The following is a 56,868-nucleotide window of genomic DNA, read 5'->3' as shown; positions in this document are numbered from 1 at the left end:
GAGCCCAGCTCCGGGCATTCCACTGTATATCCGGCCAGTTCCAGGCCGTGCCACACGGTGACCTGATTGGCGGTCAGCACCGGCTTGCCGGTCTCCTTCCCGAGTTCCCGCATGATCCGCAGCGTGTGCATCGCGGTGTCGGGCACGAGGACCGCCTGTGCGTCGGGATGATCGTTGGTCCTCACGAATTCGAGGACGGCCTCGTCGGTCAGGGTGCCGACCTCGGCGGCGGTGTCGATGCCGGCGTCGGCGAGCGAGACGACCTCGACATCGGCGTCCGCGAGGAAGGCGACGAACAGTTCGGCGACGTCCCGCGGATAACTCGCCGACACGGCCACCCGGCCGACTCCGAGCGCCCGTAGTGCGGCGACGAACGCGATGCTCGTGCTGGTCGTGGGCACGCCTCCCGCGTCCCGGGAGAGCTGCTCGACCTGGGTGCGTGCCCCCTCGGGTCCGTACACGAAGCTGCCCGACGTGCACGCCCACACGAGAGCGTCGAGGGGCTCGTCCGCGAACTGCGCCGCTCCCCCGGCGAGCTTGGCCGGGCTCCCGAGGTCGAGGAGTTCGGGAACGGCGTGCAGATCGGTTCCGTAGATGTGGGCGACGGGCAGATTCACCCCCAGGAGTTCGGCGGCGAACGGGTAGTCGTCCTCGGCGGCATGATCCGGGTAGACGATCCCGATGGTCGGACGGTCACGATGCATTCAGAACACTCCTCTCAACCACTTTCCCGGCCCGGTCATGGGCAACTTCATCCGTCCCAGGCACGCCCAGATGGTGAGCTGGTTGGCCGTGAGGACCGGCTTGCCGAGTTCCCGTTCGAGCGGCGCGATCAGGTCGTAGGTCGGCAGGTTGGTGCAACTGACGAAGATCGCCTGCGACTCGGGGGTATCGGCCCCGATGATGTGTTCGGCGATGGTGCGGTAGTTGACCTTCCAGATGCCGCCGCCGAGCCCGAGATGCGACGACCGGACGACATCGGTTCCGGCCTCGTTCAGGAAGTCGCGCAGTAGGTCGGTGAGCTCCCGGTCGTAGGGGGTGATCACCGAGATGCGGGTCAGGTCGAGTGCGCGGAGAGCTTCGAGCAGCGCTCCGGAGGTCGTGACCGCGCACGGTGCGCCCGCCCCGCAGATCGCGTCGCACAGGGCCTTCTCGTAGGCCACCCCGTTGACGAAACTGCCCGAGGTACACAGATACGCAACGACTTCCGGTTCCACCGACAGCACGTCGCGGGTCGCGACCATCAGGTGCCGCCGGTCGGAGACCATCTCGGCCATGGCACGGCTGACCGGCACCGGCTCGTAGGGGGTTCGAGCGAGGTGCAGACTGACCTCGAGCGGCGCCCATCGCCACAGTTCTCGTTCCAGGGCGAGATCGAAGGGTGCGATCACACCGATGCCCCGCTGAGCCAGAGGACCTTCGAACTCGGGAATGTTCAGTTCCATACGGTCCCTCGGCTTCGTCAAAGAGTTCCCTCAGCCTTGAGGATTGTTGACAATAATACGAGGCGCTCTTACGGTGTCAACGTGGATGCCCAGCCGGTCGTTGCAGTGCTTCATGCCGAAGCCGTGCCGGATCGTGCGTGGATGGCCCCGGTGGCCGAACACGCCACGGTGCGCTACACCGACGCCGCCGGTCTGGCCGACGCACTCGACGGCGCCGACATCCTCTTCGCGTACGACTTCCTCACCGACGCCCTGCCCGCGGCCTGGCACGCCGCGACCTCCTTGAAGTGGATCCATGTCGCCGCGGCCGGGGTCGACGCCCTCATGTTCCCCGACCTGCGCGACAGCGACGTGGTCGTCACCAATTCCCGCGGAGTCTTCGACGGGGCGATCGCCGAATACGTGCTCGCCCAGATACTTTCCTTCGCCAAGGACATCCCCGAATCCCTGCGGCTCCAGCGCGAGCACATCTGGAAGCACCGCGAGTCCGAACGCATCGCCGGTCGCTCCGTGCTCGTCGTCGGCACCGGTCCGATCGGCCGCGCGATCGCACGCCTGCTCTCGGCCGTGGGGATGACGGTCCGAGGCTCGGGCCGGCGCCCTCGCGACGACGACCCCGATTTCGGCACCGTCACCACGACCGCGGATCTACCCGGCGCCCTCGCCGACGCCGATTTCGTCGTCGTGGCCGCGCCTCTCACCGAGCAGACCCGGCACCTGTTCGACGCCCGGATGTTCGCCGCGATGAAGTCGCAGGCCCGCTTCGTCAACGTCGGGCGGGGCGAACTCGTGCGCACCGACGACCTCGTCGAGGCACTGCGGTCGGGCGCCATCGCCGGTGCCGCACTGGATGTGCTCGACGTCGAGCCGCTCCCCGAGGACCATCTGCTCTGGGACATGCCGAACGTCTCGATCACCCCGCACAATTCGGGGGATTTCGTGGGCTGGCGCGATGCGCTGGTGGACGTCTTCATCGACAATTTCCACCGTCACCGCAGTGGCGAACCTCTTCGGAACGTGGTGGACAAGAAGCTGGGTTACGTGCCCGGCGCGTGAGAGTCGGCATCGTCCGACGAGAAGGAGGCACGATGGAGCCCACAGACATGACCGCCGTCGAACTCGTGTCGGCGTTCTCCTCGGGCGAGTTGTCTCCCGTCGAGGTGACACGGGCCGTGCTCGATCGGATCGCGGCGCACGATCGCGAGATCAACTCGTTCTGCCTCGTCGACGAGGAGAAGGCCCTCGACCAGGCACGCCGCTCCGAGGAGCGGTGGCGGACCAGCTATTCGAAGGGTCTGCTCGACGGGGTCCCCATCTCGATCAAGGACGTCTTCCTCACCGACGGATGGCCGACCCTGCGGGGCTCGCAGGCCATCGACGAGAACCAGGACTGGAACGTCGACAGCCCGGTCGCGGCCCGGCTGCGCGAGGACGGAATGGTGCTGGTGGGCAAGACCACCACCCCGGAGATCGCGTGGAAGGCGGTGACCGATTCGGCCCTGTACGGGGTGACCACGAATCCCGTCGATACGACGAAGACTGCCGGTGGCTCGTCCGGTGGCAGCGCGGCGGCGGTCGCGGCCGGCTTCGGTCCGTGCTCCGTCGGCACCGACGGTGGGGGCAGTATCCGCATCCCCGCATCGTTCTGCGGCGTGGTGGGTTTCAAGCCCACTCACGGCCGGATCCCGATCTTCCCCGCCAGCCCGTTCGGGCCGCTCGCGCACGCCGGGCCGATCACCCGGACGGTCGAGGACGCGGCGCTGCTCACCGACATCCTCGCGCTGCCCGATCCCCGGGACCCGACGGCCCTTGCGCCGCCGCTGACGACCTTCCGCGGTGGCCTCAACCGCGAGGTGGTGGGGATGGACGTCGCCTATTCCAAGACCCTCGGCTACGTCGACGTTGACCCCGAGGTCGGTGAGATCGTCGACCGGGCGGTCCGCGTCCTCGACGAAACCGGGCTGCGCGTGACCGCCGCCGATCCCGGTTTCCCCGATCCGCTCGATGCCTTCGAGAACCTTTGGGCGGCAGGCGCAGCGACGATGCTGAAGACCTTCCCCGAGGGCACGCGCGACAAGGTGGATCCCGGTCTCGGACGCGTGTGGTCCCACGGCGAACAACTCGGTGCCGTGGACTATCTCGAGGCCCGTGCGGTCGCGGCGGCGGTCGGCATCACGATGGGGATCTTCCACCAGAAGTACAACGTGCTGATCACCCCGACGATGCCGATCCCCGCCTTCGAGGCCGGCCACGACGTGCCTCCGGGTTCGTCGCTCACCTCGTGGCCGCAGTGGACCCCGTTCACCTATCCCTTCAATCTCACGCAGCAGCCGGCCATCAGCATCCCTGTGGGCACCACCTCGGCGGGTCTGCCCGTGGGCCTGCAGATCGTCGGGCCGCGGCACTCGGACGACCTGCTGCTCGCCGTCGCGCGATTCGCCGAGTACGCGTTGAGCTGAAGAAGCGGTCTGCACGGGAACGGCACCGCACAGACTGTGCGGTGCCGTTCCCGTGCGGTGCCCGTCTATGCGCGTGCGAAGCTCAGCGTCTCCCCCACGACCCCCTGGATCCACAGGTCGTTGCACGCGACGGCGAGTTCGGGCAGGCCATCCTCGATCGTCGCGAAGACGTTGCCCGGCACCCAGCCCACATCGCCGTTGAGCAACAGATTGTTCCGGCCGTAGAACAACGCGAGATCGGTCGCTCCCTGCTGCGCATGGGCCTGCGAGCCGGGTTCGTAACCGTATGCGGGATTACCGATCTCCCACGGTTCGAAGTCGAACAGGCACACATCCCCCGGGATCGGTGTCACCGTCGGGTTCTCCCGGTGCGGTGCCGCGGTGATCCTCGGGACGAGGGTGTAGAGCTCGTTGCGGGCGTACTTGGCGTGGAACGCCGAACCGCTCTGCGGCAGGGCGTCCCACACCGCCGCGCAGGTGAGCGGCGCCTCGTCGTCGAGAAGCCTTGCTCTGCACGTGATGTCGCGCTTGTCGAGAGTGATCGTGATGTATCGGGCCACGCGGACTCCCTCGTTCGACGGATTATCGGACCTCGGCGAGGACCTCGGACCAGATCCCGAGCGCATCCTCGATCTGCCGGGTGGTGACGATCAGCGGCGGGATCATGCGCACCACGTTCATGTGCGCACCGCAGGTCAACAGCAGCAACCCCTTCTGCGCGGCGAGCTGCTGCGCTGCGGACGCCCGCTCCCGGTCGGGTGCTCCGTCGGTAGTGAACTCGAGGCCCACCATGAGGCCGAGGCCGCGCACGTCGCCGATGGCGTCGATCGTGTTCTCCCGTGCACCGGAGAGCAGTTCACGTCCACGTGCGGCGGCGTTGTCGACGAGCCCCTCCTTCTCGATCACGTCGAGAGTGGCCACGGCCGCCGCGCAGGAGACCGCATTAGCTCCGTACGTGCCGCCCTGCGATCCCGGACGGGCGCGCTCCATGAGTTCCTCGGAGGCGGCGATACCCGACAGCGGGAAACCGCTCGCGAGGCCCTTGGCGATCGTGATGATGTCGGGTCGCACGTCGAAGTGCTGATGCCCGAAGAACTTTCCGGTCCGCCCGAATCCGGTCTGGATCTCGTCGAAGACGAGCAGGATGCCGTGTTCGTCGGCCCGCTGCCGCAGTCCCTGGAAGAACCTGGTGTTGCCGGGGACGTAACCGCCCTCGCCCAGGACCGGTTCGACGACGAAGGCCGCGATCTCGTCCGGCGCGACGAGGGTCGCGAACAGGTAGTCCAGTTCCTGCAGGGCGAAATCGGTCGCTTCCTCCTCCGACCAGCCGTAGCGATAGGCCGTGGGGAAGGGAGCGACGTGTACACCGCCCATGAGCGGCGAGAACCCTGCGGAGAAACGGGTTCCGGAGGTGGTCATCGTGGCGGCGGCGACGGTACGGCCGTGGAAACCGCCGTGGAAGACGACGATTCCGGGTCGCCCTGTCGCCTGGCGGGCCAGACGCAGCGCCGCCTCGACTGCCTCGCTGCCCGAATTGGCGAAGAACAGCGAGTCGAGTCCTTCGGGGAGCACCGTGCCCAGGCGTTCGGTGAGTTCGAGCAGGGGCCGGTGCATCNGAGCCGATCTGCCGGCGGGCGGCCTCGACGACGTGCGGGTGACAGTGGCCGGTACTCGTGACGCCGATGCCGGCGGTGAAGTCGAGATACCGACGTCCGTCGGTGCCGTGGATGTAGCACCCCTCGGCGTGGTCGACGGTGACGGGCGTTGCCTGCAGCAGGCGGGGTGAAAGACGGGCCATGACGATCCCTCCGAACAGCCGAGGGCGCGAACCCTCGTGCCGGTTGTCGGATTGTTGACAATATGGATAACACGCGGGGAGGGTCGACGCAACGGCGAGCGGTGTAACGGCAGCGTTTCGTCACTCGCACCGCAGGGCATCCGCACAGCAGGAAGCCGCATCGCCCACGGATGAGGACATCATGATCAGCAACGACGACATCGACACCCTCGCTCGCGCCACCGCGTACGGGCCGGACGGTGACAAGCTCGGACGCGTCGGAGAGGTCTACCTGGACAACGACACGGGCCGACCCGCCTGGATCACCGTCGTCACGGGTCTGTTCGGAACGCGCCGGCACTTCGCCCCGATCGACGAAGCCGTGCTCGACAGCACCGGAGTGCGCCTGCCCTTCGACAAGGACACGATCACCGGCGCCCCGAACATCGACGAGAACGGTGAGCTGACCCCGCTCGAGGAGGACGAGCTGTACCGCTACTACCGCCGGTTCGGGGACACCCCTGCAGGGGGTGGATCAACCGGCGATCAGGGCGGATTCACGGACGATCGGGCCGGGTTCACCGACGACCGCAGCGGCCTCGGCGAGCGGAGCGCAGCCGGTGGTGGCCTCGTCGGTGGCGCGGCCGGCGGACCGGGAGGCACCGGGACGCCGCACACCGGCGAGACGTACGGCACCACCACATCGGCGGGAACCGGGCCCTCACCGACACCGCCCGACGTCGCGCGTGAGGAGATCGCCGGCAACTACCGGCCGAGCGAGGGCCAGCGGGACGAATCGCTCGAGCACTCGATGCCGGGGCATACCGCGTCGACGCCGTCCACACCGTCCGGGACCGCGGACTCGTCCACACCGTCCGGGACCGCGGACTCGGCGGCGGACACCGCCCGCCACGCAGCTCCCGGCAGCGACAGCGGCAGCGGCAGCGGCAGCGGCAGCGGCAGCGGCAGCGATCAGGAGATCGTCGGTCCGGGACCGACGGGGCCGGCGCACTTCACGCCGCCGCCGTCGGCCGACACGAGCACGGCCGATGCGAAGACGGACACGGCAGGCGGCGAGGACGCCGACCGGCCGCGCAAGCCGCGCCTGGTGCGCCGCGTCGTGACCACGGAGTACTACGAGGAGGAACCGGACGACGCGACCGGCGCCGACCGTTCCTGATCCACACACGAAGCCGGGACGACCACAATCGATGTGGTCGTCCCGGCTTCGTCGTGCGGTACCACGTGTCGCGCGGTACGGTCCTGCGATCTACAACCAGGTGTCCTCCGTGACAGAGGTGAGGAACGCTTCGAGGTCGTCGCGCCAGGGCGCCGGCGTCGTCTTCTCCGGTTCGATCCCGGTGTACTGCCCGCGGTAGAAGAGCAGCGGGCGTTCCTTCTCGTCGCGCACCTCGCTCAGCGACGACACGCGACCGAAGACCACCCAGTGGTCTCCCCCGTCGTGCACCGTCTCGACCGTGCAATCGATGTGCGCAAGCGATCCCGTCAGGACGGGTGAGCCCAACGGGGAGGGCGTCCAGTCGAGTCCGGCGAACTTGTCGGGTTCGCGAGAACCGAACCGCGCGCAGGTCTCCTGCTGTTCCTCGGCAAGGACGTTGACGCAGAAGCGGCCCGCTCGTTCGATGGCCGCCCACGACCGCGACTGCTTCGTGGGGCAGAACAACACCAGCGGCGGGTCGAGCGACAACGCTGCGAACGACTGGCACGCGAATCCTACAGGCGTTCCGTCGTCCTCGGTGGTGGTGATGACGGTGACGCCGGTGCAGAACTGCCCGAGCACGGTGCGGAAGGCCTGTGGGTCGATCGCACCGTTCTCTCCGGCCTCCGGCGCGGTCATTACTGCATTCCCACCGAGAAGTCGTGGCCCCACAGGCTCACGGCCGTGGATTCACGGGCGATCCAGTCGTCGTCCTCGACCTGCAGCCCCTCGCAACCGAATTCGACGTCGAATCCGCCGGGGGTCTTCATGTAGAAGGACAGCATCTTGTCGTTGACGTGGCGTCCGAGCGTCGCCGACATCTTGACCTTCTTCCGCAGTGCGCGGTCGAGGGCGAGACCGACGTCGTCGGAGTTCTCCACCTCGATCATCAGGTGCACGATGCCCGACGGGGTGGGCATGGGCAGGAAGGCGAGGCTGTGGTGGCGCGGGTTGCATCCGAAGAACCTCAGCCAGGCCGGTTTTCCGTCGGCGGGCCGGCCGACCATCTGCGGAGGCATCCGCATGGAGTCGCGCAGGCGGAAACCGAGCACGTCGCGGTAGAAGCGCAGCGATTCCTCGTCGTCGCGGGTCGAGAGCACCACGTGCCCGAGACCCTGCTCGCCGGTGACGAACTTGTGCCCGTACGGGCTGACGACGCGGCGGTGTTCGAGGGCGGCACCGTGGAACGCCTCGAGGGTGTTGCCCGACGGATCCTGGAAGACGATCAGTTCGTCGACGCGACGATCGGCGAGTTGCTCGGCGGTGCCCTCCTTGAACGGGACGCCTGCCGCGGAGAGACTGTCGCGAACCGACTGGAGATCGGCGGCGTTCGCGGTCTCCCAGCCCGAGACGAGCAGCGTGTCGGACTCGTGCGGCTCGATGACGAGCCGGGCCGGAAAGTCGTCCATCCGCAGGTACAACGCGTCGGCGTGGGTGCCCTTGCCCTCGATCATGCCGAGGACCTTGAGTCCGTACTCGCGCCAGGCCGGGACGTCGGTGGCGCCGATCCGGAGATATGCCAGCGACCGGATACTCATCTATTCGACTCCATCCGTGAGGAAATCCGCTGTCAGGCGGTTGAATTCGTCGAACTTCTCGAGCTGGGCCCAGTGGCCGCATCCACCGAACACGTGCAACTGTGCACGCGGGATCATCTTCAGTGCGACGAGTGCACCGTCGAGCGGGTTGACGCGGTCCTCGCGACCCCAGATCAGCAGTACCCGCTGACGGAGTTTGTAGGCGTCGCGCCAGAGCATCCCCTTCTCGAATTCGGCGCTGGAGAACGACTTCCCCATCGCCTTCGCCGCAGCGAGCGACTCGGGGGTGCTCGCCGACGCGAACCGCTCCTCGACGAGCTCGGGGGTGATCAGCGACTGGTCGAAGACCATGATCCGCAGGAACGCCTCGAGATTTTCGCGGGTGGGCTCGTACGAGAACCGGCCGAGATTCTTGACCCCCTCGGTGGGGTCGGGTGCGAACAGGTTGACGCTCAGCCCACCCGGCCCCATGAGGACGAGTCGCCCTGCGCGCTCGGGGTAGTCGAGCGCGAACCGCACGGCGGCACCACCACCGAGCGAGTTGCCGAGGAGGTGGACGCGGTCGGTGATCCCGAGCGTGTCGAGCAGGTCCTTCAGCGCGGACGCGCTGTGCACGAAGTACTGCGGATGCTCGGTCGGCTTGTCGGACCTGCCGTAGCCGGGCTGGTCGACGGCGAGCACGTGGAACCGTTGTGCCAGCACCGGAATGTTCCTGGCGAAGTTCGACCACGACGACGCGCCCGGGCCACCGCCGTGGAGCAGGACGATCGTGGTGTCGTTGCCGACACCGGCCTCGTGGTAGTGCAGGCGCAGGTCGTCGCGGACCTGCGCGAAACGGGAGGTCGACTCGTAGGTGATCTCGTCGATTGCGGTCACATCCACCCCTAGACCATCGTGTCGGTGATCGGCAGGCCGAATTCGGCGGCACCGAACATCACGTAGGCGCGTTCGGCGTCGTTGGCGGCGTGCACACGACCGGCGTGCGCGTCGCGCCAGAAACGCTGGATGGGTGTGCCGTCCGCGAGTGCGGTGGCACCCGAGTTCTCGAAGAGACGGTCGATCGACGTGATGGCACGGCCGGTCGCGCGGACCTGGTCGCGACGCGCCCGCAGCCGCAGTTCCATCGGAACCTCCTCGCCGGCGAGGAGGTGGGCGTACTCGTCGGCGACGTTGCCCGACAGCTGACGCCAGGCCGCGTCGATGTCGCTGGAGGCCTCGGCGATGCGCACCTTGGCGAACGGATCGTCCTTGGCCTTCTCGCCGGCGTACGCCGCACGGACACGCTTGCCCTGGTGTTCGACGTGCGCCTCGTACGCGCCGTAGGCCATGCCGACGATGGGCGTCGAGATGGTCGTGGGATGGATGGTGCCCCACGGCATCTTGTAGACGGGTGCGGTGTTGCGCTCGAGCCCGGGCGAGGCGAGGTCGTTCATGGCCTTGAAGCTGAGGAAGCGGTGGCGCGGGACGAAGACGTCCTTGACCTTGATCGTGTTGGATCCGGTGCCGCGCAGGCCGACCACGTGCCACACGTCGTCGATCTCGTACTCGGAACGAGGGATCAGGAAGCTGCCGAAGTCGACGGGGCGGCCGTCCTTGATGACCGGGCCACCGACGACGACCCAGCTCGCGTGGTCGCATCCGGACGACCAGGCCCACGCACCGTTGACCTTGTATCCGCCGTCGACGACCTCACCGGCACCCATGGGCGCGTAGGACGAGGAGATGCGGACGTCGGTGTCGTCGCCCCAGACCTCTTCCTGGGCCTGCTGGTCGAAGAGTGCGAGGTGCCAGTTGTGGACGCCGATGATGCCGGAGACCCATCCGGTCGAGCCGCACGCGCTCGCGATGTTGCGCACCGCGGTGAAGAAGGTGACGGGATCGGCCTCGTATCCACCCCACTGGGCCGGTTGCAGAAGTTTGAAGAAGCCGGCCTCCTGGAGTTCCTTGATCGAGTCGTCGGGCACCCGGCGCAGATTCTCGGCCTCCTGCGCACGTTCTCGCAGCGTGGGCAGCAGAGCGTCGATCCGCTGCAGTACCTCGTGGCTGTCGTGGTCACCCACTGGACGCTCCCGTCTGTTCAGGAATTGATCGCTTGTACCGAGACTAGAACATGTTCTTATTCGTGTCGAGACGCGCCACACCCGCAGGTAGACAATCTCTGTGGCGGGACCAAAGTCCCCGAACCCTTCCCCTCGGGACGCGAATTCTATAACGTGTTCTAGAAGAGATTTCCGGAGGGAAGTGAGCGGACATGGCACAGATTCGCGAGATCGACGTCGGAGAGGTCCGGACGCGTTTCGCGCGAGGCTGGCACTGCCTCGGCCTCAGTCGCACGTTCAAGGACGGCAAGCCTCACGCCGTCGAGGCCTTCGGCACGAAACTCGTGGTGTGGGCCGACAGCAACGGCGACGCGAAGGTGCTCGACGCGTACTGCCGCCACATGGGCGGCGACCTGTCACAGGGCGAGATCAAGGGCGATTCGGTTGCGTGCCCGTTCCACGACTGGCGCTGGGGCGGCAACGGCAAGTGCACGGACATCCCGTACGCCAAGCGTGTTCCCCCGCTGGCCCGCACCCGTTCGTGGATCACGATGGAGAAGCACGGCCAGCTGTTCGTGTGGAACGACCCCGAGGGCAACACCCCGCCTCCGGAGGTCACCATCCCCGAGATCGAGCAGTACGGCTCGGACGAGTGGACGGACTGGACCTGGAACCAGATCCGGATCGAAGGTTCCAACTGTCGCGAGATCATCGACAACGTCGTCGACATGGCGCACTTCTTCTACATCCACTACGCCTTCCCCACGTTCTTCAAGAACGTCTTCGAGGGGCACATCGCGGAGCAGTACCTCAACACCCGCGGCCGGCCGGACAAGGGTATGGCGACGCAGTACGGGCTGGAGTCGACGCTCGAGTCGTACGCGGCCTATTACGGCCCCTCCTACATGATCAATCCGCTGAAGAACAACTACGGTGGGTACCAGACCGAATCCGTGCTGATCAACTCCCACTACCCGATCACGCACGATTCGTTCATGCTGCAGTACGGCATCATCGTCAAGAAGCCGCAGGGCATGTCACCCGAGCAGTCCGACGTGCTGGCCGCCAAGCTCACCGAGGGTGTCGGCGAGGGCTTCCTGCAGGACGTCGAGATCTGGAAGAACAAGACAAAGATCGACAATCCCCTGCTGTGCGATGAGGACGGTCCGGTCTACCAGCTCCGCCGCTGGTACGAGCAGTTCTACGTCGACGTCGCCGACGTGACGGAGAAGATGACGGGCCGCTTCGAGTTCGAGGTCGACACCGCCAAGGCCAACGAGGCCTGGGAGAAGGAGGTCGCCGAGAATCTCGAGCGTAAGAAGCGCGAGGAAGAACAGGGCAAGCAGGAAGCGGAGGTGTGACGATGAGTGCCTCGACCCGGCGGAGCAGGTGGGCGAAGTCCCCGGACTTCTCCCAGTGGCCCGAGCGGGCCGAGGCCGTCGCCGCCCAGACCGCGATCGACAAGATCAACTATCTGGATTCGGGTCAGCACGAGGTGCAGTGCCGCGAGTGCGGCACCTGCGTGCTGGTGCGCAAGAACAGCCTGTCGCACACGAGCGTGCAGTGGCAGGAGGATCCGGACACCGTGTGCCCGACCTTCCGCGAGACCGCCTCGCTCCGAGGCTCGTCCATCACACCGCGCGAAGGGTGTCCGCGGCTCCGGGAGAGCATCGACCGGGCCGTGCTCGACGGCACCCTTCCCGTACCGGACGGATCACCCACCTGACCGATTCCGACCCCGATCGACCCCGCGACGGCACCGTCCCTATCGGACGGTGCCGTCGCTCGTCGTCGGCCGGCGATATCGCGTTCCAGTGTCGGCGTCACCGCGTCTTCGCTTCACGTCCAGGGCTCTTCGCATTCGGGGATGGACTCGGCACCGCCATTTCTATAACGTGTTCTACATGACGAAGCAGGAGTACGACATCGTTGTCGTCGGCAGCGGTGCCGGCGGAATGACCGCCGCCATCACCGCAGCCCGCAAGGGCGCCGACGTGGTCCTGATCGAGAAGGCGTCGCGCTACGGCGGGTCGAGCGCCCGATCGGGCGGCGGTGTGTGGATTCCCAACAACGAGGCGCTGAAGTCCGCCGGGGTGGACGACACCCCCGAAGAAGCCCGGAAGTACCTCCACAGCATCATCGGCGACGGCGTACCTGCCGAGAAGATCGACACCTACATCGATCGCGGACCGGAGATGCTCTCCTTCGTCCTGAAGAACAGCGCCCTCGAACTGCAATGGGTACCGGGCTATTCCGACTACTACCCCGAGGCGCCGGGCGGACGTCCCAGTGGCCGTTCGGTCGAACCGACGCCCTTCGACGGCCGCCGTCTCGGCGAGGATCTCGCTCTCCTCGAACCCGACTACGCCCGAGCTCCCAAGAACTTCGTCATCACCCAGGCCGACTACAAGTGGCTGAACCTGCTCATGCGGAATCCGCGCGGACCGGTTCGCGCCATGCGGGTCGGCGCTCGGTTCGTCTGGGCGAACATCACCAAGAAGCACCTGCTCGTCCGAGGCCAGGCGCTCATGGCCGGGCTGCGGATCGGTCTGCGCGACGCCGGTGTGCCCCTGCTACTGGAGACGGCGCTCACCGACCTCGTCGTCGAGGACGGGGTCGTGCGCGGCGTCGAGGTGGTCGCGAACGGCGAGAAGTGCGTCATCCGTGCCCGCAAGGGCGTGATCCTCGCAAGCGGCGGTTTCGAGCACAACGCCGAGATGCGGGCGCAGTACCAGCGTCAGCCGATCGGCACCGAGTGGACCGTGGGCGCGAAGGCGAACACCGGAGACGGCATCCGCGCCGGACAGAAGCTGGGCGCCGCAGTCGATTTCATGGACGATGCCTGGTGGGGACCGTCCTTCACTCTCACCGGCGGCCCGTGGTTCGCACTGTCGGAACGCAGCCTCCCCGGGTGCCTCATGGTCAACGCCGCAGGCAAGCGTTTCGTCAACGAGTCGGCGCCCTACGTCGAAGCGACGCATGCGATGTACGGCGGCAAGCACGGCCGCGGCGAGGGACCGGGCGAGAACATCCCCAGCTGGCTGATCCTCGATCAGCGCTACCGCGACCGCTACACCTTCGCCGGCATCACCCCCCGCACTCCCTTCCCCCGCCGGTGGCTCGAGGCCGGGGTGCTCGTCAAGGCCGGTTCCGTCGCCGAACTCGCCGAGAAGATCGGGGTACCGGCCGACGCCCTCACCGAGACGGTGCAGCGGTTCAACGGCTTCGCCCGGGCCGGCAAGGACGAGGACTTCGGCCGCGGCGAATCCCACTACGACCACTACTACGGGGATCCGCGCAACAAGCCGAATCCGAGCCTCGGCGTGGTCGACAAGGCCCCGTTCTACGCGTTCAAGGTGGTCCCCGGCGATCTCGGCACCAAGGGCGGGCTCGTCACCGATGTCCATGGCCGGGTGGTGCGCGAGGACGGCAGCGTGATCGACGGCCTGTACGCGACCGGTAACGCCAGCTCCCCGGTCATGGGTCACACCTACGCCGGGCCCGGCGCCACCATCGGACCGGCGATGACCTTCGGCTATCTCGCGGCCCTGGACATCCTGGACCGCACGCGTGACGAACGTGCCGAAGAGCTGCGAGAATCCGCCGACACCGTGTGACCCGATCGACTCGCGTTCGAGCCGTAGAAAGGAAGTACCCGTGCCCATCGATCCCTCGGTTGCCGTCGGAGCCGAACTGCCCGCTCAGGAGTTCGAGTGGAGCAGCACCGATGTCCAGCTCTACAACCTCGGCATCGGTGCCGGGTCCCATCCCACCGACGCGGGTGAACTGCGTTACCTCCGGGACAGGGGTCCCCAGGTACTCCCCACCTTCGCGACCGTCGCCGCGACCTTCCACCAGGTCGAGCCGCCGAAGGTCTCATTCCCCGGGATCGAGATCGATCTCGCCAAGGTCGTCCACGGCAGCCAGGAGGTGACCGTGCACGCGCCCATCCCCGCTTCGGGCAAGGGCCGCACGGTCACCCGCATCGCCGAGGTGTGGGACAAGGGCAAGGCCGCGGTCGTCGTGCAGGAATCGGTGACCGAGGATCTCGACGGCAATCCCCTGTGGACCGCGCGGTCGTCGATCTTCGCCCGCGGTGAGGGTGGTTTCGGCGGCGAGCGCGGCCCGTCGGAGTCGGTGGAGTATCCCGATCGTGAACCGGACGCCGAGTTCGACGTGCCGACCCTTCCACAGCAGGCGCTGCTCTACCGCCTGTGCGGCGACCGCAATCCCCTCCACTCCGATCCCGAGTTCGCATCCGCGGCGGGCTTCCCGGCACCGATTCTGCACGGGCTGTGCACCTACGGCATCGTGTGCAAGGCGGTGACCGACGGTCTGCTCGACGCCGACGCATCGCGCGTGAAGGGATTCCGCGCCCGGTTCGCCGGTGTGGTCTTCCCCGGCGAGACCCTCCGGGTGCGCGTGTGGAACGACGGCGACCGCAAACTCGTGACCGTCTCCGTCATCGAACGCGATCTCGCCCCTGCCCTGGCCGACGTGGTACTCACCGTGGCGTGATCGCCACGCCCTCCCGAAAGAGCGACATTCGAACATGACACTTCGTGATTCGTCGCCGCGCCTGTCGCGGCGCGGTTTCCTCGCGGCCGGCGCCGGTGCGTTGGCGGTCTCCGCCCTCGGTGGATGGACCCCGGTACATGCCGTCCCCTCCGGGTCCGCGGCCTCGACGCTCCCCACTCCCCCGGTGTTCCCCGACGGCATCGATCTCTACCAGCAGGCGTACCAGAACTGGTCCAAGGAGATCATGCTGGACGCCATCTGGACCTGCGCGCCTCGCACCCCCGACGACGTGGTGCGCCTGGTGAACTGGGCGCACGAGAACGGATACACCATCCGTCCGCGCGGGGCCATGCACGGCTGGACACCGCTGACGATCGTCAACGGCGCACCCGTCGACCGGGTGATCCTCGCCGACACCATGCTCCATCTCGACTGGGTCCAGGTGAACCCCGGAGGCTCCCCCGCGACCGTCACGGCAGGTCCCGGCGCGACGCTCGACGTCATCACCACTGCATTGCAGGACCACGGTCTCGGACTCGCGAATCTTCCTGCGCCCGGCGTGTTGTCGATCGCCGGGGCGCTCGCCGTCAACGCGCACGGCGCCGCCCTGCCCGCCAACGGTGAATCCACCCTCCCCGGTCACACCTTCGGGTCGCTGAGCAATCTCGTGACCGAACTGACCGCCGTCGTGTGGGACGGCAGCGCCTACGCACTGCGTACCTTCACCCGCGCCGATCCCGAGATCACCCCGCTGCTCACGCATCTCGGCCGGACGTTCATCACGTCCGTCACGTTGCAGGCCGGACCGAACTATCGCATGCGCTGCCAGTCCTTCACCGACATCACCTGGCAGGAACTGTTCTCCCCCGCCGGTTCGCCGGGTCGGACCTTCGAGTCGTTCGTCGATTCGGCGGGGCGGGCCGAGGCGATCTGGTATCCGTTCACGGAACGTCCGTGGATGAAGGTGTGGTCGCTCGCACCGGAGAAGCCGGCCACCTCGCGGGAGGTCACCGGGCCGTACAACTACCCGTTCTCCGACAACGTGCCCGAACCGATCACCGACCTGCTGGGGCACATCACGGCCGGGAACACTTCGATCGCACCGGCTTTCGGTCAGACCTATTACGGCGTGACCGTGGCCGGTCTCGCAGCGACGGGATCGTCCGACATCTGGGGCTGGTCGAAGGATCTGCAGTTCTACATCAAGGCGACCACCCTGCGACTGACCGAGGGTGGCGGTGCGGTGCTCACGAACCGCGCCAACATCGCCAACGTGATCCACGACTTCGCGCACTGGTTCTCCGAGCGCATCGAGCACTACCGCAGCCTGGGACAGTTCCCTCTCAACGGTCCGGTCGAAATCCGGTGCTGCGGACTGGATCGGCCGGAGGACGTCCTCGTCCCGTCGGCGGGACCGCCGACGATCGCGTCGACCCGCCCGCGTCCCGACCACCCGGAATGGGACACCGCCATCTGGCTCAACGTTCTCGGTGTCCCGGGAACTCCCGGCATGTTCGCCTTCTACCGGGAGATGGAGCAGTGGATGCGGCAGCGGTACAACGGAAGCGACTCGACCTTCCGGCCGGAATGGTCGAAGGGCTGGGCGTTCGGTCCCGACCTGCCGTACACCGACGAGCAGATCCTGACGCAGGGCCTGCCCGACACCTACCGGGAAGGTGTTCCCTCGGACGAGAACTGGGATTCGGCTCGCGCGGTCTACAACCGTCTCGATCCGCATCGGGTCTTCAGCAACACCTTCATCGACACCCTGCTCCCCTGATCTCCCACGGGCGTCCTCGCTCACCACGGGCACAGCGCAGTCCTTTGCTAGGGTTCGCACCATGCGGAACGTGCGAAGGTGGATCGGTGCTGCTGCTGTGCCCGTGCTGGTTCTCGCGGGAGGTGTGACACTCGCGGGAACCGCGGTGGCCCTTCCCGACACGGGTTCGGTCGCCGTGTCGAACGGCACCGACGCCCCGGTGACCTTCGAGGCCGACGGCACCACCTTCCACGGCAGCCTCCGCAACCCGGACGGAGCCGCGGTGGCCGCCGCACTGCTGCTCCCGGGCAGCGGCACCACCGATCGCAACGGCAACCAGCCCGGCTGGGCGGCCGACACCCTGGTGCGCACCGCGGACGCACTCGCCGCCCACGGCATCGCGAGCCTGCGCTTCGACAAGATCGGGGCCGGTGAGACGGGCCTCGGGTCCTACACGGTCGAGACCATCGGCGAGTACGGCTTCACCGAGCAGGTCGACCACGCCGAAGCCGCGGTGCGTCTGCTCGCTGAACACACCGGAGTCTCCCCCGAGGAGATCCTCGTCCTCGGACACAGCGAGGGTGCACTGACCGCGCTCGCACTCGCCGATCGCGGTATCGGAAGCGGCTTCGCACTTCTCGCTCCGCTGCCGATGCGCTACCTGGACCTGCTGACCGCCCAGCTGAATGCCGTGGTGGATTCCGGACAGCTCGGCCCCGACGGCGAGGCGGTCCGGGCCGACCTGCCGCGTGCCGTCGAGTCGCTGCGGACGACCGGGGCCTTCCCCACCGATCTGCACCCGATCCTCGCGCAGTTCGGCATGAACCCCGCGAACGCGAAGTTCCTCTTCGAGTCCGACCAGCTCGACCCGGTTGAGCTCGCCGCGGAGCTGGCGGCCGACACCCCGGTGCTGCTCACCTGTTCCGACAAGGACCTGAACATCAACTGCGCGCAGGTCGAGCCGCTGCGAAACGCCCTCGCCCACACCGACCTGCAGTTCGAGCACTTCACCACCGCCAACCACAGTCTCGAGGAACTCGGCCCGCTGCAGCCCGGCCCGGCCGACCAGGTGGCGCTGCTGCCCACCTCGTTCGAGTTCTCGGCGGCGATCGACAGTTGGGCGGCCGCACGCGGTCGCTGACTGTCGTGTTGTAGGTGATTGTCGTGGTGTAACTCGGGTATCCCGGGCACATGACAGCACTGCACGCCGTGGCCCTGAACTGCACGCTCAAGCCGTCCCCCGCCGAGTCCAGCACCGACAAGATGGTGGCGCACGTGTTCGACGCACTGTCGAAGCACGACGTCAGCGTCGAAACCGTCCGGGTCGTCGACTTCGACGTCAAGCCCGGTGTCGAAGCCGACATGGGCGATGGGGATCAATGGCCGGAGATCGTCGAGCGCATCGTCTCGGCCGACATCCTGCTCGTCGCCACACCGACCTGGGTGGGACACATGTCGAGCGTCGCCCAGCGCGTCCTCGAGCGGCTCGATGCCGAACTGTCGAACACCGACGACGAGAACCGTCCACGCATGGTGGGCAAGGTCGGGATCGCCGCAGTCGTCGGCAACGAGGACGGCGCGCACAAGATCGTCGCCGACCTGTTCCAGAGCCTCAACGACATCGGTTTCTCGATCCCTGCGCAGAGCTCGACCTACTGGAACGGCGAGGCGATGTCGGGCACCGACTTCAAGGATCTCGACGAGATCCCCGAAGCGGTGCGCTCGACCACCGAATCCGTCGCCCGCAACGCCGTGCACCTGGCGACGCTGTTGCGTCAGCGCCAGTACGCGCCCTACCCGGGATGAACCCACCCGCCGGCCGGACGCCGACGGTCAGCGACTGACGGCCTTCTGGTACCTGCGGATCGCGAACGGCACGAACACGATCAGCATCAACGCTGTCCACATCAGCGACGCGAGGACCGGATTCTGCAGGGGCCACACGTCGGGGGGCGGCACCATGGGATTGGTGTTGCCGAACAGTTCGCGGACCGCCTGCGTGACGGCCGAGATGGGATTCCATTCGGCGATGACGCGCAGCACCGTCGGCATCGACGACGGGTCGACGAACGTGTTGGCGATGAACGACAGCGGGAAGATCACCATGAAGCTCGCGTTGTTGAAGACCTCGGGTGTGCGGATCCACATGCCGATCACGGCCATCACCCACGACAGGGCGTAGGCGAACAACAACAGCAACAGGTAGCCGGCGAGCGCCTCACCGACCGAGGTGTTGATCCGCCACCCCACGAGAAGACCGGTCAACGACATCACCACGAGGCTGAGCACATTGATCAGCACGTCGGTGCTGGTGCGTCCGATGAGCACCGCGGACGGGGCCATCGGCAGCGACCGGAACCGGTCGATGATGCCCTTCTGCAGGTCTTCGACCATCCCGAGGCCCGTCCAGGTGGATCCGAAGATGACCGTCTGGGTGAAGATGCCTGCGATGAGGAACTCCCGGTACGAGACGCCGGGAACGTCGATCGCGCTGCCGAAGACGTATGCGAAGAGCAGCACGAACATGATCGGCGACAGCGTCGTGAAGACCAGCAGATCCGGCACACGCTTGATCTTGATCATGTTGCGCTTGGCAATGGTCAGGCCGTCGGATGCGACCATCTCGAGTGTGCTCACGACACCGCCTCCTCGACCTTCTCGTCCGTGCCGCGACCGGTGAGCGTGAGGAACACGTCGTCGAGGGTCGGTTTCCGCAGTGCGACGTCGGAGACCCGGATGCCCGCGGCCGACAGCTTCCCGAGCGCCATCACGAGCCCGTCGGTTCCGCCGCCCGAGTCGCCGCTGACCGGCACGGTGATGCGGCCGGTACTGCGCTCGACCCTGACCTCCCCGGACGCCACCGATTCGAGCTCGCGAACCGCGCGGTCGCGCTGATCGGTGTCGGTCACGGCGAGTTCGATGCGTTCGCCACCGACGCGGCTCTTGAGCTCGTCGGCCGTGCCGCGGGCGATGACCGTGCCCCGATCGATCACGACGATGTCGTCGGCGAGGCGTTCGGCCTCGTCCATGTACTGCGTCGTCAGCAGCAGCGTCGTGCCGCGTTGCACGAGGGTGTCGATGACGTCCCACAACCCGAGGCGGGCCCGCGGATCGAGACCCGTCGTGGGTTCGTCGAGGAACAGCACCGGAGGATCGGCGACGAGCGCACCGGCGAGGTCGAGGCGGCGTCGCATACCGCCCGAATAACCCTTGACCGGGCGATCGCCCGCTTCTTCGAGATCGAACTGTTCGAGCAACTCGCGTGCCCGGAGGCGACTGCGTTTGGCGCCGAGGTGGTACAGCCGGCCGACCATCTCGAGGTTCTCGAAGCCTGTGAGATATTCGTCGACCGCCGCGTACTGCCCCGATGCTCCGATCCTGGAGCGGAGCTTTCGCGCCTCGGTGAGGACGTCGTATCCCGCCACTTCGGCGCGACCGGCATCGGGGACGAGCAGTGTCGTCAACACCCGCACCGTGGTGGTCTTTCCGGCCCCATTGGGCCCGAGCAGCGCGGTGACCGTCCCCTCCGGCACTCGCAGATCTACCCCGTCGAGCGCTCTGAGCTGCCCGTATGTCTTGATCAGTCCTTCTGCAACTATGGCGTCGGCCATCAGTTTCTCCCCTGACTGTGGTGGTGAGCACAGTGTGCACGAAGAGACCGACACGGTTCGACGGGTTTTCTCATCGCTCCGCCGGGAGGATCGCTCAGCCCGTCACCCGGGCGGCGTTGCCGGCGTCGATCGGCAGCACGGTGCCGGAGATGTGTGCGGACGCCTCGTCGGCGAAGAACAGAACCGCACGGGTGACCTCGGCCGGGTCGAGCCACGGCACCGGTTGTGCGTGCAGGGAGGTGAACACCGGAGCGACATCGTCGGCGGTCGGATGTTCGAGGTCGGGCCGCAGCATCCCGTAGAGCGCGTCGTTGTGGATCATCGGCGTGGAGATGTTGCCCGGGGCGACGGCGTTGACGGTGATGCCGTTCTGCGCGAGGTCCAGGGCGGCGCTCTTCGTCAGGCCGATCACGCCCCACTTCGACGCCGCATACGCGGCCATGTTGGTGTTGCCCGCTCGGCCGAGCATCGACGACACCGTGACGATACGACCGTAGCCGCGTTCGATCATCCCCGGCGTGACCGCGGCGACGGTGTTGAACACCCCGGTGAGATTGGACGCGATCGCTTCGTCCCACATCTCCTGCGACATGCGGTACACCGGTGCCGCGACCGACACCCCGGCATTGGCGACCGCGATGTCGATCCGCCCGAGTTCGGCGTGGGCACGAGCCACCAGCGCGTCCATCGCCGGACGGTCGGCGGTGTCGAGTGTCGCAGAGACGGCGCGGCGACCGGTCGCCTCGACGAGTTGCACCGTCTCCGCGAGGTCCTCCTCGGTCGCCAGCGGATATCCCACCACCGGTGAGTCGGAACACCGGTCGCAGACGACCACGTCGGCGCCTGCCTCGGCGAATGCGACGGCGTGCGAGCGTCCTTGGCCCCGCGCCGCTCCCGTCACGAATGCGACCTTGCCCTCGAAACCCATCATGACGTCCTTCCGTCGGCGCGTGATCACCTCCCTTGTACCGCGCCGAGCGAAAGGACGGATGGGTGATTCCCGGACAGCGGACATGCCCGGGGAGCAGGCACGAATCAGACGGGGATCAGAGCCCGGTCCGGGCCTTCACCCGTCCCTGTTCGATGGCGTCGTGCAGCGCCTGCAGGTCGCGTTCGTTGCGGTCCGCGTAGGCCACCGCGAACGACGAGACCGCCTCGTCGAACTCCTCGTCCGTGCCGAGATAGGCCGCCAATGCGATCCGGTCGCCGGCCCGCGCATGGGCGAAGGCGAGGACTCGGCCGCAGAGTCGGCCGTAGAGCTTCAGGCCCTTGGGCACCATCTCCTCGATCACCGCCGAACCCTTGCCGTCGCGGAGCTGACGGATATAGAAATCCCGGTTCACCCCGTCGGCCCCGGCGCCCTGCTGCCAGCCGAGGAAGATGTCGCTCGCCGACTGCATCAGCCGCTGACCGTTGACGACCCGTTCGCCCTCGTTCCGGAAGGTCGGACCGTCGACGTAGTACGACAGCACCGAACGCTGGGCCTCCTTCGCCTGCAGGAACAACGGATCGTCGTCGTCCGCACCGCGCAGCAGGAGGATCCACGCCCGCGTGCCGACACTGCCCACTCCGACGACCTTCCGCGCGGCCTGGACCAGTTCGAACTGTTCGAGGAGGACTCGGCGGTCCCACTGTAGTGTCGCCCGGTACGAACGGACACGGCCGTACAACTCGTCGTAGATCGCCTCGGCGTCGAGGTCGGCGAAGACCTCTTCGACGGGCACGATGAGCGGCGGATCGCTGATGATCCGGCGGTGACCGTCGATGATGGTGGTCAGCTTCTCCAGTGCCTGGAGGCTGTCGCGGCGCGAGGCCTTGTCGAGCGCTTTCCGCGTGCGTTTCTCCATCTTCGCATCCAGCAGGCCACCCAACCCCGCTATCTCGGTCGTGGGATCGAGGTGGGAGTACCGCACGGCCAGATTTCCGAGTTGCGCTTGCCTACAGATCGTCTCGCGGTACTCTGCGGCACATGCCCGGGTGATCTTCCGGCGTTCCTTCGCGGTGAACCCGTTGTCGCGACCGGCGATCTCGAGGCTTGCGACCAGGCGCTTGACGTCCCATTCGAACGGCCCCGGATAGGTTTCGTCGAAGTCGTTGACGTCGAAGGCCGTTCTCCGTTCCGGAGTCGCGAACAGGCCGAAATTGCTCGCGTGGGCGTCGCCGCACAGCTGTGTGTGCAGACCACTGTCGGATGTGCGCGACAGATCGTCGGCCATCACCAGTGCAGCACCGCGGAAGAACGCGAACGCCGACGTCGCCATGCGGCCGTACCGGACCGGAACGAGCTGGGGGACGCGCGACTGCGCCTGACTCTCGAGCAGCGCGATCGGATCCCGGGACGACTCCCCGAGATCGGCCAGCGACTCGACGGGAGTGCCCCTCCGAGCGGCGAGACCGTTCTGGACCCGCTGTTCGCGCGTCGGATGCACGACATGTCCGTCCGTGACCGACATGGGTCCTCCCACGGGGATATCACCGGAGTGTGGGCCTTCATAGTAGGCAGGCCTGCGGTCCCCTGGGAGGGAAACGGCGTCAGGACCGCGACAGCACCAGCCCTGAGGTCGGAACTCCTGTTCCTGCCGTGACCAGGACGTGGTCGACGTCGTCGACCTGGTTGACGGCCGTGCCGCGGATCTGCCGTACGCCCTCCGCGATGCCGTTCATGCCGTGGATGTAGGCCTCGCCCAGCTGACCGCCGTGCGTGTTGATCGGTAGCCGTCCGCCCACCTGGATGCCGTCGGCGACGAAGTCCTTGGCCTCACCGCGGCCGCAGAAACCGAGTTCTTCGAGCTGCATGAGCACGTACGGGGTGAAGTGGTCGTAGAGCACGGCCGTGGCGATGTCCTGCGGTCCGATGCCCGCCTGCTCCCACAACTGGTCGCCGACGATGCCCATCTCCGGCAGGCCTGTGAGCCCGTCCCGGTAGTAGCTGGTCATGATGTACTGATCGGGTCCGCTCCCCTGCGCCGCGGCCGCGATCATCGCTGGGGTCTGCTTCAGGTCCTTCGCCCGCGCGGCGCTGGTGACGACGATCGCGACGCCGCCGTCCGATTCCTGGCAGCAGTCGAGCAGGTGCAGCGGCTCGGCGATCCACCGCGAGTTCTGGTGGTCCTCGAGCGTGATCGGCTTGCCGTGGAAGAACGCCTTCGGGTTCGTGGCGGCGTGCGCCCGATCCGCGACCGCCACGGCGCCGAAGTCGGCGCTCGTCGCACCGGAGACGTGCATGTAGCGTTGCGCGACCATCGCGACGAACGAGGCCGGTGTGCTCAGCCCGTGCGGGTAGGAGAACGCGTTGTCGGTTCCCGACGAATTCACCTGTGCGGCAAGGTCAATGTTGACCTGCCCGTACCGCGCGCCGGACCGCTCGTTGAACGCCCGGTACGCGACCACCACGTCGGCCACGCCGGTCGCGACGGCCATCGCCGCCTGCTGCACCGTCGCGCACGCCGCACCGCCGCCGTAGTGGATGCGGGAGAAGAACTTCAGGTGGGGAATGCCCACCGAACGGGCCACGGCCACTTCGGTGTTGGTGTCCATCGTGAACGAGACCAGACCGTCGACGTCGGCCGGGGTCAGTCCCGCGTCGTCGAGGGCGGCGCACACCGCTTCGGCCGCGAGGCGGAGTTCGCTGCGGCCGGAGTCCTTCGAGAAGTCGGTCGCGCCGATGCCGACGATCGCCGCTGCACCCGACAGGCCGCTCATGCGGTGCCTCCGATCACGACAGTGGCTGTGGCCGTGATGTGTTTGCCCAGACTGTTGGTGCCGGTGATGTCGACGGTGACCAGTCCGTCCTCGACGGACGCGACGGTGCCCGAGAGGGTCAGGGTGTCGTAGGCGTACCAGGGCACGCCCAGTCTCAGCGAGATCGACTTCACCACCGCGCGGGGGCCGGCCCAGTCGGTGACGTAGCGCTGCACGAGGCCGGTGTCGGTGAGGATGTTGACGAAGATGTCCTTCGATCCGCGCTGCTGTGCCTTGTCGCGGTCGTGGTGCACGTCCTGGAAGTCGCGTGTGGCCAGGGCCGTCGACACGATGAAGGTGGGATCGGCGTGGATCCCGAGGGAGGGCAGGCTCTCGCCCGTCGTGACGGTCGGGGTGCTCACACGTCCTCCTCGAGGGGCTTCCAGGCGTACAGCGTCCACGGCTGCCCGCCGGTCTCGTCGTCGCCGGGGAAGTCGAGGAAGGTGACCTCGACCGGCATCCCGATGCGTACCTGTCCAGGGTCGACGTCGCGGAGTTCACCGAGCATCCGGACACCCTCGTCGAGTTCGACGAGCGCGACGACGAAGGGCACCTGCCGCCCCGGCACCTTGGGCGCGTGGTGGACGACGAAGCTGAACACCGTTCCGCGACCGGAGGATACGACGTAGTCGGTGGTTTCCGACTTGTCGAGCCAGAGCGCCGGGACGGGTGGGTGCTGCAGGGTGCCGTCGGGGCGTCGCTGGATGCGCAGTTCGTGGGTGGCCACGCCGTCCCAGAAGAATTGCGTGTCGCGGGAGACGGACGGGCGGAGCATCCGCGTGGGGTCGAGATCGTCGGGTACCGCGGATGTGGGCCGGTCTTCCGACGTCTCCGCGCGCTCGTCCTTCGACGGCGGTGCGAACTTCAGGATGCGGAATAGCATCTCGGCGACGACCTCGTCGCCGACCTTCCACAGGTTGCGGGTGGTGAAGAACCATCCCTCTCCGAGCCCGGTCCGCTTCGGGCCGACGACGTCCTCGAGGGTGGATTCGATCGTCACCTGCTCGCCGTGGCGCAGGTAGCGGTGGTAGATCTGGTCGCAGTTGGTGGCGACCACCGAGGTGTAGCCGGCGTCGTCGAGGATCTGCGTCATCCGGCCGAGCGGGTCGTCCTTCTCGCGTTCGGCGCCGAGGCCGCGCATCGTCCACACCTGCGCCATCGCGGGCGGGGCCACGAGACCACCGTGACCGGCTGCGATCGCCGCGGTCTCGTCGGTGTAGATCGGGTTGTCGTCGCCGATCGCCTCGAGCCAGTTGCGGATCATCGGCATGTTCACCGGATCGCGGCCGGGTCGCGGCGCGGACGGGCCGTCGCCGCGGACCTTCTCGGCCGCCTGCCGGATCTCCTCGGGGATCCTCCCCCGAGCATCTCGTGTCACCGAACCTTGTGTCACCGAATTCTCCTGCCTCACCGCGGGACCCGCGGCATGCCCAGACCGGCGGTGGCGATCAGTTCGCGCATCACCTCGTTGACGCCACCGCCGAAGGTGATGACGACATTGCGTTTGGCCATCATGTCGAGCCAGCGGAGCAGATCGGCGGTGTCGTCGTCGGCCGGATCGCCGAAGGCACCGACGATCTCCTCGGCGAGGCGCCCGACGCGCTGGATCCGCTCGGTGGCGAACACCTTGGTCGCCGAGGCATCGGCGATGTCGACGGCGTCGTTGCTGCTCGCCGCGACCTGCCAGTTGAGCAGTTCGTTGAGTCGCCAGGTCGCGTGGATCTCGCCGAGTGCGCGTCGCACCTCGGGGCGGTCCCGGAGTTCGTGGGCGCGGACCCATTCGACGAGCCGGTCGTAGATGCCGGCGACGCGACCGGCCGGGCCGAGCATGACGCGTTCGTGGTTGAGTTGGGTGGTGATGAGCTTCCAGCCCTTGTTCTCCTCGCCGACGAGCATCTCGACGGGAACGCATACGTCGCTGTAGTAGGTGGCGTTGACGTGGTGGGCACCGTCGCACGTGATGATCGGCGTCCAGCTGAAGCCGGGATCCTTGGTGTCGACGATGAGCACGGAGATGCCGCGGTGACGCGAGTCGGCGGGGCCGGTGCGGACGGCGAGCCAGATGTAGTCGGCGTCGTGCCCGCCGGTGGTGAAGATCTTCTGTCCGTTGACGATGTAGTGGTCGCCGTCGCGGACGGCGGTGGTGCGCAGGGCGGCGAGGTCGGTACCGGCCTCGGGTTCGGAGTAGCCGATGGCGAAGTGCACCTCGCCGGCGAGGATGGCGGGCAGGAACTTTCGCTTCTGTTCGTCGGTCCCGTAGACCTGCAGGGTCGGGCCGACGGTCTGCAGGGTGACGCTCGGCAACGGCACGTCGGCGCGGACGGCCTCGTTGGCGAAGATCTGCTGTTCCACGTCGCCGAAGCCGCGGCCGCCGAACTCGACGGGCCAGCCTACGCCGAGCCAACCGTCCTTGCCCATGCGACGCACGACCTCGCGATAGGTGGGGCCGTGCCGCTCCGTGCGCATGATCGCAGCCTCCTCGGGTGAGACGAGGCTGCTGAAGTAGCGCCGCAGTTCGGCTTGCAGTGCGCGCTGGTCGTCGGTCAGATCGATGAACACCGGGCCCCCACGAGGTCGAGTCGGTACGAGGCGCCGCCGAGCAACCGGGCGAGGTCCTTGGCGGTCGACGAGTACTTGTGCAGCGGATAGGTCTCGTCCACACCCACGCCGCCGTGCAGGTGGTGCAGCACCCGCATGGCCGGCGGCAGTTCGGCGGCGATCCAGTAGGCGGTGATGTCGAGATCGTCCGCGGCGTCGAGACCTTCGGCCAGGCGCCAGACCGACGACAGCGCCGCGACGTGCAGGGTGCGGGCGGTGACGTAGACGTCGGCGATCTGCTGTGCGACGGCCTGGAAGGTCGCGAGCGGCTTGCCGAACTGGTGCCGCTCGCTGACGTGCTTCGCCGTGAGTTCGGTTGCCCCGGAGAGCAGTCCGTCGGCGAAGGCCGCCACGGCGGCGAGCGCGATCCGGTGGAGCATCGCCACAGCGTCGGTGCCGGATTCGGCGAGCAGGACACCCACGGCGCCGTCGGCGCGCACCGAGAACTCGGGAGAGCCGGTCGAGGTGGGGCTCGAACGCAGGGTCATGCCCACGGCGTCGGGAGCCACCGCGACCACGCCTGCGTCGGTGGGCAGCAGCACCACGCGTGCCCGATCGGCGTAGGGCACGGCGACGAACGAACCGGTGACCGCGTGGCCCCCGTCGGTGGCGACCGCCGTGGCGGCCGGTTGCTCCGGGAAGGCGCGCCCCGGTTCGCCGAGCGCGGCCGTGAGCACGGCTCCTTCGGCGACGCCGGCGAGCAGGTCGTCCTGTTGCTGTTCGGAGGCGAGCGCGAGGATCGGCAGCACGCCCAGGCCGAGGGTGACCAGGGCCGGGGTCTGCGCGGCTCCGCGTCCGATCTCGGTGAGCACGGTGGCGACCTCGCCGAGCCCGAGGCCCGACCCGCCGAGACGCTCCGGCAGAGCGAGCGAGAGCAGGTCGGCGTCGGCCAGCGCGGCCCACAACGCGTCGTCGGTGAGGCCGCGTTTCAGGAGACCGGCCGCCACACCGGCGATTTCCTCCTGTGTCTCGTCACGTGCGAAGTCCACCGTCACCCACCTTCGAATAGAACGTGTTCTAGTTGTAGCACTCCCCGGCGCCCTGCGGAAGGACCGCTCAATCGCGCGGCAGGCCCAGGAGCCGCTCGGCCGCCATGGTGAGCAGGATCTGCTCGGTTCCGCCGGCGATCGTCAGGCACCGGGTGTTGAGGAACTCCCGGGTGAGCGGACCTTCCACCCAGCCGGCCTCGCCCGCGAGATCCATGGCGAGCTCGGCGGTGTCCTGCCGCTGCCGCACGCCGATGAGCTTGCGGACGCTGGACGCGGCGCCCGGATCCTGCCCTTCGAGCTGCGCGAGGGTCGCCCGCAGATCGAGGAGCGAACCGACCGTCGCCTCCCCGATCTGCGTCGCGATGCGGTCCTCGGCGACGGGATCGCCGGGGGTCGACAGTTCGAGCAGTCCCTCGATGCGCGGCCCCAGCGACGATTTGCCCCCCATTGCGACGCGTTCGTTGGCGAGGGTCGTGCGGGCCAGCTTCCAGCCGTCGCCGAGATTGCCCACCACGCAGTCGTCCGGCACGAAGACCGAATCGAGGAAGACCTCGTTGAACAACGCGTCGCCGGTGATCTCGCGCAGCGGCGAGATCGTGATGCCCGCCGACTTCATATCGACGAGGAAGTAGGTGATGCCCTTGTGCTTGGGGACGTCGCGGTCGGTGCGGGCGAGACAGATCGCCCAGTCCGCCTGCTGTGCGAGCGAGGTCCACACCTTCTGCCCGCGCAGCACCCATCCGCCGTCGGCCTTCTCGGCACTCGTGCGCAGCGCCGCGAGGTCCGAGCCGGCGCCGGGTTCGGAGAACAGCTGACACCAGACCACGTCGCCGCGCAGGGTGGGCATCACGAAACGCTCGATCTGCTCGAGTGTTCCGTGTGCGAGGACGGTCGGAATCGCCCACCAGCCGATCACGAGGTCGGGACGTTCGATGCCGGCGGCGGCGAGCTCCTCCTGGACGACGAGCTGTTCGGCGGCGCCGGCTCCGCGACCGTAGGGCGGCGGCCAGTGCGGCGCGAGCAGGCCCGATTCGGCGAGGGCGACACGGCGCTCGGATTCGGGTGCGGCGGCGATCTTCTCGACCTCCGCACGGATCCGCGCGCGTTTCTCCTCGTGATCGGACAGGTCGATACCGAGGTGACGGCGCGCGCCGTCGCGGACCAGGGTCGTCAGCCGCGAGCGCCACGCGGTGGAACCGCCGAGCACCTGGCGGGTGGCGACCGCACGGCGGAGATAGAAGTGTGCGTCGTGTTCCCATGTGAACCCGATGCCGCCGAGCACCTGGATCGCGTCCTTGGCGGTCTGCACCGCGGCATCGAGTGCGATCGCTGCGGCGGCCGCCGCCGCGATCGGCAGTTCGTCGGGCTGCGCGTCGACGGTGACCGCCGCATCCCAGGCCACGGCCCGGATCTTCTCGGTGCGGCAGAGCATTTCGGCGCAGATGTGTTTGACGGCCTGGAACGAACCGATCGGTTTTCCGAACTGTTCGCGGATCCTCGCGTACTCGACGGCGGTGGTCAGCGCCCAGCCGGCGAGACCGGCCAGCTCCGCGGCGGCGAGGCCGGCGGTCAGGTCGCGCACGAAGCCGGCCGGGACGGTCGCGACCCGATCGGCCGGGACCGTCGCGTCGTCGAGGCGGACGCGGGCCACCGCGCGGGAGGCGTCGATGGTCTCGAGCGGTTCGATGTGCAGACCCGGATCATCGGCCTCGACGAGCGCCCAGCTCTCGACGGCCGGATCACCTTCACCCGCGACACGGACGAGCACGGCGACCCCGGCTTCGGCACCCACGGCCGGTCCGGCCTCACCGCGCAGCAGGACTCCGTCACCCGCCGGCTCCGCGGTCACGGCCGAGTCGAGAGCGAGCGCGGTGGGGACCTCACCCTCGGCGAGCCGTTCCGTCGTCTTGGCGACGGTCTCACCGGCACGGCCGAACACGAGGGCGGCCACGACGGTGGTCAGGATCGGGCCCGGTGCGAGTTCGTAGGCGGCCTGCTCGAGCATGACGGCCAGGTCCACGGTGGTCGCGCCGAGGCCGCCCGCCTCCTCCGGGACGGCGACGCCGAAGACTCCGAGTTCTGCGAGGGAGGACCAGCCGTCGCGCCACGTCGCGTCGCTTGCGCGACGTATCGTCGACATGGGGTCTACGGCACGTGACCAGGCCTGGACAGATGCCTGAACGGCCCGCTGCTCCTCGGTCGTGGCGATACTCACAGCGGTTTCCGCCCTTCCGAATGACATCATTGCTAGAACGTGTTCTAATATGGCACCGATTCAGAGTCAAGGCGTGAGGAAACGAATCTATGGCCACCCCGTCCCGCTCCCGTGCCAACGGACACGGAACTCTGACCGCCCTCACCGAGGACGATCTCAGTTCCAATGCCCAGAAGGAACGTCGCAAGCGGATTCTCGACGCCACCCTGGCGCTCGCGTCGAAGGGTGGTTACGAGGCCGTGCAGATGCGGGCGGTGGCAGAACGCGCGGACGTCGCGGTCGGCACCCTCTACCGATACTTCCCGTCCAAGGTCCACCTGCTGGTCTCCGCCCTCGGCCGTGAATTCGCCCGCATCGAAGGCAAGGGCCGGATCCCACCCGGCCACAGCCCCCTCGAGCGCATGCACCTCATCCTGGGCCTGATCACCAAGGCCATGCAGCGCGATCCCCTGCTCACCGAGGCCATGACACGGGCGTTCATGTTCGCCGACGCTTCCGCCGCCGCCGAGGTCGACCAGGTGGGCACCCTCATGGACCGACTGTTCGCACGGGCCATGAACGACGGCGAGCCCACCGAGGAAGAACTCGCCATCGCACGCGTCATCAGCGACGTGTGGCTGTCGAATCTCGTCGCCTGGCTCACGCGCCGTTCGTCGGCCACCGATGTCGCCCGCCGGCTCGAACTGACGGTGGAGCTGCTGCTCGGCGACGGCTCGCGCGTGCCGAAGACGGTCGCGTCAGAAGCCTGACGGCGCTCGCGTCCGAAGCCCCGCGGCGCTCGCGCCGGAAGCCCCGCGGCGCTCGCGCCGGAAGCCCGACGTCCGATCCGCCGCTTCCTGTAACCGGAAACACGTGGTCGCAATACCCAGCGGGTCGGATTCGTGCCCCACTCTGACCTAACGTGGAGCAGGTGAGTGCCCACGATCTTCCGATTGACCTTCGACGTGCTCTGGTGGCTGTCGCGCGGACGCCCCGCCTGCTCGTGGCGACCGACTACGACGGCACCATCTCCCCCATCGTGAGCGATCCCGAGAAGGCCTACCCGCACGACGATGCGGTGCGGGCGCTGCGGGGCCTCGCCGCTCTGCCGTCGACGGCCGCTGCCGTCATCTCGGGACGCGCTCTCAAGGATCTCGCCGCCCTGTCGCGTCTGCCGGTCGAGGTCAAACTCGTCGGCAGCCACGGCTCCGAGTTCGACATCGGATTCGTCCACGAGATCGATCCCGACGCGAGGGACCTCCTCGCCACGATCGTCGAGGGACTGCACTCGGTGGCATCCCGGTTCGACGGCGTGCAGGTGGAGGCCAAGCCCGCGAGCGCCGCGCTGCACGTGCGCAACGCCTCTCCCGCCGATGCCGAGCAGGCCCTCGATCTCGTGCGCAGCGGCCTCGCGCTCCAGCCCGGTGTGCAGGTCACCGAGGGCAAGGCAGTCATCGAGTTGTCCGTGGTGCCCACCGACAAGGGCAAGGCGCTCGACGTCATCCGCCACCAGGAAGCCGCCAGCGCGGCGGTCTTCTTCGGCGACGACGTGACCGACGAGAAGGCCTTCCGTTCGCTGCAGGGCCCGGACGTCGGGGTGAAGATCGGCGACGGCGACACCGCCGCCGAGTACCGCGTCCGCACCAGCGAAGAGGTCATCGCCGCACTCGCGTTCCTGCTCGAGGAACGTCGCACCTGGTTGTCCGGCGCCCACGTCGCGCCGATCGAACGCCTGACCATGCTCGCGAGCCCCCGCTCGAAGGCACTCGTCACCCCCGACGGCACGATCACCTGGCTGTGCCACCCCGAACCCGATTCCGCGGCGGTGTTCGCCCATCTCCTCGGCGGTGACGCAGCCGGTCACTTCACCATCGGCCCGACCCGCCAGGCACTGCCGCTCAGCCAGCGCTACGTCGACTCGACGATGACGGTGGTGACCCGGTGGGCGTCGCTCGCGGTGATCGACTACCTCCCGCACGACGTCGAGGCCGGCCGTACCGACCTCACGCGCGTGATCACCGGGCGCGCGAGCGCGGTGGTGACCTTCGCCCCGCGACCGGAGTTCGGACAGGGACAGGTCACCCTCGAGGTCGAGGACGACGGCATCCGCGTCATGGGCTTCAACGAGCCCTACGTCCTGCGCTCCCCCGGCGTGCGGTGGGACATCACCACGGACGGCGTGCACCAGACGGCCCACGCCGTGGTCGACCCCACCGAGAACGACATCATCCTCGAACTCCGCTGCGGCACCGACGATCTCGATGAGCACCCGGTGCCGGAGGTCGAGCGTCGGGCACAGTCCGAGGCCTACTGGCACACGTGGGCGTCCCAGCTCGAGCTGCCGCCGCTCAAGCCCGATCTCATGAAGCGTTCGGCGCTCACCCTGCGGGGGCTGGTCCACGGTCCGACGGGCTCGATCCTCGCCGCGGCGACCACCTCGCTCCCCGAGGAGATCGGCGGTGTCCGCAACTGGGACTACCGCTACTGCTGGCTGCGCGACGCCGCGCTCACGGCGCAGGCGCTCGTGCGGGTCGGATCCCTCGAGGAGGCCGAGAACTATCTCGACTGGGTCCACCGCGTCCTCGAGACCGTGCCGGGCCCCGAACGTCTGCACCCGCTGTACACGCTCGCCGGCGGACCGCTGCCGCCCGAGGCCGTGATCGACTCGCTTCCCGGATACGCCGGTTCGCGGCCCGTGCGGGTCGGCAACGCGGCGAACCAGCAGGTGCAACTCGACGTCTTCGGCCCGATCGTCGACCTGATCGCCGACCTCGCGCACAGCCGCGAGTCGCGCGGCGTGTCCCACGACCGTGCCCTCACCGACCGGGACTGGGAACTCGTCTGCTCGATGGTCACCGCGGTCGAACGGCGCTGGTTCGAACCGGACCACGGCATCTGGGAGATCCGCCACGCACCCCGCCACCATGTGTACTCGAAGGTCATGGGGTGGCTGACCGTCGACCGGGCACTGACGCTCGCCGAGAAGTTCGGCCGGACCGCCGGCGAGGGCTGGGCGGCGCTGCGCGACGAGATCGCCGAGGAGGTCACCGAGAAGGGCTGGAACGACGAGGTCCAGTCGTTCACCTCGGCCTACGACGGCACCGATCTCGACGCGGCCACCCTGTTCATCGGCCTCACCGGACTCGTCGACCCGCAGGACGAGCGGTTCCGGGCGACCGTGCAGGCCACCGAACGGGAGTTGCGCAGCGGCGCGACCGTCTACCGCTATCACAGCGACGACGGCCTGCCGGGCGCCGAAGGCGGCTTCCACCTGTGCGCGGCGTGGCTGGTCGCGGCCTACCTGCTGGTCGGGCAGCGCAACGACGCCGAGGCGCTGTTCGCGCAGCTGGTCGCGGCGGCCGGACCGACCGGGCTGCTCAGCGAGGAGTACGACCCCGTCGCGGAGCGTGCGCTGGGCAACCACCCGCAGGCGTACAGTCACATCGGTCTGCTGCGCTGCGCCCAGCTGCTGTCGGGCGCGAAGGCCACGGGCGACCGGCAGCACTGAGCTACGAGCGGGGCCGCTCGGTCACTCGGCGTACCACTCGCTCTCGACCCGACCCGAGGTGGCACCGAACCACAGCTGGGTCCCCAGGGTCTCGAGCGCGGGCACACCGGAGTGCGAGGGGGCGGCGAGGAGCAGTTCGCCTGCGCGCCGCCCCTTGTCCTTCTGCGGTTGCCTCACGGTCGTGAGGCCTTCGCGGATCGCTTCGTCGATGCCGTCGAAGCCGGTGATCGACAGGTGGCCGGGCACGTCGAGACCCATCTGATTGGCCCAGGCGAGAGCGCCGAGCGCGAGCACGTCGGTGGTGCACACGAGCGCGGTGATCCGCGGGTTCATGCGCATGATCTGCGCCGCGGCGGACAGGCCGTCCTCCGCGGTGTGGGTGTAGCGCTCGACGACGGTGAGCGATTCGGGGGCCAGCCCTGCGGCGCTCATGGCGTCCTGGACGCCGCGGATGCGTTCGCGCTGCACGTGGAAGGCGCCGGATTCGAGGGTCGACAGGTCGACGACCCCGTCGTGCCGTTCGCGGCCGAGGCGCATCGACAACATGCCGATCTGGCGGTGGCCGAGTTCGATGAGGTGGGCGGCGAGATCGCGCATCGCCCGCCGGTCGTCGATGCCCACCACCGGGGTGCTCTCGAGCCCGCGCGGCTGGTCGCACGCGACGATCGGGAGGTGCCGTTCGAGCACGGCAGCGAGATAGGGGTCCTCGGCGGGGACCGAGTAGACGACGAAGCCGTCGACGGACGAGCGGTGCACGACCTGTGCGGCCTCGTCGTCGGTCCGGCCCGGTCCGGCGGGGATGAGCAGTAGTCCCTGTCCGGCCGCTTCGCAGGCCTCGGACAGTCCCGACAGGAAACTCATGGCGGCGGGATCCCGGAAGGAATAGCTCAACGCTTCGGTGAGCAGGACCCCCACCGCTCCTGCCTTGCGGGTGCGCAGCGACCGCGCCATCGGATCCGGGCCGGCATATCCGCGTCGTTTGGCGACTTCGAGGACACGTTCGCGTAGCTCGGCGGACAACTGGTCGGGGCGGTTGTACGCGTTCGAGACCGTGGTGCGGGAGATCTTCAACTCGGCGGCAATCGACGCCAGGGTCGCCTGTCGGCGCGGCTGACGAGACCTGGACATGAGAGGACCGTAGTCCTGTGTCCATGGTCACGACCACCCAGGGATGGTAGGAGGGCTCGGTGTCGTCCGCTAAAGTGGAACGGTAACGGTTACCAATAACGTTTGGGTCGGTCGCTCGGTCGTTCCGGACCCCGTTCGTCGAAGACCGCCGATCCTCAGGAGAAGAACTGTGCGACTGTCCTCCCGCACGGCCCTCGCAGCCGCCGCCGTAGCCTGCGCGACCGCCCTCGCCGCGTGCGGCACCGATACCTCCGGCGCCGACGACGACGAGATCAGCGTCGTCGCCTCCACGAACGTGTGGGGGTCGATCGCGCAGGCGGTGGCCGGAGACCGCATCGAGGTCCGCTCGCTCATCACCGAACCGAACGCCGACCCGCACTCCTACGAGGCCAGCCCCCTCGACGCCGCGGCGATCTCCGACGCCTCGCTCGTCGTCTACAACGGCGGTGGCTACGACCAATTCGTCGACGACATCCTCGGCGCCACCGGGGACAAGCCTGCAGTCGTGGAGGCCTTCGCCCTGTTCGAATCCGGCGCGTACTCGGATCTGCACGCCGGACACGATCACGGCGACGAGGACGGCACCGACGACGCCATCGAGAGCGACTCGGAGACAACCGTTTCCGAGGACCACTCGCACGAGAGCGGTGAGGTGTCCGACGCCGGCGACGGGCACTCGCACGAGGGTCACGACCACGGCGGCATCAACGAGCACGTCTGGTACGACCTCGCGACCGCCGACGCCGTCGCGCACGCCGTCGCCGAGCAGCTCGCCGAACTCGACCCCGACGGCGCCGCCGTCTACGAGGCCAACGCCGCGGGCTTCCACGAGAACCTGCACTACGTCGCGGATGTTGTCGACAAGCTCGCCGACACACACGGCGACGCACCCGTCGCCCAGACCGAGACGATCGGCCACTACCTCGTCTCGGCCGCGACGCTCGACGACATCACTCCCCCGGACTTCACCAATGCCATCGAGAACGGCACCGATCCGTCCCCGGCGGCGATCGCGGCGACACGGCAGTTGTTGGTCGACAAGCAGGTTCGCGTCCTGATCTACAACCCGCAGACCGAGGACCGGATCAGCCGCGAGATGCGCACGGCAGCAGAGTCGTCGGGCGTCCCCGTGGTCGAGGTTTTCGAAACCCTGCCCGAAGGTGTCGACTACATTCAGTGGCAGGCCCGGACCGCCGAGACCCTCGCCGCCGCGCTCGAGACCGCCTCCTGACCATCCGATCGAGAACACGGACTCCGGTGACACCTCCTCCATCCGACCGCACGCCCACAGTCGAACTCCGCGATGCCCGGCTGGCATTCGGCGATCGGGTCCTCTGGGACGGACTCGACCTCGTCGTCGAACCCGGCGAGTTCCTGGCGGTGCTCGGACCGAACGGTGCCGGCAAGACATCGCTGCTCAAGGTGCTGCTCGGCCAGCTCCCGCTCACCTCCGGAACCGCGACCATCGCCGGGCAGGCCGTCCGGACCGGGAACTCGCACGTCGGATACGTGCCGCAGCAGAAGTCTCTCGACGAGGGCGTCCCGCTGCGGGGACGCGATCTCGTAGGCCTCGGCATGGACGGACATCGCTGGGGCACCGGCCTGCGCACGCGCCGGCGGCGCCGCGTCGCGGTCGACGACGCGATCGCTCAGGTCGGCGCAGAGACCTATGCCGGAGCCCCGATCGGCACGCTCTCCGGTGGTGAGCAGCAGCGGCTGCGTATCGCGCAGGCGCTCGTGGGAGATCCGCGCGTACTCCTGTGCGACGAGCCGCTGCTCAGTCTCGATCTCGCCAACCAGCACCTGGTGTCGGCGCTCATCGACCGCCGCCGCCGCGACCACGACACCTCCGTCCTGTTCGTCACCCACGAGATCAATCCGATCCTGCCGCTGGTGGATCGCGTGCTGTACCTCGTCGACGGCCAGTTCCGCATCGGCACCCCCGCCGAGGTGATGACCTCGCAGGTGCTTTCCGAGCTCTACCGCACCGACGTCGAAGTGCTCGAGATGCGCGGCCGCCTGGTGGTCGTCGGCACCGGCGACGCCATCGACGCGCTCGGCAGCGCCGGCGGACTGCGCCCCGGGGAAGGCGTCCACCACGATCACGAGGATCACGAATGAGCAGCAAGTTCACCGACGCCCTCGGGCGGATGTTCGACGTGGAGACCACCGTCGAACTCCTGCAGTACGACTTCGTGCAGCAGGCGCTCGTCGCCGGTGCGATCCTCGGTCTGCTCGCCGGCGTGATCGGCCCGCTGATCATCAGCCGTCAGATGGCGTTCTCCGTCCACGGCACCTCCGAACTGTCGCTCACCGGTGCCGCGGCGGCGCTCATCATCGGGGTCTCCGTCGGGATCGGTGCGGTCGCGGGTGCCGTGATCGCCGCGATCCTCTTCGGGGTCCTGGGGACACGTGCCCGCGAACGCGACTCCGTCATCGGCGTGGTGATGGCCTTCGGACTCGGTCTCGCCGTCCTGCTGCTGTGGGCCTACGACGGACGCACCGGCGCCGCCTTCTCGCTGCTCACCGGTCAGATCGTGGCGCCCGGCGGTACCGGCATCGCCCTGCTCGCCGCGTGCGCTGCCGTCGTGATCCTCACGCTGCTGGTGATCTACCGTCCGCTACTGTTCGCCAGCACCGACCCGGAGGTCGCGGCTGCACGCGGCGTCCCGGTGCGCGCATTGTCGATCGTGTTCGCGGTGCTCGTCGGTGTCACCGCCGCACTCGGTGTGCAGATCGTCGGCGCGCTGCTGGTGATGGCACTGCTCATCACCCCGGCCGCCGCGGCGGCCCGGGTGGTCAGCGGGCCGCTCGCCGCCACGGTGCTGTCTGTGGTCTTCGCGGAGATCTCGGCGGTCGGCGGCATCCTACTCGCGCTGGCGCCGGGCGTGCCGGTCTCGGCGTTCATCACGACGATCGCGTTCGTCATCTACATGATCTGCCGCGTGATCGGCACCGCCCGCAACCGACGTGGTTCCGGGCGGGTCGCCGCAACTGCCTGATTCACGGCCCGTCGGGACGTGATCTTGACGCGCTCCTCGACGTCCGCCCAGTTTCCCGAGTTTGCTCCAGTAACGGGACGTCACAGACATCGGGGGTGGAGAGTGCAGCACGTCACGCGTCGTTCCTTCGCATCGACAACCCCGACAAGCGGTTCCTGTGGCACCGGTCGAACCCCGAGGTGTTCGGTCGTCACCTCGCCTTCGAGCCCTACACCGGTCTGGTCGAGGCGTGCGTCGGCGAGAACATGACGGCCCTGTGCGCCGCCGGTGTCGGCGGCGGGTCGCTCGTCTACCAGGGCATGACGCTGCAACCCGACGAAGCGGTGTTCAACGCCCACTTCCCGAACGAACTCGACTGGGCGCGCATGGACCGCGTCCACTACCCGCGCGTCGCGCAGATGCTGCACCTGGCCGTGGCGCCCGACGAACTCGTCGACAGCCCCAACTACGCGACCTCGCGCATCTTCGCCAACCCTGCGCGGAAGGCCGGCTTCCCGATCGACAAGATCCCGATGCCGATCGACTGGGACTACGCGCTCGCCGAACTCCGCGGCGAGATGGCCCCGGCTACACCGACGGTTCGGGTGCGATGGGTGTCAACAACGGCGGCAAGCACTCCGTCGACGTCACCTACATCGCGGAGGCCGAGGCGACCGGTCTGGTCACCGTCGCGACGCAACACGAGGTCACCGACATCCAGGCCTCCATTCCCGGCTTCTACGGGATCGACATGCGCAGCACCGTACTGGTGGGCTACGGCGTCAGTGAGGGTCGCGGGCACTTCGTCTACGACGCCGCTCGCGACGACGCCGGCCTGCGCTGGCCGCACGAAGGGGACGCGGTGCTGCAGACGGGTCACATCGACCCCACCGTGCGCCGCATCGCCGGCGAACGCGCCCTCGACGACATCGTCGTCCGCGACGTCGGAACGGTCTTCTGAGCGGGCATAGACTCGGGTCGTGACCCGCATCGACCTCAACAGCGACCTCGGCGAGAGCTACGGCCGGTGGCGTCTCGGCGACGACGAGACCATGCTCGACATCGTCACCAGCGCCAACGTGGCGTGCGGATTCCACGCCGGCGACCCGGCGACACTGCTGCACACGTGCCACGGCGCCGCGAAGCGCGCGGTAAGGATCGGTGCCCAGGTCGGCTACAACGACATCGGCGGTTTCGGCCGCCGCTTCATCGAGGTGCCGTCGGCGGATCTCACCGCCGAGATCATCTACCAGATCGGCGCGCTCGACGGTCTCGCCCGGGCGGCCGGTTCGTCGGCGAGCTACGTCAAACCCCACGGCGCGCTGTACAACGCGATCGTCCATCACCGCGAACAGGCCCGTGCGGTCGTGGATGCGGTACGCGCCTACGACGCCTCGCTGCCCGTCCTCGGACTGCCCGGCTCCGTCTTCCTCGAGGAGGCCGAACGGGCCGGACTGAAGGTGGTCGCCGAGGCGTTCGCCGACCGCGCCTACACCCCCGAGGGCACGCTCGTCTCCCGACGCGAACCCGGTGCGGTACTGCACGATCCGGAGGAGGTCGCCGAGCGGGTCCTGCGCATGGTCACCGAGGGGGTGGTCACCGCCATCGATGGCAGCGACATACGCGTGAACGCGCAGTCGGTGTGCATCCACGGCGACTCCCCCGACGCCACGGCGATGGCCGTCGCCGTGCGCCGCCGCCTCGACGCCGAGAAGATCGACATCCGGGCGTTCGTGTGAACGCCCGACACCGCGAGGTCCACCGATGAAAATCCTTCGTGCCGGAGACAACGCCCTGCTCGCCGAATTCGATTCCCTCGACGAGGTTCTCGCACACTTCCGGGCACTCGACCGCGAGCGGCCGCGTGGCGTCGTCGATCTCGTGCCGGCGGCGCGGACACTGCTGGTGTGCTTCGATCCGTCGGAGACCGGCGCGCAGGTCGTGCACAAGTGGGTCACCACCACCCCACCGGTGTCCGGGGACGACGTCGACATCGAGGAGGTGACGCTCGAAGTCCGGTACGACGGCGTCGATCTCGAAGAGGTCGGCGAGTTGACCGGCCTCGGCGCGGACGGCGTGATCGCCGCCCACACCGGCAGCCTCTGGACGGTCGCCTTCGGCGGGTTCGCGCCCGGCTTCGCGTATCTCACCGGCGGGGATTCTCGATTGCACGTGCCGCGTCGCAGTTCACCGCGCACCTCCGTCCCGTCCGGCGCCGTGGGACTGGCGGGTGAGTTCTCGGGCGTCTACCCGCGGAAGTCGCCCGGAGGATGGCAACTCATCGGAACCTCCGATGCCCCGCTGTGGCAACCGGACCGGACTCCTGCGGCGCTGCTGCGACCGGGATGTGCGGTGCGCTTCGTCGCGATCTGAACCGTCCCCGGATCCACTGCGCCGCTGCGCTCAGATACCGAGCACGGCCTTCGCGACGAGGAAATAGATCACCAGGCCGGTCGCGTCGACGAAGGTCGTGATGAACGGATTGGAGAAGACCGCGGGGTCGGCGCGGATCGATTTGGCCACCAACGGCATCGCACCACCGACAGTGGCGGCGAGGGTGCAGATGCTCACCAGCGTCAGCCCGATCACCGCGCCCACCGACGAGTCGTAGACCAGGGACGTCAGGACGAACGCGACCGAGCCCAGCAGGACACCGAGGGACAGACCCACCCGGAGTTCGCGGGCGATCACCCCGCCGATGTCGCGTGGCGTCACGTCGTCGAGCGCCAATGCGCGGGTGACCGTGGTGGCGGCCTGGTTTCCGGTGTTGCCCCCGGTGCCGATGATCAGCGGCACGAACAGCGCCAGGGTGACCACCTGATCGAGGGTCGACTCGAACACCTCGAGGACCTGGACCGTGAGGGTCGCGCCGAGTGCCAGGAAGAGCAACCACACCACCCGCGAGCGCACCAACTGCCCGACGGGTGTCGCGAGATAGGGCCGGCGCAGCGGCTCGGTACCGCCGATGCGCGCCTGGTCCTCGCTGTCGGCGGCTTCGAGGATCCGCAGGGCGTCGTCGACGGTCAGGATGCCCACCAACCTGGTCTCGCTGTCGACGACGATCAACGCCAGCAGTTTGAGTTCGGCGCAGCGGCGCGCGGACTCCTCGGCGTCGTCGGTCACGCGCGCCCAGTAGGGCTCGTTCATGATGTCGGCGAGCACCGTTCCCGGCGCCGCAGTCATCAGCTCGCGCAGACCGACCACCCCGACGAGCACACGACCGTCGTCCACCACCGGCAGCGTGTACACCGTCTCCGCGTCGTCGAGCCGACGACGCACGGCGTCCATCGCCTGCTCGACGGTCATGTCCTGCCGCAGCGACACGAAGGCCGGGCTCATCCGCCGGCCGATCGACCGCTGCGGATAGCCGAGGATCGTGGCGGTCACCTCGCGGTCGGCGGGCGGCAGGCCGCGCATGAGGGTCGACGCGACCGTCGCGGGCAGTTCGTCGAGCAGTTCCACCCGGTCGTCGGGTTCGAGGTCGGCGAAGATTGCGGCCACCTGATCGTCGCGCAACCCGCGGAGCAGTTCGCTCTGCATGCTCGGGTCGAGCTGTTCGAAGACGTCGATCGCCCGGTCCTTGGGCAGCAACCGGTAGAGCACTGCGCGATCCGTCCGACCGAGCCGTTCGAGCACGTCGACGACCTGTTCGACGCTCAGTTCCGCGACAGCGTCGTGCGCGGCCTGAAGGTCGTCGGCCTCGACGGCCTTCTCGATCAGTCGCGTCGTCGCCGCCCGGACGTCTGCTTCATCCATGATCGTCACCTCCTTCCTCATGATCTTCAACCTAACGCGATCGTTCGGCCGGAGTGCGGACGTGCGATCGAAGCCGGTGAGTGAGAATGAACATCGTGGCGTGGTTCGAGGTGCTCTCCGGCGGAATGCTCACGACGGTCCAGGATCGCGGACGTCCCGGTTACGGTTCCTCGGGCCTCACCCGGTCCGGTGCCGCCGACCGGCGCGCACACGACGCCGCGAACCGGCTCGTGGGGAACCAGCCGGACGCGGCGACACTCGAGGTGACCGGCGGCGGTCTCGCCGTCCGCAGCGTCGGCGAGACGATCGTGGCCGTGACCGGTGCCCGCGCCGACGTGACCGTGTGCGACCGGCCGGTCGGCGACTGGGCGCGCATCACCCTCCGCAACGACGACGTGCTGCGGATCGGCGTCTCGAACGAAGGCCTGCGGATTTACCTCGCGGTACGCGGCGGCATCGACGTGCGGGAGGTGCTCGGCAGTAGATCCACCGACATCCTGTCGCACACCGGACCGTCACCCGTTCGCGCCGGCGACAGTCTGCTGGTCGGGGCGATGTCGGGTCACCTGCCCGACGAGGAGCAGTTCCCACCACCACCGCCGATGGACGACCCCGTGGAGATCCGGGTACGGCCCGGCCCGCGCGACGACTGGTTCACGCCCGGATCACTGCGGGCGCTGTTCCACGAGACGTGGACGGTGACACCGGAACTCGACCGGGTGGGTATCAGGTTCCACGGTCCCGGCCGACTGCACCGGGCACGGCACGAGGAGATGCCCAGCGAGGGCATGGTTCCCGGCTCGCTGCAGATACCGCCGGACGGGCATCCGGTGCTGTTCCTCGTCGACCATCCCGTCACGGGCGGCTATCCGGTGGCCGCGGTGGCGGTCGCCGCCGATCTGCCGGTCGCGGCGCAACTGCGTCCCGGACAGCGGGTGCGGTTCGTGCCGGTACGGTGATCGCTGCTGGGTGACCGTCAGGCGCGTGACGGCACGGAGGTGTCGTCCTCGTCGGTCGGGTCGGTAGCCGTCACCCGACGTACGAAGGTGATCGCCTCGTCGAGTGCGTGTGTCGCGGGCGGAGAGATGCCGGGCAGGCTGAGATAGCCGTGCACGGTGTCGGGATAATCGGTCTCCGCGACGTCGCCGCCCTTGGCCCGCAATGCTTCGGCGTATCGAACGGCGTTGTCGCGCAACGGGTCGTGCCCGGCGATCTGGACGAGGGCCGGTACGGCGGCACCGGCGAGCGTGCCGCGCAGGGGAGCCGCGGTCGGCGCATACGGATCGGCTCCGGCCAGATACAGGCGCACGAACGCCCGCATACCGCGGGAGGTGAGCACGGGAGCGTTCGCGAACTGCCGCTCCGACGGGAACTCCTCCTCCATCTCCGTCGCCGGATAGATCAGCACCTGACCGGCCGGCAGCGGACCACCCGAGCGGCCGGCCACGTCGGCGACGACCGCGGCGAGGTTGCCTCCGGCACTGTCACCGGCGACCACGACGCGGGACGGATCACCGTCGAGTTCCGCAGCGTGTGCGACGACCCACCGGAACGCCGCCCAGCAGTCCAGCACCGCTGCGGGATAGGGATGTTCGGGGGCGAGCCGGTAGTCCACCGACACCACGACGCTCGGGGTCCGCGCGGCGGTGTGGCTCGCCCACCACTCGTTCTGCTCCGGATTGCCGAGCACCCACCCGCCGCCGTGGAACAACAGCACGACCGGCAGCGGACCGCTCGTTCGCGCCGAGGGCCGATAGATCCGCAGACGGGTCCGGACCGGGGAGTCCTCGGGGGCGAGATCGTCGATCACCTCGTGCTCGAGATCGACCCATCGGTCCTCGATCCGCACGCCGGGATGCGTCCGGCCCGAGATCAGCCGTCCGACCGGGGACGACAGGAGCTTCGTGCGCGCAGCACGACGTGCCGGGATCTCGTCGACGGACGCGTCGGCAATGGACTTGTCGGCGAAGCGTTCGAGGAAGGCGAACACCTTCGTACGGAACGGCAGGGATGCGACCACGAGGACAGACTAGGCCCTCGCGACCGCAGCTCGGGCAGACTCGATCAGACCCGACGCTGCCGCGCGATGTCCGCGAGCACCACGCCCGCCGCGACGGAGGCGTTGAGCGACTCGACGTCTCCGGCCATCGGGATGGAGAGAACGGCGTCGCAGGTCTCCCGCACCAGGCGCGAGAGTCCCTTGCCCTCCGACCCCACGACCACGACGACGGGATCGGTGCCGTCGAAATCGTCGAGGTTGGTGTCGCCACCGGCATCGAGACCGACGACGCGGACACCGCGGGACTGCCAGTCCTTGAGCGTGCGCGTGAGGTTGGTGGCACGCGCGACGGGCAGTCGCGCTGCGGCACCGGCGCTCGTGCGCCATGCCACGGCCGTCACCGACGCCGAACGGCGCTGCGGGATGACCACACCGTGGCCGCCGAAGGCCGCGACCGAACGGATCACCGCGCCGAGATTGCGCGGATCGGAGATGTTGTCGAGGGCCACGAGCAGCGGACGCTCGTGGTTCTCCGCGGCGCGGGCCAGCAGGTCGTCGGGGTGCGCGTAGCGGTACGGCGGCACCTGCAGGCCGATGCCCTGGTGCATCCCGTTCGACGACAGACGGTCGAGTTCGGAACGCGAGACCTCGAGGATCGAGATGCCCATCTCGGCCGAGCGCTGCACGGCTTCCTTGAGCCGCTCGTCGGCCTCGGCGCCGAGGGCGACGTACAGAGCGGTCGCGGGCACACCGGCACGTAGGCACTCGACGACCGGATTGCGGCCGAGCACCATCTCGGGCCCGTCCTCGGCCTTGCGACCGGCCGCGGGACGACGACCGCCACCGCGCGGGTCGGCGGCCTTGGCCGCGGCCCGGGCACGCCGTGCGGCGGGGTGGTAGGGCCGGTCCTCGGCCTTGGGGGTGGCGCCACGCGCTTCGAGCCCGCGTCGCCGCTGCCCGCCGGACCCGACGACCTGCCCCTTCTTCGTGCCGCCCTTACGAATAGCGCCGCGACGCTGGGAATTGCCTGCCATCACTGTCCTGCTTTCAGAGACCACTCGGGTCCGTTGGGCGTATCGGTCACTTCGACCCCCGCGGCTGTGAGGCGGTCCCGCACCTCGTCGGCCACCGCCCAGTTCTTCTCGGCCCGGGCGGTCGTGCGGCGTTCGAGATCCGCGCCGACCAGCACGTCGAGTGCCGCGAGTGCGGCCGACCCTGAATCGTCGGTGGAGCACCAGTGCTCGTCGAGCGGGTCGACACCGAGGATGCCGAGCATGCTCCGGACCTGCGAGGCGATCTGCACGGCCGTGTCGAGATCGCCGTTGTCGAGCGCCTTGTTGCCCTTGCTGCGCTTGCGGTGTATTTCCGCGAGCGCCTTGGGCACACCGAGATCGTCGTCGAGAGCCTCGGCGAAGGCCTCGGTCCACTCGCCCACGGGCACCTCGCCCGCGCGGTCGCGGGTCTTGAGCACGAACGACTCGAGTCCCCGGTACGCTGCGGCCGCTTCGGCGAGCGCGTCGTCGGAGTATTCGAGCATCGAACGGTAGTGGGCGCTGCCCAGGTAGTAGCGCAGTTCCTGTGGCCGGACGCGGGCGAGCACGTTGGGGATCGACAGCACGTTACCGAGCGACTTCGACATCTTCTCGCCGCCCATCGTCACCCAGCCGTTGTGCAACCAGTAGCGGGCGAAGCCGTCGCCGGCGGCGCGGGACTGCGCCATCTCGTTCTCGTGGTGCGGGAAGACGAGGTCCATGCCTCCGCAGTGGATGTCGAAGGTGCCGCCGAGATAGAAGCCGGCCATCGCGGAGCACTCGAGATGCCAGCCGGGGCGACCACGACCCCACGGGGTGGGCCAGGACGGCTCACCGGGCTTCTCGGCCTTCCACAGCGTGAAGTCGCGGGGGTCGCGCTTGCCGAGTCCGGCGCTCTCACCCTGGTGGACGTCCTCGATGCGGTGTCCGGAGAGGGCACCGTATTCGGGGTAGCTCAGCACGTCGAAGTAGACGTCGCCGTCGGCCGCGTAGGCGTGCCCGGCGTCGATGAGGCGCTGGATGAGTTCGACCATCTGCGTGATGTGGCCGGTCGCGCGAGGTTCCACCGAGGGAGGAAGCACACCGAGCGCATCGTAGGCGCGGTTGAAGGCCCGCTCGTAGGTCGCGGCCCACTCCCACCACGGCCGACCTGCCTCTGCCGCCTTGCGGAGGATCTTATCCTCGATGTCTGTGACATTTCTCACAAACAAGACATCGAGACTCTTGGTAGCGAGCCACCGGCGGAGCACGTCGAACGCAACGCCGCTGCGTACGTGCCCGATATGGGGTTCGCCTTGGACGGTGGCCCCACACAGGTACACCGAGGCCTGGCCGGGGACCAGCGGTTCGAAATCCCGCACGGCCCGCGATTCGGTGTCGTATAAGCGCAAGGTCACGACCGTCTATCCTACCGCTCGTCCTGCTGGGCCAGGACCAGTGCGGTCGCAACCGCCGCCACACCTTCTCCCCGGCCGGTGAGCCCGAGTCCGTCCGTGGTGGTCGCCGACACGGAGACCGGACCGCCGAGCGCCTCGGACAGCACCGCCTGTGCCTCCTCGCGCCGCGGCCCGATCTTCGGGCGGTTCCCGATCACCTGGACGGCGGCATTGCCCACCACCCAGCCGGCGTCGTCGAGCAGGCGACGTACCTCGCCGAGCATCGCGACACCGGAGGCGCCGGCCATCTCCGGTCGGCCCGTGCCGAAGACCGATCCGAGGTCGCCGAGACCGGCGGCCGAGAGCACCGCATCGCACAGCGCGTGCGCAGCGACGTCCCCGTCGGAGTGACCCGCGCACCCGTCGGCGTCCTCGAACAGCAGACCGGCCATCCAGCACGGCCGTCCGGCCTCCACGGGATGCACGTCCGTTCCGATGCCGACACGCACGATGCTCACATCTCCTTCTCGGTGCGGACGCCGGACGCGAGCACGGTCCGTGCCAGCACCAGGTCCAGTGGGGTGGTGATCTTGAAAGCGAGAGGGTCTCCCACGACGGTGGTGATCCGCTCCCCCAGCCGCTCGACGAGTCCCGCGTCGTCGGTCGCGTCGGCGGCGTCGCGGTTGGCCCGCTCGAGCAATTCGACGTCGAATCCCTGCGGCGTCTGCACCGCGCGGAGGGTCGACCGGTCGGGAGTCCCGGTGACGACTCCGTCCTTGTCGACACTCTTGATGGTGTCGACGACGGGCAGGACGGGGATCACCGCGTCGCTGCCGGCCCGCAACGCGTCGACGACCCGGACGAACAGCTCGGCCGGGGTGAGCGCACGCGCGGCGTCGTGGACGAGCACGAACCGCGCGCCCGATGCCGCCGCAAGACCGGCGCGCACCGAGTCGGCGCGTTCGGCGCCACCCGCGACGACGGTGACCCGGTCGGCGAACGACTCGCCGACGAGCCGGTCCGCGGGCGTCGCAGCCAGTTCGGGCGGCGCGACGATCACCACTCGATCGATGACCGCTGAAGCGAGCATCGCCTCGACCGAGCGGTCGAGCATCGTGCGGCCGTCCAGTTCCACGAACGCCTTGGGCAGTGGTTCTCCCAGGCGAACACCGCGGCCGGCCGCCGGAAGGATTCCGACGACCGGCCCGTTGCGATCGCTCATGTGCAGTTTGCCGATGTCTCGCGCGTCAGGAAGCGGCGGCGAGAACCTCGTCGAGCATGGTCTCCGCCTTGACGTCGTCGGTGCCCTCGGCGAGCGCGAGCTCACCGACGAGGATCTGACGTGCCTTGGCGAGCATCCGCTTCTCACCTGCGGACAGGCCGCGGTCCTGCTCCCGGCGCCACAGGTCGCGCACAACTTCTGCGACCTTGTTGACATCGCCGGAGGCCAGCTTCTCGAGGTTGGCCTTGTACCGCCGTGACCAGTTGGTGGGTTCTTCCGTGTGGGGTGCGCGCAGCACCTGGAAAACCTTGTCGAGGCCTTCCTGCCCGACGACGTCGCGCACTCCGACGTACTCCGCGTTCTCTGCAGGTACCCGGACCGTCAGGTCGCCCTGCGCGACTTTCAGAACCAGATATTCCTTCTGCTCACCCTTGATGGTGCGTGTTTCGATTGCTTCGATCAGCGCCGCACCGTGGTGGGGGTATACGACGGTGTCTCCGACCTTGAAAATCATGTGTCCCGTGCCCCTTTCGATTCTCCCAGTTTAACACGTGACCACATCACCCTCCCGTCAACGATGCAGGTCAGGGGCACCGAGCACTGAGCGTAGGGCTTGACAGGCAGTTGCTTCCGTGTATCGGGTGACCTCCGACACACCCGCCCGTGGGCGCCTGTCGATCTCGTCTTCCGCGCGCGAATCCGCACGAGATCCGGCCCCGACGTACACAGCGCACACGGGAACTACTACTCTGCCTAGTGGATTGCGAGCCTTACTCGAGTGGAGGAACCCGTGACTGCTCTCAAAGCGCCGACTCGCCGAGTCGTGACCGCTCTCGCCCTTGCCGCGGGAGCGGCGCTCACGATGTCCGCGTGCAGCGCCGGTCAGATCACCCAGACCTCGACCCAGGTCGCGGCCATCAACGGTTCCAACGTGGACGCCGGCAGCCTCGCGCTGCGCAACGTGCACGTGATCTACCCCAACTCCGAGGAGTACAGCATCGAGCCCGGCGGCACCGCCCAGCTCGGCTTCACGATCGTCAACCTCGACCCGTACGTGGGCGACAACCTCACCGGTATCTCCACCGATTTCGCGGCTTCGGTCACGGGCACTCCCATCGAGGTCCCTCCGCAGTCCTCCGTGGTCGCCGGCGTCTCCGAGGCGAACGCCGCCCTCGTCGAGGAGGTCGACGAGTCGCCGCGTCCGAACAGCACCGAGGAGACCCCCTCCCCGGCCCCGGCAGGCGTCGTCAACAACGTCGAGCTCGTGAACCTCTCCGAGGGTGTCCGCCCGGGCCTGACCATCCCCGTGACCTTCACGTTCGCCGAGGCCGGCGACGTAACCCTGTCCGTGCCGATCGACGCCGGCCCGGAGCTCCCCCGCGACGAGTCGGAGCTCTCGCCGATCGTGGGCGAAGCACACTAGGACTTCCTGCTGGAGGGCCCGGTCGAGCACAGCTCGGCCGGGCCCTCCTCGCATCCGCTCCGGTGTCGGTGCGACCGACTATCCTCCGGCCGTGGCAAAGACCAAGACCCTCTACCGCTGTTCCGACTGCTCGCACACCGTCGCGAAGTGGGTCGGGCGCTGTCCCGAATGCGGAACGTGGGGGTCGATGGACGAAGCACCCGTCCAACCGGTCGCGGTCGCCTCGCGGTCGGGTACCTCGCTCGCCCGCGCCGGTGCCGCCGCCGTGCTGCCGAGCACCCCGGCCACCCCGCTGTCGCAGATCGACGGCAAGGCCACCCACGCGAAGCCCACGGGCATCCCCGAGCTCGACCGCGTCCTCGGCGGCGGTGTCGTACCCGGTTCGGTCGTCCTGCTCGCCGGCGAACCCGGTGTCGGCAAGTCCACGCTGCTCCTCGAGGTGGTGCACCGCTGGGCGTTGCGCGGCGAAGCCGATCGCGCGCTCTACGTCACCGGCGAGGAGTCGGCCGGTCAGGTGCGCCTGCGCGCCGACCGCACCGGCGCCGTGCACGACCGGGTCTATCTTGCCGCCGAGAACGACCTCGCGACGATCTTCGGGCACGTGGAGCAGGTCAAGCCCACGCTGCTGGTCGTCGACTCCGTCCAGACGATGCTCGCCGCCGACGTCGACGGCGTGACCGGCGGTGTCACGCAGGTCCGCGCAGTCACCAGCGCCCTGACCTCCCTCGCGAAGTCCAGCGGCATCCCGGTGCTGCTCATCGGCCACGTCACCAAGGACGGCGCGGTCGCCGGTCCGCGTTCCCTCGAGCACCTCGTCGACGTGGTGCTGCACTTCGAAGGCGACAAGCACTCCACGCTGCGCATGGTGCGCGGGGTGAAGAACCGGTTCGGAGCCGCCGACGAGGTGGGCTGCTTCGAACTTGCCGAGGACGGGATCGTCGGCGTCAGCGACCCGTCGGGATTGTTCCTGCAGCACCGCGACGAGGCCGTGCCCGGCACTGCCGTCACGGTCACGATGGACGGCAAACGCCCGCTCCTCGGTGAGGTCCAGGCGCTCGTGGTGCCCACGCACAATCCTTCACCGCGACGCGCCGTGAGCGGTCTCGACTCGGCGCGGGTGGCGATGGTGCTCGCGGTGCTCGAGCGTCGCTGCGGGCTCGGCCGGCTCGGTAACTGCGACGTCTACGCCTCCACCGTCGGCGGTATGCGGATCACCGATCCGTCCGCCGACCTCGCGCTCGCACTCGCCGTCGCCTCAGCCGTACGCGACCAGCCCGTCCCGGCCGGCACCGTGCTGCTCGGCGAGGTCGGTCTCGCCGGGGAGGTCCGTCGTGTCGTCGGTGCGGGTCGCCGACTCGCGGAGGCGAACCGGCTCGGCTTCGACCGCGGGGTGGTTCCGCGCGATGTCGAGGGTGTCCCGAAGGACATGAAGAAGTTCGAGGTGTCCAACGTGGCGCAGGCACTGTCGACCCTCACACGCTGACCTGCGGACATGTCGGCAGCGCCGATCTGCCGAGGTGTCGGCGGCCGGTGCGAACATGTGTTCGTGTCCGATGCGACGGTGCTGCATGCCGATCTCGACGCGTTCTACGCGTCGGTGGAGCAGCGCGACGATCCGTGGCTGCGCGCCAAACCGATCGTCGTGGGCGGGGGCGTCGTACTCGCGGCGAGCTATGAGGCCAAGGCTCACGGCATCGTCACCGCGATGTCGGGCCGAGCCGCCCGCGCCCTGTGCCCGGGACTGATCTCGGTGCCTCCCCGCATGGAGGCCTATGCGCAGGCCTCGCGCGACGTCTTCGCGATCTTCGATCGCACCACACCGATCGTGGAGGGGATCTCCATCGACGAGGCGTTCCTCGACGTCTCCGGTCTCGGGCGCATCGCAGGCAGACCCGTCGACATCGCCGCACGCCTGCGCCGCACGGTCGCCGAGGAGGTGGGGCTGCCGATCACCGTCGGTGTCGCGCGCACCAAGTTCCTCGCCAAGGTCGCGAGCGGGGTGGCCAAGCCCGACGGACTGCTCCTCGTCCCTCCGCACGCCGAACTCGAGTTCCTCCATCCGTTGCCGGTGGAGCGGTTGTGGGGCGTCGGCAAGGTGACGGCGGCGAAGTTGCACGCGCACGGTCTGCGGACCGTGGCCGATGTCGCCGCCCACTCCGAGTCCGATCTCGTCTCGCTGCTCGGACGCACGGCGGGACGCCACCTGCACGCGCTCGCGATCGGTCACGATCCGCGTCCGGTCCGGCATCGGCGGCGCAGTTCGATGGGCGCGCAGCACGCGCTCGGCCGCGGACCCCACAGCCTCGAGTCGGTCGGCGAGACGCTGCAACTGCTCGTCGACCGCGTGGGCCGGCGGATGCGCCGGGCCGGACGCCTCGGCCGCACGGTGGTCCTGCGGATGCGCTTCGCCGACTACACCCGCGCGACACGCTCTCACACGCTGCCCGGGGCCACCGCACGCACCGATCTGCTGTCGGCGGCGGCGCACGACCTGCTCGAGCAGACCCGACCGCTCATCGCCGAGCGCGGTCTCACGCTCATCGGGATCGCGGTGACGAATCTCGTCGGTGAAGGCGTCGAGCAACTCGAGCTGCCGTTCGACGAGCCGGTCGAGGCCGCCGGGGACAGTACTGCAGACACGCGAACGCAGCACCGCGCCGTCGACCGGCATGCCCTCGATGCCGTCCTGGACGATCTGCACTCCCGCTACGGCGCGGGCGCGGTCACTTCCGCGGCGTTGCTCGGACGCGACCACCGGCCGGGTGTTCCGCTGCTCCCCGACGGACCGGAGACCTGAACGCGAAAACCCGGAGGGCGGAGATGTCAGACGGCGGAGATGTCGTGTTCACTCTGCGGGATGCCGTCGGCGTAGTCGCGGCCCTTCGCGAAGTGCTCGTGCCCGACGACGACGAACAACCCGACCGACGACGCCACCACGACGTCCGGATCGGCCGGCGGACCGGCGACGATGCGCGCCTCCGCACTGGTGTAGACCTTGCGCCGCACCAAGCCGTCGACGCGGGCGCGGAACTCGAGCACCGAGCCCAGGGGGATGGGACGGGCGAAGTCCGTCTCGAAGTGCCCGGTGACGACGGCGGTCCGCAGGGCGGCGTTGCACGCCATTCCCTGGACCTCGTCGAAGGCCGTCATGAGGATGCCGCCGTGGATGAATCCCGGTCCGCCCTGGTAGCGCGTGGCGACGTCGAGACGGCCGAGCACCTCGAGGCCCTCGCCGATCGTGAACTCCATCGCGAGGCCGGAGGGCTGGTCGTCACCACACCCGAAGCACTTGTTCCAATGCTGCGGTACCGGCGCACCCGGGCCGGGATGATCTTCCGGCAGATCGGGAACGACGAGGTCGTCGGGCAAAGTCCAGGTGCTGCGCATAAGCAAGTAATGTAGTTGCGCGGTCGGGGCGCCGATCCACGAGTCCGCGCATTGTGACGACGACCGCAGACCGCACAGGGGAAGGAAGTCCAGATGACCGAGTCGGCGCCGGCATCGACGCTGAGCGACACCATCGCTCGTCTGGCGCCCGGCACCGCGCTACGCGACGGTCTCGAACGCATCCTCCGCGGCCGCACGGGCGGCCTGATCGTCCTCGGTTTCGACGACAAGGTCGCCGAGCTGTGCGACGGCGGTTTCGAACTCGACGTCGAGTTCGCCCCCACCCGACTTCGGGAGCTGTCGAAGATGGACGGCGCCGTGGTCGTGTCCACCGACGGTTCGCGCATCGTGCGTGCCAACGTGCAACTCGTGCCCGATCCGAGCATCCCCACCGTGGAGTCCGGCACCCGGCACCGCGCCGCGGAACGCACCGCAATCCAGACCGGATATCCGGTGGTTTCGGTCAGCCAGTCGATGAGCATCGTCAGCGTGTACGTCGACGGTCGCCGCCACGTCATCAACGACTCCGCGACCATCCTGTCCCGGGCCAACCAGGCCGTCGCGACACTCGAGCGCTACAAGGCCCGCCTCGACGAGGTGACCCGGCAGTTGTCCGTGGTCGAGATCGAGGACATCGTCACGCTGCGCGACGCGCTCACCGTGGCGCAGCGGCTCGAGATGATGCACCGCCTGTCCGTGGAGATCGAGCAGGACGTGCTCGAACTCGGGACCGACGGTCGCCAGCTGGCCCTCCAGCTCGAAGAACTCGTCGGCGACAACCAGCTCGCCCGGCAGCTCATCGTGCGGGACTATCTTGCGGGCGAGCACGTCCCCACCCAGCAGGAGGTCGAGCAGGCGCTCGAGCGTCTCGCACACCTGACCGACGTCGACCTGCTCGACCTGACGAGCCTCGCCCGCGCCTTCGGCTATTCGGGCACCATCGAGGCCCTCGACACCTCGATGAGTCCCCGCGGTTATCGCGTGCTCCATCGGGTGCCGCGCCTGCAGGCCCGGCAGATCAACCGGCTCGTAGGTGCGTTCGGCACACTGCAGGGCCTGCTCGCGGCCACCGCTGCCGATCTGCAGGCGGTCGACGGGGTCGGCGCCCTGTGGGCCCGGTACATCCGCGAGGGACTGTCGCGGCTCGCCGAAGCCGCGATCAACCACTACGACTGAACAACTACCGGACGAGCAGCAGGTCAGGGCGTGATGTTGAACGGCTCGGGCGCGCTGCGCAGGCCGCCGAGCTGCCCGACCACGGTGTACGCGCCGGGACCGACCGGTTCACGCGGCGCCTGGCAGCCGGGCTCGGAGGTCGTCGCCGACCACTTGACGGAATAGGCGGCCTGGTCGCCCGGAGCGAGCGACCGGATGTCGGCGGTCGATTCGGGGAAGCAGTCGGTGTTCGCCCAGAGTCGCTCGTTGCCGTCGAGGCTGTAGACGAGCACCTGCTGAAGGCCCGCACCGAGGTCGCGTTCGCACTGCGACGTGCCGATGTTGGTGATGACGATCGTGAAATCGGGTTCGGAACCGACACTGTAGTTCGGCTCGTCCGCCGTCACCCGCACGGCGAGCGACTGATCGGAGCACTGCCCCGGCGGAACCGGAGCAGCGGAGGTGGTGGCGGACGTGGACGTGTTGTCCTCGTCGTCCGCGTCCTCCGAGGCCGAATCCCCTGCACTACGCGTCCCGGACGAACCCGAGGATCCACCGCTCCGGGTGGTGCTCGCGGACGCCGCGTCGGCGGACGCATCGGCCGCCGTCGTGGTGGCGGAGGTCGTCACCTCCGCTGCTGCGGGTTCGGGATTCTGATCGGGGTCGTCGCCGCCGGTCAGCGCCACTACGAGCCAGATGACCAGAGCCAGCACGACCACCGAGACTCCGATCGCGAGAATGCGTCGTCGCCAGTAGATCTCGGGGGGCAGAGGACCGGTCGGTTCAAGCACGCCCCCCACGGTATGTGCCACAGGCTGCGCACGGCTACACCGCCGTCGGCGTGTCGCTGTGACCTGCAGTCACATCGTTGTGACCGCAGGTGCACCCGTCTTCAGTTGTCGGAGACCTCGCCGATGTCTCCGAAGTGGCCCCGCAGACTCACCTTGCCGTCCTCGAGCTTGTAGGTGACGCCCACGATGGCGCAGCGGCCGTCGGCGATGCGGTCGGCGATGATCCGCGAACGATCCGTGAGCAGCTTGCCCGTCTCGACGACGTGGCGCCCCTCGAGTTCGTCGACGGTGGACAGACCCTCGGCCCTGCCCATCAGGATCGAGGGAGCGACACGCTCGACGAGGCTGCGGATGTGGCCGCCCGGCACCGTGCCCTTGTCGAGGGCATCGATGGTCGCCGCCACGGCACCACAGCTGTCGTGACCGAGGATGACGATGAGCGGAACGTTGAGGATGTCGACTGCGTACTCGATGGAACCGAGGACGGAACTGTCGATGACGTGACCCGCGGTACGGACCACGAACATGTCGCCGAGCCCCTGGTCGAAGATGATCTCTGCGGCGACGCGGGAGTCTCCGCAGCCGAACAGCACGGCGGTGGGGTGCTGGCCGTTGACGAGTTCGGCGCGACGATCGATTCCCTGGCTCGGGTGCAGCGGCGTGTCGCTGACGAAACGATGATTACCCTCGGTCAGGGCTTTCCAGGCGGAGATGGGATTGGAGTTCGGCATGCGTACATTATTCACCTGCGCACATGTCCGATTTCGTTCGACATCTCCTCAGCGGATCCCCGCACCCGACCCCGTGACCGGAGGAGACCCGAGATGTCCGTGGACGCACCGTCGTTGCTGCGCTGGTATGCCGCGCAGGCGCGCGACCTGCCGTGGCGCCGCGACGGGGTGACGGGCTGGCAGATCCTCATGTCCGAGGTCATGCTGCAGCAGACGCCGGTCGCCCGGGTCGCTCCGATCTGGGAGGAGTGGGTGCGGCGCTGGCCCGTGCCGTCCGCGATGGCCGCCTCGAGCCAGGCCGAGGTGCTGCGGGCGTGGGGCAAGCTCGGCTATCCGCGCCGCGCGCTGCGCCTGCACGAGTGCGCCGGCGTACTCGCCGCCGAGCACGACGACCGGGTTCCCGAGGACGTCGACGTCCTGCTGACCCTGCCCGGCGTCGGCGCCTACACCGCCCGCGCCGTGGCGTGCTTCGCATACGGGCAGCGTGTGCCGGTGGTGGACACGAACGTGCGTCGTGTCGTCGCCCGCGCCGTCCACGGTCGGGCGGAGCCGGGAAACCCTTCGACCACAAGGGATCTCGCCGACGTCGAGGCTATCCTTCCGCGTCAGCGTTCACGTGCGGCGACCTTCTCCGCGGCGCTGATGGAACTCGGTGCGACCGTGTGCACCGCTCGCACGCCCGACTGCGGACGCTGCCCGCTGCCCGAGTGCGCATGGGTACAGGCCGGGCGGCCCGCCCACGACGGACCACCCCGGAAGGTGCAGAAGTTCGCCGGCACCGACCGGCAGGTGCGCGGCCGGTTGATGGCGGTGCTGCGCGAGAGCAGCGTCCCGGTGGAGCGTCCCGTCCTCGACAGCGTGTGGACCACGGATCCGGGCCAGCGCGACCGCGCCCTGCACTCACTGCTCGTGGACGGTCTCGTCGAGCAGACCGACGACGGCCGTTTCGCGCTCGCCGGCGAGGGATCGACCTCCTAGATCCGGCTTACCGACAGTGCTACTCGAGTCGGCTCGCCGACAGTGCTACTCGAGTCGGCTCGCCGACAGTGCGTGCGCGGTGAGGAAGTGTTCCACTGCGGTGCGGAACTCGTCGGGCCGGTCGTCGTGCACGAGATGCCCGGCGCCGTCGACGAGGACGTGGTCGGTGCCGGGTCGCGTCACCATCCGCCGCATCTGCCCCTCGGGGGTGATGGTGAACTCGCCTTCGAGCAGCAGCGCGGGCACGCGGATCGAGTTCCACTCGTCCCAGAAGTGCCGCGACCCCCACTCTTCCGAGATGTCGCGGAAGGTCTCGACCTCGCCGTGCAGATACCAGCCGTCATCGCGGCGGACGAACGAGTCGAGGAAGTAGCGACCCGCGACGGGCCCGAAGAAGTCGAACACCGCATCCCCGGTGGGAAACGGTTGCGGCCACTGCGCGATCATCGCCGCCCAGTTCGCGGCCGTGCGTCCCCGGAAGTCGGGCGCCATGTCCTCGAGCACCAGCGCGGTGACCCGCTCGGGATGGGTCGCAGCGAAGCACCACGCGTGCAGGGCACCCATCGAATGCCCGATCACGACGAGCGGTTCGGTGATCCCGGTGAGATGGGTTTCGAGATCGGCGACGAACGCCTCGGTGGTGAGTTCGTCGGGAGCGGGACGACCGTGACCAGCGGCGTCGAAGGTGTACACGTGTCCGTGTTCGCGCAGCCACGGCACGTGACGACGCCACGTGCGGGCGCTGCCCATGAGACCGTGCAACAGCAGGATGGGTCGTCCGGTTCCGCCCTCGTCGTGCAACACAATCGACCAAGTTAGCGGAGTAGGCTCTCGCGCATGGCAGTCGTGAAGATCAACGCAATCGAAGTTCCCGAAGGCGCCGGCCCCGAGCTGGAGAAGCGATTCGCCAATCGGGCGCACACCGTCGACAACTCCCCGGGCTTCCTGGGCTTCCAGCTGCTCCGCCCCACCGCGGGCGAGAACCGGTACTTCGTGGTGACTCAGTGGGAGTCCGAGGAGGACTTCGCCGCGTGGCGCGACGGCGACGCACGTGCTGCCCACGCGGCTGAGGCGAAGAAGCCCGTCGCGACCGGCGCATCGCTGCTCGAGTTCGAGGTCGTCCTCGACGTCAAGAAGTCCTGAGATGTCCGCGTCCGGCGGGTCCGGGCGTGAGTTCACCTATGCGGAGGTGGGAGCGAGCCTGCGTGCCTTCCGGGACGAGGCACCGCTCCCCTCCGGTTATCGACATCTGAGGGTCGAGAGCGAACTGGGCCGCGGCGACACCGTGTTCGAGGTCGCCGCTGCCCAGTTGTTCTCGTGGGACATGCACCGCGGCGCGGGCATACGGATCCCGCCCGGCACGCCCCTCGCAGTACCCGGCGTCGAAGTGGATCTCGGCTTCGGTCTCGGACCGGTGCGCGCGTCGGCGCGGTGCCGCGTGATCGAGATCGTCGACACCCCGGACATACGCGGCTCTTCGCACTTGGTAGGGGCGGGTGTCGATCGACCCCGTTG

Annotated in this window: 55 protein-coding genes and 2 pseudogenes (1 of these 57 only partly in view); 26 read left to right on the top strand and 31 right to left on the bottom strand. The window is 68.5% G+C overall.

All coding sequences use genetic code 11. The features are described 5' to 3' along the window. On the bottom strand, nucleotides 1-704 hold the 5' portion of the coding sequence (locus tag QR64_RS02155; RefSeq protein WP_006550440.1) for a hypothetical protein. It extends 37 nt beyond the left edge of the window; only the first 704 of its 741 coding nucleotides appear in the window; the start codon lies at nucleotides 702-704; the stop codon falls past the left edge of the window. Beyond that, complete coding sequence (locus QR64_RS02150; protein WP_006550441.1) at nucleotides 705-1,445, bottom strand: Asp/Glu/hydantoin racemase; 741 nt, start codon at nucleotides 1,443-1,445, stop codon at nucleotides 705-707. It lies immediately after the preceding gene. A 141-nt stretch (nucleotides 1,446-1,586) separates the two neighbouring features. Between QR64_RS02150 and QR64_RS02145 the strand changes: the two genes are divergently transcribed. Then, on the top strand, nucleotides 1,587-2,501 hold the full coding sequence (locus QR64_RS02145) for a D-2-hydroxyacid dehydrogenase (RefSeq protein ID WP_050993520.1): 915 nt from the start codon (nucleotides 1,587-1,589) through the stop codon (nucleotides 2,499-2,501). A 32-nt stretch (nucleotides 2,502-2,533) separates the two neighbouring features. Beyond that, complete coding sequence (locus tag QR64_RS02140) at nucleotides 2,534-3,904, top strand: amidase (RefSeq protein WP_039583851.1); 1,371 nt, start codon at nucleotides 2,534-2,536, stop codon at nucleotides 3,902-3,904. A 65-nt stretch (nucleotides 3,905-3,969) separates the two neighbouring features. Here QR64_RS02140 and QR64_RS02135 read toward each other — a convergent pair whose 3' ends face one another. From QR64_RS02135 to QR64_RS27445, 3 genes and pseudogenes are all read right to left on the bottom strand, one after another. Beyond that, a complete protein-coding gene (locus QR64_RS02135) occupies nucleotides 3,970-4,464 on the bottom strand; it encodes a DUF3830 family protein (RefSeq protein WP_019290153.1) in 495 nt (164 codons plus the stop codon). Nucleotides 4,465-4,486: 22 nt separating this feature from the next. Then, nucleotides 4,487-5,519: pseudogene (locus QR64_RS02130) on the bottom strand (aspartate aminotransferase family protein); the annotation flags it as partial. Nucleotide 5,520: 1 nt separating this feature from the next. Then, nucleotides 5,521-5,702: aminotransferase class III-fold pyridoxal phosphate-dependent enzyme (locus QR64_RS27445; protein ID WP_411908067.1), on the bottom strand; the 182-nt coding region annotated here is incomplete at its 3' end. 181 nt (nucleotides 5,703-5,883) lie between these two features. On the opposite strand from QR64_RS27445, the gene QR64_RS26390 reads away from it, so the two are divergent. Further along, on the top strand, nucleotides 5,884-6,861 hold the full coding sequence (locus tag QR64_RS26390) for a PRC-barrel domain-containing protein (protein WP_152640894.1): 978 nt from the start codon (nucleotides 5,884-5,886) through the stop codon (nucleotides 6,859-6,861). A 90-nt stretch (nucleotides 6,862-6,951) separates the two neighbouring features. On the opposite strand, the gene hsaB is transcribed toward QR64_RS26390, so the two are convergent. The 4 genes from hsaB to hsaA are packed head-to-tail and all read right to left on the bottom strand — an operon-like array spanning nucleotide 6,952 to nucleotide 10,498. Then, complete coding sequence (hsaB, locus tag QR64_RS02120; RefSeq protein WP_019290157.1) at nucleotides 6,952-7,539, bottom strand: 3-hydroxy-9,10-secoandrosta-1,3,5(10)-triene-9,17-dione monooxygenase reductase subunit; 588 nt, start codon at nucleotides 7,537-7,539, stop codon at nucleotides 6,952-6,954. Then, on the bottom strand, nucleotides 7,539-8,438 hold the full coding sequence (hsaC, locus tag QR64_RS02115) for an iron-dependent extradiol dioxygenase HsaC (RefSeq protein WP_019290158.1): 900 nt from the start codon (nucleotides 8,436-8,438) through the stop codon (nucleotides 7,539-7,541). The genes hsaB and hsaC overlap by 1 nt, the downstream gene beginning before the upstream one ends. Continuing rightward, nucleotides 8,439-9,314, bottom strand: coding sequence for a 4,5:9,10-diseco-3-hydroxy-5,9,17-trioxoandrosta-1(10),2-diene-4-oate hydrolase (gene hsaD, locus QR64_RS02110; protein ID WP_006550449.1), 876 nt, complete (start codon nucleotides 9,312-9,314; stop codon nucleotides 8,439-8,441). Nucleotides 9,315-9,322: 8 nt separating this feature from the next. Next, nucleotides 9,323-10,498, bottom strand: coding sequence for a 3-hydroxy-9,10-secoandrosta-1,3,5(10)-triene-9,17-dione monooxygenase oxygenase subunit (hsaA, locus tag QR64_RS02105; RefSeq protein WP_006550450.1), 1,176 nt, complete (start codon nucleotides 10,496-10,498; stop codon nucleotides 9,323-9,325). Between the two features lie 191 nt (nucleotides 10,499-10,689). Between hsaA and QR64_RS02100 the strand changes: the two genes are divergently transcribed. From QR64_RS02100 to QR64_RS02070, 7 genes are all read left to right on the top strand, one after another. Next, nucleotides 10,690-11,838, top strand: coding sequence for a Rieske 2Fe-2S domain-containing protein (locus QR64_RS02100; RefSeq protein ID WP_039583850.1), 1,149 nt, complete (start codon nucleotides 10,690-10,692; stop codon nucleotides 11,836-11,838). A gap of 2 nt (nucleotides 11,839-11,840) precedes the next feature. Continuing rightward, the gene (locus QR64_RS02095; RefSeq protein ID WP_033096911.1) at nucleotides 11,841-12,203 is read left to right on the top strand and encodes a hypothetical protein; all 363 of its coding nucleotides are present in this window, start codon (nucleotides 11,841-11,843) and stop codon (nucleotides 12,201-12,203) included. 178 nt (nucleotides 12,204-12,381) lie between these two features. Then, the gene (gene kstD / locus QR64_RS02090) at nucleotides 12,382-14,094 is read left to right on the top strand and encodes a 3-oxosteroid 1-dehydrogenase (protein ID WP_006550453.1); all 1,713 of its coding nucleotides are present in this window, start codon (nucleotides 12,382-12,384) and stop codon (nucleotides 14,092-14,094) included. 40 nt (nucleotides 14,095-14,134) lie between these two features. Next, nucleotides 14,135-14,995 carry a MaoC/PaaZ C-terminal domain-containing protein gene (locus tag QR64_RS02085; RefSeq protein WP_006550454.1) on the top strand — a complete coding sequence of 287 codons (861 nt, stop codon included), beginning with the start codon at nucleotides 14,135-14,137 and terminating at the stop codon, nucleotides 14,993-14,995. Between the two features lie 34 nt (nucleotides 14,996-15,029). Continuing rightward, nucleotides 15,030-16,775 carry a cholesterol oxidase substrate-binding domain-containing protein gene (locus QR64_RS02080; RefSeq protein ID WP_024102878.1) on the top strand — a complete coding sequence of 582 codons (1,746 nt, stop codon included), beginning with the start codon at nucleotides 15,030-15,032 and terminating at the stop codon, nucleotides 16,773-16,775. 61 nt (nucleotides 16,776-16,836) lie between these two features. Continuing rightward, a complete protein-coding gene (locus tag QR64_RS02075; RefSeq protein ID WP_228044839.1) occupies nucleotides 16,837-17,895 on the top strand; it encodes an alpha/beta hydrolase family protein in 1,059 nt (352 codons plus the stop codon). A gap of 50 nt (nucleotides 17,896-17,945) precedes the next feature. After that, a complete protein-coding gene (locus QR64_RS02070; RefSeq protein WP_006550457.1) occupies nucleotides 17,946-18,560 on the top strand; it encodes a flavodoxin family protein in 615 nt (204 codons plus the stop codon). Between the two features lie 27 nt (nucleotides 18,561-18,587). Here the strand turns inward: QR64_RS02070 and QR64_RS02065 are convergent, their stop codons facing one another. The 10 genes from QR64_RS02065 to QR64_RS02020 all read right to left on the bottom strand — a co-directional run bounded on the left by QR64_RS02065 (nucleotide 18,588) and on the right by QR64_RS02020 (nucleotide 29,908). Beyond that, nucleotides 18,588-19,376 (bottom strand): ABC transporter permease, encoded by a 789-nt coding sequence (locus QR64_RS02065; protein WP_170318477.1) that lies wholly within the window; start codon nucleotides 19,374-19,376, stop codon nucleotides 18,588-18,590. An 11-nt stretch (nucleotides 19,377-19,387) separates the two neighbouring features. Further along, complete coding sequence (locus QR64_RS02060) at nucleotides 19,388-20,365, bottom strand: daunorubicin resistance protein DrrA family ABC transporter ATP-binding protein (RefSeq protein ID WP_033096913.1); 978 nt, start codon at nucleotides 20,363-20,365, stop codon at nucleotides 19,388-19,390. A gap of 94 nt (nucleotides 20,366-20,459) precedes the next feature. After that, complete coding sequence (locus QR64_RS02055) at nucleotides 20,460-21,296, bottom strand: mycofactocin-coupled SDR family oxidoreductase (protein WP_170318476.1); 837 nt, start codon at nucleotides 21,294-21,296, stop codon at nucleotides 20,460-20,462. 115 nt (nucleotides 21,297-21,411) lie between these two features. After that, a complete protein-coding gene (locus QR64_RS02050) occupies nucleotides 21,412-22,818 on the bottom strand; it encodes a DUF2252 domain-containing protein (protein WP_006550461.1) in 1,407 nt (468 codons plus the stop codon). A 79-nt stretch (nucleotides 22,819-22,897) separates the two neighbouring features. Beyond that, the gene (locus tag QR64_RS02045; RefSeq protein ID WP_019290166.1) at nucleotides 22,898-24,067 is read right to left on the bottom strand and encodes a lipid-transfer protein; all 1,170 of its coding nucleotides are present in this window, start codon (nucleotides 24,065-24,067) and stop codon (nucleotides 22,898-22,900) included. Then, the gene (locus QR64_RS02040; protein WP_033096915.1) at nucleotides 24,064-24,468 is read right to left on the bottom strand and encodes a MaoC family dehydratase; all 405 of its coding nucleotides are present in this window, start codon (nucleotides 24,466-24,468) and stop codon (nucleotides 24,064-24,066) included. Before QR64_RS02040 ends, QR64_RS02045 begins: the two co-directional genes overlap by 4 nt. After that, nucleotides 24,465-25,484, bottom strand: a complete 1,020-nt coding sequence (locus QR64_RS02035) for a bifunctional MaoC family dehydratase N-terminal/OB-fold nucleic acid binding domain-containing protein (protein WP_006550464.1) — start codon at nucleotides 25,482-25,484, stop codon at nucleotides 24,465-24,467. The genes QR64_RS02040 and QR64_RS02035 overlap by 4 nt, the downstream gene beginning before the upstream one ends. A 29-nt stretch (nucleotides 25,485-25,513) precedes the next feature. Continuing rightward, the gene (locus QR64_RS02030; protein ID WP_039583845.1) at nucleotides 25,514-26,665 is read right to left on the bottom strand and encodes an acyl-CoA dehydrogenase family protein; all 1,152 of its coding nucleotides are present in this window, start codon (nucleotides 26,663-26,665) and stop codon (nucleotides 25,514-25,516) included. Beyond that, nucleotides 26,650-27,693, bottom strand: a complete 1,044-nt coding sequence (locus QR64_RS02025) for an acyl-CoA dehydrogenase family protein (RefSeq protein WP_039583887.1) — start codon at nucleotides 27,691-27,693, stop codon at nucleotides 26,650-26,652. The genes QR64_RS02030 and QR64_RS02025 overlap by 16 nt, the downstream gene beginning before the upstream one ends. Before the next feature lie 67 nt (nucleotides 27,694-27,760). Then, nucleotides 27,761-29,908 carry an acyl-CoA dehydrogenase gene (locus tag QR64_RS02020; RefSeq protein WP_039583843.1) on the bottom strand — a complete coding sequence of 716 codons (2,148 nt, stop codon included), beginning with the start codon at nucleotides 29,906-29,908 and terminating at the stop codon, nucleotides 27,761-27,763. 89 nt (nucleotides 29,909-29,997) lie between these two features. On the opposite strand from QR64_RS02020, the gene kstR reads away from it, so the two are divergent. Next, nucleotides 29,998-30,657, top strand: a complete 660-nt coding sequence (gene kstR / locus QR64_RS02015) for a cholesterol catabolism transcriptional regulator KstR (protein WP_006550468.1) — start codon at nucleotides 29,998-30,000, stop codon at nucleotides 30,655-30,657. Between the two features lie 161 nt (nucleotides 30,658-30,818). After that, the gene (gene otsB / locus QR64_RS02010; RefSeq protein WP_039583886.1) at nucleotides 30,819-33,395 is read left to right on the top strand and encodes a trehalose-phosphatase; all 2,577 of its coding nucleotides are present in this window, start codon (nucleotides 30,819-30,821) and stop codon (nucleotides 33,393-33,395) included. Between the two features lie 21 nt (nucleotides 33,396-33,416). On the opposite strand, the gene QR64_RS02005 is transcribed toward otsB, so the two are convergent. Beyond that, the gene (locus QR64_RS02005) at nucleotides 33,417-34,523 is read right to left on the bottom strand and encodes a LacI family DNA-binding transcriptional regulator (RefSeq protein WP_033096920.1); all 1,107 of its coding nucleotides are present in this window, start codon (nucleotides 34,521-34,523) and stop codon (nucleotides 33,417-33,419) included. Between the two features lie 169 nt (nucleotides 34,524-34,692). Here QR64_RS02005 and QR64_RS02000 point away from each other — a divergent pair, with 169 nt between their 5' ends. The 6 genes and pseudogenes from QR64_RS02000 (at nucleotide 34,693) to QR64_RS01970 (ending at nucleotide 39,877) form a co-directional block, all read left to right on the top strand. Beyond that, a complete protein-coding gene (locus QR64_RS02000) occupies nucleotides 34,693-35,754 on the top strand; it encodes a metal ABC transporter solute-binding protein, Zn/Mn family (protein WP_033096921.1) in 1,062 nt (353 codons plus the stop codon). A gap of 26 nt (nucleotides 35,755-35,780) precedes the next feature. Further along, the gene (locus tag QR64_RS01995; protein ID WP_006550472.1) at nucleotides 35,781-36,644 is read left to right on the top strand and encodes a metal ABC transporter ATP-binding protein; all 864 of its coding nucleotides are present in this window, start codon (nucleotides 35,781-35,783) and stop codon (nucleotides 36,642-36,644) included. After that, nucleotides 36,641-37,525 (top strand): metal ABC transporter permease, encoded by an 885-nt coding sequence (locus tag QR64_RS01990; protein ID WP_006550474.1) that lies wholly within the window; start codon nucleotides 36,641-36,643, stop codon nucleotides 37,523-37,525. The genes QR64_RS01995 and QR64_RS01990 overlap by 4 nt, the downstream gene beginning before the upstream one ends. Nucleotides 37,526-37,644: 119 nt before the next feature. Continuing rightward, nucleotides 37,645-38,414: pseudogene (locus QR64_RS27440) on the top strand (hypothetical protein); the annotation flags it as partial. A gap of 70 nt (nucleotides 38,415-38,484) precedes the next feature. Continuing rightward, nucleotides 38,485-39,243 carry a LamB/YcsF family protein gene (locus QR64_RS01975; RefSeq protein WP_039583839.1) on the top strand — a complete coding sequence of 253 codons (759 nt, stop codon included), beginning with the start codon at nucleotides 38,485-38,487 and terminating at the stop codon, nucleotides 39,241-39,243. Nucleotides 39,244-39,268: 25 nt separating this feature from the next. Continuing rightward, nucleotides 39,269-39,877 carry a 5-oxoprolinase subunit B family protein gene (locus QR64_RS01970; protein ID WP_039583838.1) on the top strand — a complete coding sequence of 203 codons (609 nt, stop codon included), beginning with the start codon at nucleotides 39,269-39,271 and terminating at the stop codon, nucleotides 39,875-39,877. A 30-nt stretch (nucleotides 39,878-39,907) separates the two neighbouring features. Here the strand turns inward: QR64_RS01970 and mgtE are convergent, their stop codons facing one another. Further along, nucleotides 39,908-41,260 carry a magnesium transporter gene (gene mgtE / locus QR64_RS01965; protein ID WP_024102862.1) on the bottom strand — a complete coding sequence of 451 codons (1,353 nt, stop codon included), beginning with the start codon at nucleotides 41,258-41,260 and terminating at the stop codon, nucleotides 39,908-39,910. An 86-nt stretch (nucleotides 41,261-41,346) separates the two neighbouring features. Here mgtE and QR64_RS01960 point away from each other — a divergent pair, with 86 nt between their 5' ends. Next, nucleotides 41,347-42,219: a biotin-dependent carboxyltransferase family protein gene (locus tag QR64_RS01960; RefSeq protein WP_039583836.1), complete on the top strand. Its 873-nt coding sequence runs from the start codon at nucleotides 41,347-41,349 to the stop codon at nucleotides 42,217-42,219. Nucleotides 42,220-42,236: 17 nt separating this feature from the next. Here the strand turns inward: QR64_RS01960 and QR64_RS01955 are convergent, their stop codons facing one another. The 6 genes from QR64_RS01955 to carD are packed head-to-tail and all read right to left on the bottom strand — an operon-like array spanning nucleotide 42,237 to nucleotide 47,402. Continuing rightward, the gene (locus tag QR64_RS01955) at nucleotides 42,237-43,280 is read right to left on the bottom strand and encodes an alpha/beta hydrolase (RefSeq protein ID WP_006550481.1); all 1,044 of its coding nucleotides are present in this window, start codon (nucleotides 43,278-43,280) and stop codon (nucleotides 42,237-42,239) included. 44 nt (nucleotides 43,281-43,324) lie between these two features. Further along, the gene (gene rlmB / locus QR64_RS01950) at nucleotides 43,325-44,293 is read right to left on the bottom strand and encodes a 23S rRNA (guanosine(2251)-2'-O)-methyltransferase RlmB (RefSeq protein ID WP_006550482.1); all 969 of its coding nucleotides are present in this window, start codon (nucleotides 44,291-44,293) and stop codon (nucleotides 43,325-43,327) included. Further along, the gene (gene cysS / locus QR64_RS01945) at nucleotides 44,293-45,687 is read right to left on the bottom strand and encodes a cysteine--tRNA ligase (RefSeq protein ID WP_006550483.1); all 1,395 of its coding nucleotides are present in this window, start codon (nucleotides 45,685-45,687) and stop codon (nucleotides 44,293-44,295) included. The genes rlmB and cysS overlap by 1 nt, the downstream gene beginning before the upstream one ends. 11 nt (nucleotides 45,688-45,698) lie before the next feature. Next, nucleotides 45,699-46,175, bottom strand: a complete 477-nt coding sequence (gene ispF, locus QR64_RS01940; protein ID WP_024102859.1) for a 2-C-methyl-D-erythritol 2,4-cyclodiphosphate synthase — start codon at nucleotides 46,173-46,175, stop codon at nucleotides 45,699-45,701. A gap of 5 nt (nucleotides 46,176-46,180) precedes the next feature. Continuing rightward, nucleotides 46,181-46,888 carry a 2-C-methyl-D-erythritol 4-phosphate cytidylyltransferase gene (ispD, locus tag QR64_RS01935; RefSeq protein WP_039583832.1) on the bottom strand — a complete coding sequence of 236 codons (708 nt, stop codon included), beginning with the start codon at nucleotides 46,886-46,888 and terminating at the stop codon, nucleotides 46,181-46,183. Nucleotides 46,889-46,913: 25 nt separating this feature from the next. After that, nucleotides 46,914-47,402 carry an RNA polymerase-binding transcription factor CarD gene (carD, locus tag QR64_RS01930; protein WP_006550486.1) on the bottom strand — a complete coding sequence of 163 codons (489 nt, stop codon included), beginning with the start codon at nucleotides 47,400-47,402 and terminating at the stop codon, nucleotides 46,914-46,916. Between the two features lie 276 nt (nucleotides 47,403-47,678). On the opposite strand from carD, the gene QR64_RS01925 reads away from it, so the two are divergent. The 3 genes from QR64_RS01925 (at nucleotide 47,679) to dinB (ending at nucleotide 51,108) form a co-directional block, all read left to right on the top strand. Continuing rightward, entirely contained in the window at nucleotides 47,679-48,311 is a 633-nt protein-coding gene (locus tag QR64_RS01925) for a hypothetical protein (protein ID WP_033096926.1), read from the top strand. 91 nt (nucleotides 48,312-48,402) lie between these two features. Next, nucleotides 48,403-49,794 carry a DNA repair protein RadA gene (radA, locus tag QR64_RS01920; RefSeq protein ID WP_039583829.1) on the top strand — a complete coding sequence of 464 codons (1,392 nt, stop codon included), beginning with the start codon at nucleotides 48,403-48,405 and terminating at the stop codon, nucleotides 49,792-49,794. Between the two features lie 57 nt (nucleotides 49,795-49,851). Further along, nucleotides 49,852-51,108: a DNA polymerase IV gene (gene dinB, locus QR64_RS01915; RefSeq protein WP_019290182.1), complete on the top strand. Its 1,257-nt coding sequence runs from the start codon at nucleotides 49,852-49,854 to the stop codon at nucleotides 51,106-51,108. A gap of 26 nt (nucleotides 51,109-51,134) precedes the next feature. Here the strand turns inward: dinB and QR64_RS01910 are convergent, their stop codons facing one another. Further along, the gene (locus QR64_RS01910; protein ID WP_006550489.1) at nucleotides 51,135-51,698 is read right to left on the bottom strand and encodes a PaaI family thioesterase; all 564 of its coding nucleotides are present in this window, start codon (nucleotides 51,696-51,698) and stop codon (nucleotides 51,135-51,137) included. A 93-nt stretch (nucleotides 51,699-51,791) separates the two neighbouring features. Here QR64_RS01910 and disA point away from each other — a divergent pair, with 93 nt between their 5' ends. Then, on the top strand, nucleotides 51,792-52,874 hold the full coding sequence (gene disA, locus QR64_RS01905) for a DNA integrity scanning diadenylate cyclase DisA (protein ID WP_006550490.1): 1,083 nt from the start codon (nucleotides 51,792-51,794) through the stop codon (nucleotides 52,872-52,874). Between the two features lie 23 nt (nucleotides 52,875-52,897). Here disA and QR64_RS01900 read toward each other — a convergent pair whose 3' ends face one another. Beyond that, on the bottom strand, nucleotides 52,898-53,644 hold the full coding sequence (locus QR64_RS01900; RefSeq protein WP_039583827.1) for a hypothetical protein: 747 nt from the start codon (nucleotides 53,642-53,644) through the stop codon (nucleotides 52,898-52,900). A 101-nt stretch (nucleotides 53,645-53,745) separates the two neighbouring features. Beyond that, entirely contained in the window at nucleotides 53,746-54,375 is a 630-nt protein-coding gene (locus QR64_RS01895; RefSeq protein ID WP_019290184.1) for a carbonic anhydrase, read from the bottom strand. Nucleotides 54,376-54,468: 93 nt separating this feature from the next. Here QR64_RS01895 and QR64_RS01890 point away from each other — a divergent pair, with 93 nt between their 5' ends. Further along, nucleotides 54,469-55,353 (top strand): A/G-specific adenine glycosylase, encoded by an 885-nt coding sequence (locus QR64_RS01890; protein WP_019290185.1) that lies wholly within the window; start codon nucleotides 54,469-54,471, stop codon nucleotides 55,351-55,353. A gap of 45 nt (nucleotides 55,354-55,398) precedes the next feature. Here the strand turns inward: QR64_RS01890 and QR64_RS01885 are convergent, their stop codons facing one another. After that, a complete protein-coding gene (locus QR64_RS01885) occupies nucleotides 55,399-56,157 on the bottom strand; it encodes an alpha/beta fold hydrolase (RefSeq protein ID WP_006550494.1) in 759 nt (252 codons plus the stop codon). Nucleotides 56,158-56,190: 33 nt separating this feature from the next. Between QR64_RS01885 and QR64_RS01880 the strand changes: the two genes are divergently transcribed. Together QR64_RS01880 and QR64_RS01875 are read left to right on the top strand one after the other, a co-directional pair. Next, nucleotides 56,191-56,496 (top strand): antibiotic biosynthesis monooxygenase family protein, encoded by a 306-nt coding sequence (locus QR64_RS01880; protein ID WP_039583824.1) that lies wholly within the window; start codon nucleotides 56,191-56,193, stop codon nucleotides 56,494-56,496. A 1-nt stretch (nucleotide 56,497) separates the two neighbouring features. Continuing rightward, a partial coding sequence (locus QR64_RS01875) for a DUF1990 family protein (RefSeq protein ID WP_039583823.1) occupies nucleotides 56,498-56,868 on the top strand: 371 nt, incomplete at its 3' end.

The sequence above is a fragment of the Rhodococcus sp. Chr-9 genome, assembly GCF_000801125.1.
GTDB classification, from domain to species: domain Bacteria; phylum Actinomycetota; class Actinomycetes; order Mycobacteriales; family Mycobacteriaceae; genus Rhodococcus; species Rhodococcus pyridinivorans.
Note: the sequence above shows the minus strand (reverse complement) of the source record. Positions and strands in the feature narration are given on the sequence as shown.

Coding starts and splice junctions, on each gene's coding strand:
- ispD (WP_039583832.1), bottom strand. CDS start 46,888: ATGAGCGATCGCAACGGGCCGGTCGTCGGAATCCTTCCGGCGGCCGGC.
- QR64_RS02050 (WP_006550461.1), bottom strand. CDS start 22,818: ATGTCGGTCACGGACGGACATGTCGTGCATCCGACGCGCGAACAGCGG.
- QR64_RS02045 (WP_019290166.1), bottom strand. CDS start 24,067: ATGAGCGGCCTGTCGGGTGCAGCGGCGATCGTCGGCATCGGCGCGACC.
- carD (WP_006550486.1), bottom strand. CDS start 47,402: ATGATTTTCAAGGTCGGAGACACCGTCGTATACCCCCACCACGGTGCG.
- QR64_RS02095 (WP_033096911.1), top strand. CDS start 11,841: ATGAGTGCCTCGACCCGGCGGAGCAGGTGGGCGAAGTCCCCGGACTTC.
- QR64_RS26390 (WP_152640894.1), top strand. CDS start 5,884: ATGATCAGCAACGACGACATCGACACCCTCGCTCGCGCCACCGCGTAC.
- kstD (WP_006550453.1), top strand. CDS start 12,382: ATGACGAAGCAGGAGTACGACATCGTTGTCGTCGGCAGCGGTGCCGGC.
- QR64_RS01990 (WP_006550474.1), top strand. CDS start 36,641: ATGAGCAGCAAGTTCACCGACGCCCTCGGGCGGATGTTCGACGTGGAG.
- QR64_RS02100 (WP_039583850.1), top strand. CDS start 10,690: ATGGCACAGATTCGCGAGATCGACGTCGGAGAGGTCCGGACGCGTTTC.
- QR64_RS01890 (WP_019290185.1), top strand. CDS start 54,469: ATGTCCGTGGACGCACCGTCGTTGCTGCGCTGGTATGCCGCGCAGGCG.
- QR64_RS02150 (WP_006550441.1), bottom strand. CDS start 1,445: ATGGAACTGAACATTCCCGAGTTCGAAGGTCCTCTGGCTCAGCGGGGC.
- QR64_RS02145 (WP_050993520.1), top strand. CDS start 1,587: ATGGCCCCGGTGGCCGAACACGCCACGGTGCGCTACACCGACGCCGCC.
- rlmB (WP_006550482.1), bottom strand. CDS start 44,293: ATGGCAGGCAATTCCCAGCGTCGCGGCGCTATTCGTAAGGGCGGCACG.
- QR64_RS02070 (WP_006550457.1), top strand. CDS start 17,946: ATGACAGCACTGCACGCCGTGGCCCTGAACTGCACGCTCAAGCCGTCC.
- QR64_RS01970 (WP_039583838.1), top strand. CDS start 39,269: ATGAAAATCCTTCGTGCCGGAGACAACGCCCTGCTCGCCGAATTCGAT.
- QR64_RS02075 (WP_228044839.1), top strand. CDS start 16,837: ATGCGGAACGTGCGAAGGTGGATCGGTGCTGCTGCTGTGCCCGTGCTG.
- mgtE (WP_024102862.1), bottom strand. CDS start 41,260: ATGGATGAAGCAGACGTCCGGGCGGCGACGACGCGACTGATCGAGAAG.
- QR64_RS02065 (WP_170318477.1), bottom strand. CDS start 19,376: ATGGTCGCATCCGACGGCCTGACCATTGCCAAGCGCAACATGATCAAG.
- QR64_RS01910 (WP_006550489.1), bottom strand. CDS start 51,698: ATGCGCAGCACCTGGACTTTGCCCGACGACCTCGTCGTTCCCGATCTG.
- hsaC (WP_019290158.1), bottom strand. CDS start 8,438: ATGAGTATCCGGTCGCTGGCATATCTCCGGATCGGCGCCACCGACGTC.
- QR64_RS02005 (WP_033096920.1), bottom strand. CDS start 34,523: ATGTCCAGGTCTCGTCAGCCGCGCCGACAGGCGACCCTGGCGTCGATT.
- hsaB (WP_019290157.1), bottom strand. CDS start 7,539: ATGACCGCGCCGGAGGCCGGAGAGAACGGTGCGATCGACCCACAGGCC.
- QR64_RS02060 (WP_033096913.1), bottom strand. CDS start 20,365: ATGGCCGACGCCATAGTTGCAGAAGGACTGATCAAGACATACGGGCAG.
- QR64_RS02140 (WP_039583851.1), top strand. CDS start 2,534: ATGGAGCCCACAGACATGACCGCCGTCGAACTCGTGTCGGCGTTCTCC.
- QR64_RS01895 (WP_019290184.1), bottom strand. CDS start 54,375: ATGCCGAACTCCAATCCCATCTCCGCCTGGAAAGCCCTGACCGAGGGT.
- QR64_RS02080 (WP_024102878.1), top strand. CDS start 15,030: ATGACACTTCGTGATTCGTCGCCGCGCCTGTCGCGGCGCGGTTTCCTC.
- disA (WP_006550490.1), top strand. CDS start 51,792: ATGACCGAGTCGGCGCCGGCATCGACGCTGAGCGACACCATCGCTCGT.
- kstR (WP_006550468.1), top strand. CDS start 29,998: ATGGCCACCCCGTCCCGCTCCCGTGCCAACGGACACGGAACTCTGACC.
- QR64_RS01880 (WP_039583824.1), top strand. CDS start 56,191: ATGGCAGTCGTGAAGATCAACGCAATCGAAGTTCCCGAAGGCGCCGGC.
- QR64_RS01960 (WP_039583836.1), top strand. CDS start 41,347: ATGAACATCGTGGCGTGGTTCGAGGTGCTCTCCGGCGGAATGCTCACG.
- QR64_RS02055 (WP_170318476.1), bottom strand. CDS start 21,296: ATGATGGGTTTCGAGGGCAAGGTCGCATTCGTGACGGGAGCGGCGCGG.